Origin of the sequence: Vibrio harveyi NBRC 15634 = ATCC 14126 = KCTC 12724 (assembly GCF_001591145.1) — a bacterium.
Taxonomy (GTDB): Bacteria; Pseudomonadota; Gammaproteobacteria; order Enterobacterales; family Vibrionaceae; genus Vibrio; species Vibrio harveyi.
Genome location: NZ_BCUF01000031.1, coordinates 1 through 57,671, shown reverse-complemented (window position 1 = coordinate 57,671; position 57,671 = coordinate 1). Strand labels below are relative to the sequence as shown.

Sequence of the window (57,671 nt, the reverse complement as noted above, 5' to 3'; positions counted from 1 at the left end):
GGATCATCAACACTCACGAGAAGAAAGCGCAGCTTGATCTTTACAACGAAGTCGCGACTGAACATGGCTACGATGTGACTAAGATTGACCACTGTTTGTCTTACATCACCTCCGTCGATCATGACTCAAATAGAGCCAAAGATATTTGCCGCAACTTCTTGGGCCATTGGTACGACTCATACGTGAATGCCACCAAGATTTTTGACGACTCTGACCAAACAAAAGGTTACGACTTCAATAAAGGTCAATGGCGTGATTTTGTGTTGAAAGGCCACAAAGACACCAATCGCCGAATTGATTACAGCTACGAAATCAACCCAGTAGGGACGCCTGAAGAGTGTATCGCGATTATCCAGCAAGATATCGATGCGACGGGTATTGACAATATTTGTTGTGGTTTTGAAGCAAACGGTTCTGAAGAAGAAATTATCGCATCTATGAAGCTATTCCAGTCTGATGTGATGCCATATCTCAAAGAAAAACAGTAATTAATATTTTCTAAAAGGAAAGAGACATGAAATTTGGATTATTCTTCCTCAATTTTATGAATTCAAAGCGTTCTTCTGATCAAGTCATCGAAGAAATGTTAGATACCGCACATTACGTAGATCAGTTGAAGTTTGACACGTTGGCTGTTTACGAAAACCATTTCTCGAACAATGGTGTGGTTGGTGCCCCACTAACAGTGGCTGGTTTTTTACTTGGTATGACAAAGAACGCCAAAGTGGCTTCGTTGAATCACGTTATTACCACGCATCATCCAGTACGTGTGGCGGAAGAAGCGTGTCTACTTGACCAAATGAGTGAAGGCCGTTTTGCCTTTGGCTTTAGTGATTGTGAAAAGAGTGCAGATATGCGCTTCTTTAATCGACCAACGGATTCTCAGTTTCAGTTGTTCAGTGAGTGTCACAAGATCATCAATGATGCATTCACTACTGGGTACTGCCATCCAAACAATGATTTTTATAGTTTTCCTAAAATCTCCGTTAACCCACACGCGTTCACTGAAGGCGGTCCTGCGCAATTTGTGAATGCGACGAGCAAAGAAGTGGTTGAATGGGCGGCTAAGTTAGGGCTTCCACTCGTGTTTAGATGGGACGACTCAAACGCTCAAAGAAAAGAATACGCCGGTTTGTACCACGAAGTTGCTCAGGCACATGGTGTCGATGTTAGTCAGGTTCGACACAAGCTGACGCTGCTGGTCAACCAAAATGTAGATGGTGAAGCAGCAAGGGCAGAAGCTCGCGTGTATTTGGAAGAGTTTGTCCGTGAATCTTACTCAAATACCGACTTTGAGCAAAAAATGGGAGAGCTGTTGTCAGAAAATGCCATCGGTACTTATGAAGAAAGTACTCAGGCAGCGCGAGTTGCGATTGAGTGTTGTGGTGCTGCGGACCTATTGATGTCTTTTGAGTCGATGGAAGATAAAGCGCAGCAAAGAGCGGTTATCGATGTGGTAAACGCCAACATCGTCAAATACCACTCGTAACGTTTAACTGATGCTGAAGGGGCAGCGATGCCCCTTATATCACCATTCTTTTCGCGCGATAGCGCTAACTAATAGAGGCATTTATATGGACGTACTTTCAGCGGTTAAGCAGGAAAATATCGCAGCGAGCACAGAAATCGATGACTTGATTTTCATGGGAACTCCTCAGCAATGGTCATTGCAGGAACAAAAACAGCTGACATCTCGCCTTGTTAAAGGGGCATATCAATACCATTACCACAATAATGATGATTATCGTCAGTTCTGCGAGAGGCTGGGAGTCGGAGAGGTGGTGGAAGATCTCAACGATATCCCCGTTTTCCCTACTTCTATTTTTAAGTTGAAGACCCTACTAACACTTGACGATGACGAGGTCGAGAATCGCTTTACTAGCAGTGGCACTAGTGGCATCAAAAGTATTGTTGCACGAGATAGACTCAGTATTGAGCGGCTTCTTGGCTCAGTAAATTTCGGTATGAATTACGTTGGTGATTGGTTTGACCATCAGATGGAGTTGGTGAACTTAGGCCCAGATCGCTTTAATGCCAACAATATTTGGTTCAAATACGTCATGAGCTTAGTCGAGCTCCTTTATCCGACCGCATTTACTGTCACTGAGGATGAGATCGACTTTGAGGCGACGCTAGCTAATATGAATCGTATTAAGCAGTCTGGTAAAACCATTTGTCTTATCGGCCCTCCTTATTTTATCTATCTACTGTGCTGTTTCATGCGCGAGCAAGGTCAAACTTTCAATGGTGGTCGCGATCTTTACATCATCACTGGCGGCGGCTGGAAAAAACATCAGGATCAATCGCTCGATAGAGACGAGTTCAACCAACTTTTGTGTGAGACTTTTACCTTAGAAAGCCCAGAGCAGATTCGAGACACATTTAATCAAGTTGAACTGAACACCTGCTTTTTTGAAGATACAGAACACAAAAAGCGTGTACCGCCTTGGGTCTTTGCAAGAGCTCTGGATCCTAAAACATTAAAGCCGCTTCCTCATGGCCAGCCAGGACTGATGAGCTATATGGATGCCTCGGCGGTTAGCTATCCATGTTTTCTAGTGACGGATGACATCGGCATTGTGCGAGAAGAAGAAGGCGATCGTCCAGGAACCACTGTTGAGATCGTTAGAAGAGTTAAGACGCGAGGTATGAAGGGGTGTGCTCTCAGTATGTCTCAAGCGTTTACTGCTAAGAGTGAAGGGGGCAACTGAGATGTTATGTTCGATAGAAAAAATTGAGCCGTTAACAAGCTTCATATTCCGAGTGTTGCTCAAGCCGAGTCAGCCTTTTGAGTTTAGGGCAGGGCAGTACATTAACGTTAGCTTAAGCTTTGGCAGCTTACCGTTTTCTATAGCCTCATGTCCCTCAAATTGTGCGTTTTTAGAACTCCATATTGGTGGCTCAGATATCAGCAAGAAAAATACGCTTGTGATGGAAGAACTCACCAATTCGTGGGTCTGCGGTAACATGGTTGAAGTAAGTGAGGCGCGAGGCGAGGCTTGGCTGCGTGATGAGAGTGTCAAACCCTTGTTATTGGTCGCAGGCGGGACCGGAATGTCGTACACCCTTAGTATTTTGAAAAATAGCTTGGAGCAAGGGTTTACCCAGCCGATTTACGTCTATTGGGGTGCCAAGGATATGGATAACCTGTATGTGCATGACGAACTGGTGGATATTGCGCTTGAAAACAAAAATATCAGTTACGTGCCAGTCACTGAAATATCAACCTGTCCGCAATACGCTAAGCAAGGAAAGGTGTTGGAGTGTGTGATGAGTGATTTCCGTAACTTAGCTGAGTTCGATATCTACTTGTGCGGTCCTTGCAAAATGGTTGAAGTCGCTCGTGATTGGTTCTGTGACAAAAGAGGAGCAGAACCAGAGCAACTTTACGCGGATGCGTTCGCTTATTTGTAATCAGAATTGGGGAGAAGAAACTATGAGCTCAACGTCACTACTAGATGAGTTTGGCACTCCAGTACAAAGGGTAGAAAGAGCGATTGAGGCTCTGAAAAATGGCCTTGGTGTTCTATTAATGGATGATGAGGATCGCGAGAATGAGGGCGACCTTATCTTCTCTGCACAGCATCTTACTGAAGCACAAATGGCGCTCATGATCCGCGAAGGCAGCGGTATCGTGTGTTTGTGCTTAACGGAGGAACGCGCCAATTGGTTAGATCTTCCTCCGATGGTGAAAGATAATTGCAGTAAAAACCAGACCGCTTTTACGGTTTCGATTGAAGCGAAAGAAGGAGTGACCACGGGGGTCTCTGCGAAAGATCGCGTTACAACGGTCAAAACGGCCACTTATTTTGATGCTCAACCAGAAGATTTAGCAAGACCAGGCCATGTTTTTCCGCTGGTTGCGAAAACAAATGGCGTGTTGGCCCGTCGAGGTCATACCGAAGGTACGATCGATTTGATGTATCTAGCAAACTTAGTCCCATCAGGGATCCTTTGCGAACTGACTAACCCTGATGGAACCATGGCGAAACTGCCAGAGACCATTGAGTTTGCAAGGCGCCATGGAATGCCAGTACTCACTATTGAAGATATCGTCGATTATCGAACGGGTATCGACCTGAGAAATGAATATAAGAGTGGCTTAGTGCGTGAAGTGAGTTGGTCTTAGTATTTAAAGTTCCTTTGTTCAGTCGCCTAGCTGACTTTCCGCCCTTATCGGGCGGTTTTTTGTTCTGTAGAAGTCAAAAATAAACCCGCAAAAGCGGGCTTATTTAAACAAGGTGGGTTAGTTGCAAACCGGGCAGCTTGGCATTTTCATTAGGTTCATTTCTCGCCAAGACATGCTGAGTGCATCAAGGATTAAAATCTTCCCTTTTTTGGGTTGACCGTAATTCGCAATGACTTTAATTGTTTCCATCGCTTGAACGGCGCCAACAATACCCACAACAGGCGCCATGACTCCGGCTTCGACACAACTTAACGCACCGCTGCCGAAGAGGGCGCTTAAGCACTGGTAACATGGTTGAGTAGGATCATCGTAAGTGAATACGCTTACTTGCCCTTCCATGCGAATAGCTGCACCCGAAACCAATGGTGTTTTTGTTTCAAAACACAAGCGGTTGAGTTGGTTGCGTGTATCTACGTTATCTGATGCATCTACAACGATAGTGTGTTGTTCGATGAGTTCTTTGAGCTCAGTATCATCAAGGCGTTTTGCAATGGTGTCCACGGCAATATGTGGGTTTAGCTCCCTTAGTGCCTCAGCCGCTGACTCGACCTTCTTACGACCAATATCTGCATCGTGGTGCAGCACTTGACGCTGTAGGTTAGATAGCTCAACGATATCATCATCAATCAATGTGATTTTACCTACACCGGCAGTCGCTAAGTATTGGCTTGAGGCGCAGCCTAAACCGCCAGCACCAAGCATCAATACCGATGCTTGCTTAAGTGCTTCTTGCCCATCAAAGTCAAATTGACGAAGAATGATTTGGCGGTTGTAACGCAACATTTCCTGATCAGAAAGAATATCCACAACGACTTCCTAGTAAAGGGTTGAGTTGAATAGTTGAATCTGAACCGTTTCGCCTACTTCGACGCGGCCGCGTTCACGCTCCAATACAACAAAACAGTTCGCTAGGCTCATTGATCGGAATGCACCAGAGCTTTGGTTACCTGTTGTTTCAACCACAAACTTGCCATCTTCTAAGGTATAGATGCCACGTTGGTAATCGGTACGCCCCGGTGCTTTCTTAAATGCTGTTTTGGTTGTCGCTGGAATAGACTCCGGAGCCTTCCACTCTGTATGTCCTGCGAGTTTTGCCAACATCGGTTGAACAAGCACGTACATGGTTAGCACCGCAGAAACAGGGTTGCCCGGCAGACCACAGAACCAAGCAGTACTTAGCTTACCAAAGGCGAAAGGCTTACCTGGCTTGATTGCCAGTTTCCAGAAACCGATCTCACCAAGTTCTTCAAGAATGTCTTTTGTGTAATCCGCTTCGCCAACGCTGACGCCACCAGAGGTAACAACGACATCAGCCAACGTTTGTGCTTTTTCAAAGGTCGCTTTGAGTGTTTCTGGGCAGTCGGGGATGATGCCTAAATCGACGGCTTCACAACCAAAGTTTTCAATCAACGGTTTGATCCCGTAACGGTTGCTGTCGTAGATTTGACCTTCTTCTAGCGATTCACCCAGTGGTTTTAGCTCATCACCAGTAGAGAAAAACGCCACTTTTGGTTTACGAACGACGGTCACATGGCTGACGCCAAGAGACGCAATCATTGGAATATCACGCGGCGTTAAACGAGCACCTTGCGCAAGTACAATGTCGCCTTGCTTGATGTCGTCACCTGTTGGGCGGATGTTGTTTTGTGGCTTCACGTCCGTTTGGTTGAACTGAACACCTGCATCCGTTACTTCGGTGTTCTCTTGCATGATAACGGCGTCACAACCCTCAGGGATTTTTGCGCCAGTCATAATGCGAACACAGGTACCTTGAGGCCATTCACCTTCAAAAGGTTGCCCTGCGAATGATTTGCCCGCCAAAGGCAGTACCGAAGACGACTCAAGATCTTGAATGCGAATTGCGTAACCGTCCATTGCTGAGTTATCGAATGGTGGCACATGGATAGGAGACAAGATGTCTTCTGCCAGTACAAAGCCAAGAGCATCAGCAAGTGGAAGAGAAAGAGTGGTTTGGATAGGTTTGATTCGCGATAGCATTTTATCCATCGCTTCTTCAATTGGCATCAAGCCAGGTGCGTCGCAGCAGCCCATTGAGAAAATCCTGTGTTCTTTTGTTTTGTGGCAACTTTACCATAAAAAGGGGACCGAGTAAGAATGTCCACCTATAAAATATGGGTGTAATTATTCAAAAATCCGAGTATCCTTGTCAGCCATCCGAAAGGGGTAAAAAACCTGCGGAGCTCAAGAAAATCAGCTCAGTACCTTCATTTGATGTGACTTGGTGGAAAGACACGAACTGAGCAACTCAAAGCGAAAAGTATGAATGCAATTTTGGTTGGATTTGTACAATCGGCTGAAGTAACAAAAGAGGAAGTGGAATGTCAGGTCTTAGCGAGTCAGCGAAGTTAGTAAAAGAAGCGCTAGAGCAACGTGGTTTGGAAACGCCAATGCGCCCAAACAATGTAAGCCGTGAAGAGAAGAAAGAGAAGATCGAACACCACATGCGTGAGATCTTAAGTTTGCTTCAACTTGACCTTACTGACGATAGTCTAGAGGAAACGCCGCATCGTATCGCTAAGATGTACGTGGACGAAATCTTCTCCGGTCTAGATTACGCCAATTTCCCGAAAATCACTGTGATTGAAAACAAGATGAATGTAAGTGAGATGGTTCGCGTGAAAGACATCACAGTGACCAGTACTTGTGAACACCACCTTGTTACGATCGATGGCAAAGCTGCCGTTGCTTACATCCCACGTGGCAAAATCATTGGTCTGTCTAAGATCAACCGTATTGTCCGCTTCTTTGCACAGCGCCCTCAAGTTCAAGAGCGTATGACACAGCAAATTCTTGTAGCACTTCAAACGTTGCTAGGTTCAGATGATGTGGCGGTGACTATTGATGCAACGCACTACTGCGTGAAATCTCGTGGTGTTATGGATGCAACCAGCGAAACAACGACGACAGCATTGGGTGGTATTTTCAAAAGCAACCCAGCGACACGTGCCGAGTTTTTCCACGGTTTACGCTAAGTAATCAAGCAAGTTTCTAAGAGGATGGTAAATGCCATCCTTTTTTGTATCTATCTGAAAGTCATAGATAAGATGGATTTGAGACGACAAAAATCATTTATCGAACTTCGTGTTGACAGTTATTTGAGTTGCCTTTAATATCCGCGCCCAGCAAACGGTTGCGAGGGTTTTCTCTCTTATTTGATTTGCTTATCTGATTCTTCAAGTTCAGCTGATCTCGGTCAGTTGTCTTTCTTTTTTCTAATAATAGAAAGGCAACAATATTGAGACTTGGCATGACCACACAAACTACCGTTCACTCTTCTATTCCGACTTCTGCACAAGCCTCGGAAAATAGCTGGCAAAAGAAAGCTATTCTTAGTGTCGCGTTCTTAATGGCGACTACTTCTGTTGGTCCTGGCTTTTTAACTCAGACAGCAGTCTTCACCAATATCTACAAAATTGACATGGCGTTTCCAGTCTTTGCATCCATGTTCATTACTTTCGGTATCGTGATGAACTTATGGCGCATTGTGGGTGTATCTGGCATGCGTATTCAAGACATTGCCAATAAAGTAGCTCCGGGCATGGGCTACGTGGTGGGTATTCTCCTTGCTCTTGGTGCGGTAGCGTTCAACTTTGGCAACGTGAGTGGAGCTGCACTTGGCATCAATGTGCTAACAGGGGTTGATACTACCTGGGGGGCTTTGTTTACCGGGGTTGTGGGATGCCTGCTGTTTGTGGTGCACAATGCATCTAAACGTATGGATCAGATGGCGCGCTATCTTGGTCTGTTTATGATCATTCTGATTGCTTACGTTGCAATGACCAGTTTGCCACCAATGGGTGAAACCATGAGCGCAGCGGTGATGCCGACAGATATTGGTAGCTTACTGCTCCCAACACTGACCATTGTGGGTGGTGCCGTCGGTGGTTACTATACGGGCGCACAACGCTTGGTTGATATCGGCTTACAAGGAAAAGACAAGGTTCCGGCGATTAAAACCGCGGCTTGGGCGGGCATTTCTATTGCAGTGGTGATTCGTATTCTGCTGTTCTTAGCCGTATTTGGTGTGATTGCGACAGGCGCAACGTTGGATTCTGCAAACCCGGCTGCTGATGCCTTCCGTCAAGGTGCTGGCGAAGTGGGTTACTTCATTTTTGGCTTGGTATTATTTGTCGCGTCGATTACCTCGGTTGTGGGGAACTCGTACATGGCCATCTCCCTGATCAAAACTCTATTCCCAATCGTGGCTCGTAACGAGAAAGTGTGGTGCGTTGGCTTTATCATTATCACATCACTTGGCACAGTGACCATGAACATGCCGATTCTACTTCTTATGCTTGCAGGTTTGGTTAACAGCATTATTTTGCCAATTGTACTAGGCATGATGTTGGTAGCGACACGCAGAAAAGATATTGTGGGTGACTACAAGCATCCGGTCTATTTAACCTTTACGGGAATTGCGATTGTGGTGGTAATGGCGGCATCAAGCATGACCAACATCAGCAATTTTGTGTCGAAGTTCATCGGGTAACGTTGCTCGTTGAAGACAAAAGAAAACGGCCTCACAATGAGGCCGTTTTTTATGTTTGTTTCGATGGTGTCCTAACAAGCTCTGGCCAGTACATTTTGACATAACCAGCAGACACCCAAACCACGAGCACGGTTGCGATGCTTAGTTCTAGAAATCCAAAATCGTGTAACCAATGCCAATGCGGGTGAGATTCCGCGAAGAATGTGGTGAGACGATGCATTGCAATCGCACTGATCACGGAAGGAAAGGTGACCGCTGCGATAGATGGTTGAAACTTCAAACGCATCAAACGGAAATAACACAGATAAATTAACAAGGTCATCGTAATGGCGATGCCTGCCAGTGCGCCCGTCAGGATCGGATCTGGTTGCGCAAAGTTGACTAGGTACGCAGCCAGAGAAAGATTCACAGGCGCAGCCATGATCGCGAGTGTTGGTCGTGCTCGACGCGGCAGAGAGCCAAAGAATACCAAGCGATACAACACCAAAGGCAACATGAAGAAGTAAATGCCGATACACATCATCGCCAAAGTTTCAGAAAACACGTTGTGTCCAAACTGAGAGCCAGCAAGAGAAGAGCTGATCAAGCCCACAGGATAAAGAAACCAGCTTGGCACTATGTTCGACATCTTGAAGTTCATGATTTGAAAACCAAAGAACAGCACCATCATCGTGAAATGCAGTAACACCGCCATAAACCACAGCGGGTAGGCAATGATTGGCGTTACCACGGCAAGATAGTCACACAGCATGAGTAACGCCATGCTCATTGGCGCCATTAAACTACCGCTCAGTGGGTGCTTGATGTCCGCCATAAACAGTCGAGGGCTGGTGGCGTATTTAAGTAGAACCGGGGTAAGAAGAAGAGCTCCGAGTGCAGCAAGAAATGGTCTTATTGGTTCTCCAATCTGTGGAATGTACAAAGCCCAAGCTTGTCCAAGCCCTATCATGCCTAGTGCTAACGCCGCTTGTGACGGCGGAACACTATAAAACTGCACAAGTCTTTTCCAGTTCAAAACGGCTCCAGAAATGGGTTAATTGCTCTAATTTAAGGCGCAAATACTAACAAGTTTAACGTCTTCTTACCTTTCATTATGATAGGTAAATTCCAGAGAATGGGAATTTTGTGAGTTTGGTAGGAGATTTATGTAGAGACTTGCAAAAAAGTAGAATTACTGGCTCCAAAAGAATCTTAATGGTGAAAGATAATTTGGAGCCGGTACACCCAAGTACCTTGGGTATATTAGGTTAAGCTTGGTTTTCAGGCAGATCTTGTTGACGTAGCTTGTCATTCTTAAGCGTACGATGTAACAACTGGCTGTAAATTGGTTGTCCACCAAGTAATTGCGCCACTATTACTGCGCCTAAGCTGGTAATAATAAGTGGTAGGATCAGGTAGTAGTTATTGGTCATCTCGATAACCAGTAAGATACCTGTGATTGGCGCACGTACTGTTGCGGCAAATAGAGCCCCCATGCCTGCAATTGCGAAGACACCTGGTTCGATAGTCAATGAAGGTAACAGCATGTCTGCACTTGCTCCAAATGCATAGCCAAACAATGTGCCCAAAGCCAGCATTGGAGCGAAGATACCACCAGGTGCACCAGAACCAAAACAAAGTAGGGTAGTGATCACACGACCAACGAACAGCATAACTAAAATAGAAATTGAGTAGTTGCCGTTGGTAATGTCTGGAATCAAGCCAATACCGCCGCCGGTTAGCTGAGGAACATAAAGCAGTAGCAAGCCAAACACACCGCCCAAAATAGTACCTGTGATCAAGTAACGTTTACGGTCGTTTTTATGTAGGGCAACAAAGCTGTCTTGCGCGATGGTGATTAGCTTATTGAAAATCACACCAAATACGCCAAACAAAGAACCGAGTAGCAAGAACAACCATAATGATTGTAATTCCGGTGATTGGTATTGCGGCATGGTGATTACCGCTTCTTGACCGTTAATCGCGCGAAACACAATGTTTGCCATGATCGCCGAAATGATCACTGCTCGAATAGAAATTAAAGAGTAGCGAAATTGAGGACGCATTTCCTCAACAACAAACATGATGCCTGCTAACGGTGCATTAAACGCCGCGGCTAAACCACCGGCTGCACCGGATGCTAATAGAGAGTGGCGAGTATCATCGTCTTTAATACGAAATATATCGGTAACCATGCGACCAACCGCGCCACCCATTTGTACAGTTGGACCTTCACGACCTAAAACCATACCTGAGCCAAGTGCGCCCATACCGCCAAAGAACTTCACCGGGATGACACGCCACCAACGTACCGGGCGAATATTGTCCATTGCACCTTCTATCTCAGGAATGCCGGAGCCAGAGGCTTCTGGTGCGAAACGGTGCACAAGGTAGTAACCGATGAATGCTAATGCACCACTGATTAAGATTGCGGCCAGCCACAAAGGCAGCACGCTACCGATTTCGCTTTTTAACCACTCAGTACGGGTTTCAGAAACAAAGTGAACAGCAATCTCAAAGTAAGTGCCGACAAGACCTGCTAGCGTACCAACGATGGCCGCCATAAAGAGGACGGAAAATGAAGTTGGCGTTGACCCTCGAGAGACAAACTGGTTAATCGCATCTTTAGGTACGTGCGCTAACACAGATTTCACAATTCTCTCGCGTTTGGTCATTAACAGATTCTCCTGACTACAGATTGGAAGGGACGGAAGAAATTATACGCTCAGGAGAGTCTAGACCTAATCAATAAAGATGCAATTTAGCTTTCCACTATTGAGCGGTTCAAGTGTCGATTGTCTAAATATTGATAAACTTTGTGCTATTGATCCCATATATGGCACTATTTTTTTATCGGTAAAACTTGTTTTCTGAGCAAAATGAACCATGCTTTAAGTGTAAAGCAACATGACTGCTTCAGAAGGAGGGATGTGAGGTTTTACACACAATTTGGATGGATTCAAACCCTACAGAAATTCCTCGTTATTTGTTCGGGATGCATCAATAGACTTCCCGATTCGCATACTCACGATTGAGTCACGAGGCAGAGGCGCACGCATAGGTGCGCCTTTTTAATGCCTATTATCTTCCCCGTTACTTATTTTAAATAACCGTATGAAGTGTTGATAATTCCATTTTGGTATGGCATTCTGTTTTCTCGTAATGGTTCTCGGCGTGATGGATTACGCGGTTTAGGCTTTATACAAAGATTGATGCGGGCTAGAAGGTCCGCTTTTTTGTGTCTGAAATTCGAGCTGAGTACTTGCTTATCTTAGGTATAGGGGCAAAGATAGCGTTTTCGATAACATCAAATTTAATCGTCAAGTAATACCATGTCGCGCTTTTCTCTTTGTTTGCTCATCTTCTCAGGGTTATTTTCTCAAACTACATCGGCTCAAGATCTATGGTGGCAGGCGATATTATCGAGTGCTCCTGTTGAACAAATTCAACAAGCGATAACGACAGGTGGAGCTTGGTATCGATGTGAGACACAAGATAGTACCGAAGCGTTTTGTTTGGATGATTTTCACTACTACCATCAGCATCTCTACGGAGAGTCAACAATAGAAGATCGTGAGGTCTATTTGTCTTTTCTTACCGAGTACCAACCCCAGAGTTTGAGCGAACTGATTTTAAATTTGAGGAAAGATGGGCTGGTGATGCAGAAGGTGGAGATTGATGGGCAACAATATGATATTTCTGAAGCGATGAGGCACGCCACGCCTGAAGAGGTAGATAAAGAGCTGATTGTCTTTATTAATCGCTATCCACAGCAAGCGCCACGTAGTATTGACTGGGTGTTAGCACAAGAGTTTGGCACGCCAACGCCAAGATTAAACGTCATGTTAAACAGCGATGGCGAGATGATTGAACTAAAGGTGATCCGTTTCTAAAGTGTTATGCTTTAGACGTCTGAAGCCTCAGTTTTGTTTTCGTGATGGAGAGCCAAAAATGTCGCCATCGCAGATTCATCCAAAAATCCATCCGACTTTTTATGCGCGCGTAGATACTGATAACCCGCAACCAATTTGCGGTGCTGCGCTTCTTCTTCCCCAGAAATTACACCATTCATGACATGTTGATAGGCGAGTTTGTAAGCCTCCATATCCACTACTTCGGCTTGGCGATATAAGTAACCACAACCCGTCGCTAGCCATTCTAGTGAGCAGTTTGCTCGCATCGCTATTTGGTTCGCTTTGGTTAAACTTGGCTCACTTCCTTTGAGATATTTCCTGATCAAAGCTTCAGATACATCGACGCGTCGAGCGAAGCCGCTGACGCTTTCTTCGCCTATAAGGGTGGCGAGTCGTTGGGCAAAAGACATATTTCGTACTCCAGTTCGAATTGCGAAAGTTTACCCGTTGAGCGAACGGTAAAACAAGACTAGGATGAAAGCAGATTAAGAAAAGGAGAGAAACCCATGGTTGCAAAAGTAGTGACTGCACCAAACGGTCCAGAGTTTTCTGAGCTGGTTCAAGGATATTGGCGTGCAGTAGATTGGGGCATGACAGCGCAAGAACGTTTGTCATTCCTAAAGCAACATATTGAGTTAGGTATTACGACTGTCGACCATGCTGACATCTACGGTAACTACGAATGTGAAGCGCTGTTTGGTGAAGCATTGGCGTTGGATAAAAGTGTTCGTGAGCAAATCCAGATCGTGACCAAATGCGACATTAACTTGTGTGGTGATAAAACACCTGAGCGTAAGATCAATCATTATGATACTAGTGCGGCGCATATCTACCAATCCGTCAACAACTCACTTGAGCGTTTAAATGTTGATGAGATTGACGTGCTCTTGATTCATCGTCCTGACGTTTTGATGGATGCAGATGAAGTGGCAGAAGCGTTTTCGGAGCTTCATAAAGTCGGTAAGGTGAAGCACTTTGGTGTTTCTAACTTCACACCTCGTCAATTTGAACTTTTGCAATCGCGCTTAAGCAAGCCACTTGTGACTAACCAAGTGGAAATCAACCCCCTTAACTTTGAAGTTGCACACGATGGTACGTTAGACCAGATGCAAACTTTACGAGTGCGCCCGATGGCATGGTCATGTCTAGGTGGTGGTTCAATCTTTACGGGTGATACAGAGCAAGCGGTTCGTGTTCGCAACGAGTTAGAAATGATTCGTGAAGAAGTCGGTGCGAACAGTATTGATGAAGTGATTTACGCTTGGGTTCGTCGTTTACCATCGAAGCCAATGCCTATTATTGGTTCGGGTAAGATTGAGCGAGTTCACTCAGCGGTTAATGCACTGAATATTGAATTGACGCGTGAGCAGTGGTACCGAGTTTGGGTCGCTTCAAAAGGTCACGGTGTGCCATAGAAAGACCGAAAAGTTTTATCTTCTTAGGCACTCTTGATATCCAAGTAACCACGCATTTCGAGGTTATAGGATATATTGGGTGCCTTTTTGCCTTCTAGATTATCTTTTTCATTCTAATTGCTAAGAGCAACCCTTTGCGTATCAGGCTTTGTCGAAGTTTTAATCACACTTGCGCAACATCACTAAATGTATAGGGAATTGCGTTTTTTATTGGTTCACTGGTTCACTCATCTATTCATATTGCGTATGCTAGTCCGGTAAACAAGAAATAATAAAAACTCCTCGTTAGTTTTCTCGTACTTTGTGCTGCGACAATCTGTTAGACTCCTGCGCAGATTGTTGAATATATAAAGGTGGTAGAATGTCTTTTCCTGTACTCATCTGTGATGACTCTGCGTTAGCACGCAAACAGATGGCAAGATCACTGCCGGCAACATTAAATGCAGACGTGACATTTGCCATTCATGGTAAAAACGCGCTAGAAGAACTAGCGCAGAAAGAATTTAAACTGATGTTTCTTGATTTGACCATGCCAGAGATGGATGGTTTTGAAACATTGGAAAACATGAAACGCTTAGGCATTCAAACCCCAGTTGTGGTCGTGTCTGGTGATATTCAACCCAAAGCAAAAGAGCGTGTATTTGCACTCGGTGCGAAAGCGTTTATTCAAAAGCCAATTGGTAAAGACGAGCTTAAAGCGACGTTAAAAGAGCTGATTGAGCCTAATGATCGTCCACAGGTCATCACTCCTACAACGATTGAGCTGCCTATTCTGCGTCGTCGTGATATTTACATGGAAGTGGCTAACGTGTCGATTGGTCGAGCGGCAGATGCCTTGGCGCGTCACTTTGATGTTTTTGTTCAGCTTCCACTTCCAAACGTAAATATCTTCGAAGTCAGTGAGCTTCATATGGCATTGAGAGATTTAGCATCTCATGACAACGTCTCAGGTGTTTGTCAGGGGTTTTGTGGAGAAGGCATTGCGGGCGAAGCACTGGTTATCCTAAGTGACTCAAGTGTCTCTGACTTGAAAAAGCTAATGAAGGTGCCAGCAGATAGCGAAGAGTTAGAAGAGCTCGAACTGCTGATGGATATCTCTAATATCTTGGTAGGCGCATTCTTGAATGGTTTAGGTGAGCAATCTGAGGTGCGATTCTTCCAGAGTTCTCCTGTATTGCTCGGGCAGCACATCTCTATCGATTCAATTATTGAATCAACCACGGGGGCATTTAGTCGAACCATGACATTTGAAGTGAGCTACAACATTGAAGGTACATCAATTCGTTGTGATCTTCTGTTTATGTTCGTTGACGAGTCGCTGCCTTTGCTAGACAACAAATTGTCATACCTAATGGAGGACTTCTAATGCTGAATCTACCTGCAGAATTTGAACAATTCCATTGGATGGTCGACATGGTTCAGAATGTCGACATGGGTTTGGTTGTGATCGATAAAGATTACAACGTACAAGTATGGAATGGGTTTATGACCCATCACAGTGGCTTGCAATCTCACGAGGCAATTGGTCGCTCCATTTTTGATATTTTCCCAGAGATCCCACAAGAGTGGTTCAAGCTAAAAACCAAGCCGGTTTATGATTTGGGCTGCCGAAGTTTTATTACTTGGCGTCAGCGTCCGTATTTGTTCCGCTGCCGTAACGTGCGTCCTGTGACACAACAAGCAGAGTTTATGTACCAGAACGTAACGCTGAACCCAATGCGTACACCTACAGGAAAAATCAATTCCTTGTTCTTGTCTATTCAAGATGCGACGGCTGAAGCGTTGATGTCTCAGCAACACAACTAAAGGTTGATTAAATAACGATATTAAAAGCCGAGGTTCGCCTCGGCTTTTTTGTATACTTAAATCGTGTCTTCAAATGCGCAGAATAATCATATGGACTTTAATCTCGCTCTCAAGCTCTACACCGCTGAACAAGTCAGAAATGGAGAAGTAATGGCAGCTCAATTGGCGGGGGTATCAATGTATAGCCTTATGCAACGCGCTGGAATGGCTGTGTATGAGCGTTTTCTTCATCTTTATCCCAGAGCACGAAATGTGTTGGTGGTGTGCGGTAAAGGCAATAATGGTGGTGATGGTTATGTGTTTGCCACTCTAGCAAAGCAGGCACAGCTGAATGTACGCGTGTTTCAGTTGGGTGACCCTTTAACCTTGAAAGGTGATGCTCTGAGAGCGTTCGAAGATTGGCAAGCTAGCGATGGAGAGAACAGTGCTTGGGATGATTGGCATAGTGCATTGTTAGAAGCTGATGTGATTATCGATGGCATGTTAGGGACAGGGTTAATGGGAGAAGTCAGAGCCGACTCTCGTCGCTATATAGAGCAAATCAATCAAGTCCATTGTCCTGTAATCGCTATTGATGTGCCATCGGGTCTAAGTGCTGATACTGGCGCCGTTTTGGGAGAGGCTATTCGTGCAGACCATACCGTGACATTTATTGGTGTAAAGCAAGGTTTGTGCACGGGGCAAGCAAGAGATTACGTTGGAGACCTGCATTTTTCCGGCTTAGGTGTGAACGTCGAGTTCGAGTCGATTGAAGAAGAAAGCGCGTTAGGTATTGATCATCAGATTATCGGTAGACTGCTACCGGAAAGGAAAGCCACTGCTCATAAAGGCGATAACGGGAAACTCCTCTGTGTAGGAGGTAATCAAGGTATGGCAGGCGCGATTCGATTGTGTGCTTCTGCCGCAGCGAGAACAGGGGCGGGTTTAACCGCAGCGATTACCTATCCAAGCTCGCTACTACCGTTACAAGTGGGAGCTCCAGAAATAATGAGTCGAGGCATTACACTTGATGAGCTCAAAGACACCGATAACGAGCTGGTTAAGCGTAGTCGTTGGGCTGATGTTCTCGTCTTTGGTCCTGGTTTTGGGCAAGATGAATGGGCACATCAGGCATATCAATTCTTATCTCAGAAAAACAAACTCAAAGTGGTGGACGCTGATGGACTAAACATCCTTGCTATGCTCAATCAGAGAAATGATGTCGTGTTTTTACGAGACGAGCAACGCGTTATGACACCGCACCCCGGAGAAGCTGCACGCTTGCTCCATGTTTCAACAAAAGAGGTAGAGCAGGACCGTTTTGCAGCGGCGAGGCAGCTTCATGAACGCTACGGTGGAGTTGTTGTACTCAAAGGCGCGGGCACTCTTATCTATGACGGTGTCAGAATGTATGTTTGTCTCGCGGGTAACCCTGGGATGGCGAGTGGGGGAATGGGAGACGTCTTGTCTGGTGTGATTGCTGCGCTACTTGCAAAAGGACTTCCTATTGCTGTGGCGGCTCGTTTAGGAGTGATACTTCATAGTCATGCAGCCGATATTAATGTCCAGCAAAGTGGTGAAGTTGGCTTGTTGGCGAGTGACGTTATCGAATCTCTTCGATGTGCCATCAACACACCAAAGAACTGAACAGAGCTTTTTTAGCTCATTCGCTTTCAAGAAGAGGCAAAAAAGTGATGTTGGGCATGAAAAATTTGAAGAAATATTTTTTGAAGAATCGCACTAACTGGGTTCGTTTGACGTTATTTTGAGCGTTTATGAGAAGTTAAACAGTAACCTACGATGAAAATGACGCAAAGGTTTGCGCAAAGGATAAAATAATCGAGCGTTTTAACTGTTTGATATTGTTAATTAAGTTGCGATTTTGGGAAGAGGGGAGGTGTTTTTGATATGCGATTTCCAAGATGGTATCACAAAAAAAAATCAAATATCAGACTTGTAGGAAATAAATCACAGCCTATAATGCTGAAAACCGGAGCGTCTGCCAACGCTCCGGTTTTTTTGTGTCCGAAGAACAGTGAACTCGTCTGCCAACGATTTCACTACGCACTCTGAGATGACACATATACTTATGAATCAAGGAATTACACAATGCGTATCGAACAAGAACTTAAGTTAGGTTTTAAAGATGTACTGTTTCGCCCGAAACGTTCTACCCTTAAGAGCCGTTCTCAAGTAAATTTAACCCGCGATTTTACATTCAAGCATAGTGGTCGTCAATGGTCTGGCGTACCAGTAATTGCGGCTAACATGGATTCGGTTGGTAGCTTTGCAATGGCTAAAGCGCTAGCAGAGCATGGTGTAATGACCGCTGTTCACAAACACTACACAGTTGAAGACTGGGCAGAGTTTGCGAAAACAGCAGACAAAACAACGCTAAACAACGTGATGGTGTCAACGGGCACGTCTGATGCAGACTTCCAAAAAACTAAAGACATCATGGCGATTTCTGATGAGTTCATCTTCATCTGTATCGACATCGCGAACGGCTACTCAGAGCATTTGGTGGAGTACGTACAACGTGTTCGTGCTGAATTCCCAGACAAGGTTATCTCTGCTGGTAACGTCGTAACTGGTGACATGTGTGAAGAGTTGATTCTTGCTGGTGCAGACATCGTGAAAGTAGGTATCGGTCCTGGTTCTGTATGTACAACTCGCGTCAAAACCGGTGTTGGTTACCCACAACTTTCTGCAATCATCGAATGTGGCGACGCAGCTCACGGTCTTGGCGGTATGATCATCGGTGATGGTGGCTGTTCATGTGCGGGTGATGTAGCGAAAGCATTCGGTGGCGGTGCTGATTTCGTCATGCTAGGTGGTATGCTTGCTGGTCACGAAGAGTCAGGCGGCGAAGTCATCGAGAAAGACGGCGAGAAGTTCATGAAGTTCTACGGTATGTCTTCTAAAAGCGCGATGGACAAGCACTCTGGAGGTGTTGCTGGCTACCGTGCAGCTGAAGGTAAAACCGTATTATTGCCATACCGTGGCAGTGTTCACGGCACTATCCAAGACATCCTTGGCGGTGTTCGCTCAACATGTACTTATGTAGGTGCAGCAAAGCTTAAAGAGCTAACCAAGCGAACTACGTTCATCCGCGTGCAAGAGCAAGAAAACAACGTATTCGGTAAAGAGTAAGTCGACTGAATATCGGAAATTGTTGAAACATCCATAAATTGATATTTACAGCCATATATTGATTTTTGGTACAGTCATAATTTGATATAGCCTCTTCATAGTCTAGGCTTGTGTAAGTTTACGACAAAATCGTGAAGAGGCAATATTATGTCTGCTCTACCTTCCCCTTCTATAGCCGCCCTGCTTGAACTTGAAACTGCGTTAACCATAGACTGATTAAGAATGGCGAGTATTGGACGTATCATTCCACAATGCCAATGCAGCCGACTAATATAAAATGCCCACAACGTGAGTCTCCGGTTTAAGAAGTTGTCTTTTGAAAGACTAGCTAGTATTTGAAAATAAAGAGCCGCTTTCCAGCGGCTCTTTTTTGTCTGAAATTTAGCAAGTGGCGATAGAGACGATAGATTAATGCTCTAAATACGGTTATTGGGAATCGCTTCAGACAGATAATCAGGTACGAAGTCTACATAGCGTATCGTTATGCTCATATCTGTGAGGCTTAGAATGTCCCTTTTCATTAGATATAAGTATTTGTTGTATCAATAAAGGCATTTAAATCTATAAATGCTGATGCATATCACCCAAAGAGAAAAATGGAAATGTCATAATAAAGGGAAATGACTATATAAAATAACAACATAGCCTAACTCTTATGTTGAATACCATTTCGACCACGAGGGCAATTGTGCTTATAAACATGTCTCGCTTTTCAGAATAACAAAAAAGGAATTTATTGTGACAACGACAGTATGTACAACAACGATGAACAGAAAAGACAAACTACAAACGCTAATGGCTCAGATGAGTGATGGATTATTAGAAAGGGAGCATCAAGTTCGACTAATGATGCTAGCCGCACTTTCCGGTGAGCATGTCTTACTCGTTGGGCCTCCAGGAACGGCTAAAAGTGAATTGGCAAAGCGACTGAAAAGTGTCTTTGTTGAGGCTAATTACTTTGAACGATTAGTGACACGTTTTTCTGTTCCAGAAGAGCTGTTTGGGCCGCTTTCGATCAAAGCGTTGGAAGAGGATCGTTATAACCGGCTTACTAGTGGGTACCTGCCTGAAGCATCTGTGGCGTTTATCGATGAAATCTTTAAAGCAAACAGTGCAATCTTAAACAGTCTTCTAACTTTGCTGAACGAACGCCAGTTTGATAACGGCAATCGAAGAGTCAATGTTCCTTTAATCTCTGTTGTAGCAGCAAGTAACGAGTTACCGGAAGGCGAAGAGCTCAGCGCTTTATACGATAGATTCATTCTGCGTTCTTATGTGTCGCCTGTGTCTACGGAGTCGTTTGACGCATTACTTTGTGGGGCATTAGAGGGGTTCGACCCAGAACTCAATGTACGTTTGAAGGTAGAAGATCTAAATGAGGTACAGCGCCTAGCTGAGAAAGTTGAGTTGACTTTAGCAACGATAGAAGCGTGTAAAGAGTTTCGTAATTACTTAGCGTCACAAGAGATTTACGTATCTGATCGACGTTGGCGAAAATTGGTGAAGCTGATGAAAGTGTCAGCTTTCACATCTGGCCTTAACGAAACAAGTATTTACGATACTTGGATTCTTCCTCATTGTTTATGGGAGCAGCCAGAGCAATTTGAGGGCCTTCAAGATCTTTACAAGCGCTTGGTGACAGTCGATGGAAAAACTCCACCATCACGCCTATTACAAGTTTTGAGTGTATGGGAAAGTAGGTTAACAGAAGAAAGCAGCCCGCATAAAAAAGATACTCAAGGAAAACTACTCTATATCGATTGTGATGGTAATGAAACGACTAAAAAGTCTAGTGAACGTCAAGCGAAGGATAAAAATGGTAGATTGCTCTTTAAAGACGCTTACGATGGAACTAAAACTACGAGCCACAATTACAATCGCAATCCCCCTTGGATGGAAAAAGTGGAGAACGATCCATTGATTGGTAGTGTGCGTTTTTCCAAGGCTCATATCGAGAGCCGAGTATTAAGCGTTCAAGAAATAGCAAGTAACATCGATCAATACATTGGTACCGTGAAGCAAGAATTACAGACAGTTGAACAATACTTTAATAACCACCTTTGGTTAGATTGTAACTTGTTACCCGGAATTGTCGACTCACTTAATGAGTCACTCAAACAGGCAGAAAAACTGTTAAATAGAGCTAATAAACTAGTAGATGGATTTAGTCGTTTGCCGTTGGAGGAAGACCCGCGTATTGAGATTGCAGCGTTAGTTTCTTCTGATAGTCCGTTGGGAGGAGAGTTGTGTGATTAAAGTACCGTATCAGATTCGCTCTCCCTTATTGAACTTGGATAGCCAATTAACATGCCTAGATAATGTGCCGGAGAAGTTTCTTCCGGCAGTTATTTCAAGTGCTAATGGTGAGTTAGTAGCGCGGTGCGAGTCCTTAGTGAATTCCAGAAATGAACTTCTACAAGGAGAAAGTCCAGCAAGTCTATTTCCCTTAACACCACAGCCACTTACCAATGTGATTTGCAAAGAGATAGAAGAGTCTGGATTAAGCCAATATTGCGCACAGAATGAAGAGGTCACTGATGCCTTGCTATCTGACATTCTCACGGCAATAGACCAGCTTCAATCTAAGGCATCGCCTATGATAAGTGACTTGATTAAGCAGCTAGAAGATGAAGCGTTAAATCAAATCAAGCAAGCTTTAGAGAAGAGAAAGAACAAGCGCAAACAAACTAAACCTATTTCTCTCACTAATGCGCAGCAAACAAGAATTGCCGAAACAGCCTCGGAGGAGATCTGGCAGCAACTGCTCTCTGAACGGGATGTTGATGGCATCTTGCCTGTTATATGGCAAGAGAGGGTAACGGTATGGGCTCAATTAGAAGAGGTATTTACTGAACTTGGGTTGATTACTGGTTTAGGCTTTGACTTATCAAAAGGCATTTTTCAAAGCCATGGTTGGCTAGATATTGTTCGGTTAAACAAGCTTGTTAAAAAGCTTCCCAAGTTACAAAGCTTGATTCGAGACTTAGGGCGTGAAGATCAAGCTGAAGGGGCTGTACTTGAAGAAATCGTCATCAAAATGAGTGTCGCGACTAGACATGAGAAGTATGTAGCAACACCTCTTGTTCCAATGGAGACTAAAGGCATTACTCGGTCAGATTCGATCTCTAGAATGTTACCCCAAGAAGCGTCACTGTTAACCAATCATGTGCTTAAAAAACTGTGGCATGCTAAGCGAGCCGAGCATTCTTTACTTTCTTACTCAGTGGAAGGGACCGAGGTGCTGGAAACAGTAGAGCAACTAGATCAAGAATCCGTTAGTGAAAAGCAGGGCAATAAAAGCAATAAGAACCGAGGTCCGATGGTGATTTGTTTGGATACTTCAGGCTCAATGAAGGGATTACCAGAAAACATTGCCAAAGCGACTGTTTTGGAATGCTTGAAAGCGGCCTACAAAGATCAACGGCGTTGCTACGTTTATCTCTTTGGAAGTAAGAAGGAGGTTAGTGAGCTTGATTTGACGTTAGATGCTTCGGGGTTTAATGACCTACTTAACTTCCTCACGATGTCTTTTGGAGGTGGTACAGATGCTGAAGGGCCACTCAACAAAGCGCTGGAAAAGTGTGATTCAGAAGAGTGGTATAAAGCAGATGTCTTGCTAGTGAGTGATGGCGAATTTCCAGTATCTTCAGGTCTGAGTAGGAAAATTAGCAACCGAAGAGAGAAGCAGGGACTGCAAGTCCATGGTATTCAAATCGGGAACTCTCGCTACACATCGATGAGTAAAATTTGTGACCCGATACATTACTTTTCAGAGTGGGTTGATTTAAAGCGCTAACCGTTCATTGGTGGTGCCAATCTGCTTTCAGCGCGATCAGTAGCCAAAAGTGACTAGCTTATTGAAGTAACTCAACTTTATTAAACCTAGTTGTCATTGATTTAGTCCTAAATATGGTAAATTCCACTTTATGCATATAGTCATGATAACTAGGACAAAGGATGTCAGAAGCGAAAGCCAACTTTGAGTACGCGATCTCAGACGCAGAGCAATTATTAGAGTGCTACGATCAGTTAAATGGATGTAGCTCCAACTCCCAACCTCCAGAGGTACTTAAGAGGGCTACTCTAATAATGACCCTTACTGCTTGGGAAACCTATGTAGAAGATATAGCTAAAGAGCTTGTTGATGCGAAGTATGGTGTCGTTAAGGGGTCCCAACTTGGGCGAATAGTAGAAAATCGGCTCGAAGAGCACCTTAAGTACTTTAACAGTCCGGGCTCTAGAAAAACGAAAGCATTATTTGAAGAATTTTTCGGTATTGATGTTACTGAAGCTTGGGTTTGGAACAATTTTCAAACAGCTGATGAAGCTAGAGCACAACTCAACAAATGGTTAAAAAAACGAGGAGAGGCAGTTCACCGCGCTCAAACTGATATAACTGAAGCTCACATCGTTAAGCGTGAAGAACTGAACAAGTGTATCCGATTCTTTAGAGAGTTGGTGAACGTGACTGATGCAAGGTTATCGGAACTGTAATGATTAGATCTTTTCTAATCTTAAGGTGGTTCTTTTGATGAGTCTTACTAGCTAGCTGGAAGTAACTTTCTTACTGTTGTAGTTTCGCTGAAATACTCGTTTCACAAAAATATCAATTTATGGTTGTTTTACGCGATATGAAGATATGGTTGTTTTTATTTAAGTGTATGATTTTAAATGATTCATTATTTTCATTTAATGGTTGTTTCAACAGAAATTTCTAATAGTTAAGAGCCGCTAGCTAATAGCGGCTCTTTTTTTGCGTAAATTGTGTTGTTAAACAAAGAAGTAACAGAACTGGTGGTTTGAAGATCATGCTGTCCAAGTTGATGTTGATAAAGAGACTAGAGAAGAGCATAACGACACGTTTTCGGGGGGAAGTGGTCAAAGTTGGTAACCTCACGAGATTGGTCCGACTAACGTGCATACTAGTTTTCATTATATGGGGGAGGTGAGCGCTAGGTGCATGGCAATGGAGATTCTAGTCCATGTATTTAGCAGTGAAACTTGGATTCACTCGAAATGTTCGAAGGGCATTCCAACTAAACAGGATTTCTAGGTTAACCTACTTCGGGTAAAAATCGAGTTAAAGAGCAGCGCATATTTCAAGATGCATTGGAAGCTAAGAATGAAATTTGGAAAAGATGATGACGGTTTATAGGATTACAGATAATTTAAATGATTTTCAGACGATATGTACGACTCCCGATGAAATCGCTATCCAGTTAGGTGATTTCGACTACTTTGTGAGGATCTTATCGCAGGCTACTGAAAATCAGTCTCTGAAAGATATCTGGAAGCCAGTAGAGCTAGAGTTTGAGGATGTTTTTGCCAACAATTCTGTGTTGCCTGATATTAGCTTATGGTTGCGAACATATCTTGTTTTATCCCCCAAAGCATTTGGAATTTTACATAGTTACCTATCCAAAAGCGGAGAGTTTTTACCCACTTACTACCAAGGCGAACAATGGCATTTATATACGTCGATGACATTTGGACAAGAAGACAGACAAAAGTGTGTCGAAAAGATCTCTTATGGAAGCATTGAAGGGTTAGATACTCTTGTTTTTATTGATGATGATGTCAAAGACAAAGCCGTATTTAAGTCGAGATTGGAAGGTGTGGCAAATTTATACTGTACCGATCATCTCAAGTCTTTATGCGAACAAAACCAGCTCGATGGCATCGTATTCTCTTCCGAGTTAACTGACTATTTTAATTGAGTTCTTTTCATCAAAATTTGGTTAGTGGTGAAACTTATAGTTTGCTCGCTGTTGCACCTCGACGCATTTATTGACTTCATTAAGATGAGGGGTGAGGGCGGCGGTTAGCACCTAACCAAACTTTCTCGCCATGCTTTAAGTTATCTCTCTAACTTATCAAGTCACACCTTACTTAGGGTCTTATGGTGACTACTTCTGTATATATCCTTATATTGTTGTTGAATAGCAACAGTGATTTGATTTAATTGCTATATATCAACACCAGTGCTTTTTCATAACATACCTCTGTTGCAACGGGGAACGTTGTAAACCTCAGAAATCAATGGAGTAAGATATGAAAACTACAAAGTTAATTGCCCTTTCATTAGTTGCTAGTGCTGTTTTAGGTACAACATCTGTAGCAGCAGAAACCTTCTTAGGGGCTGACTATCATGATGGTAAGAATAAAGTTGCTTTCCTTAGCGAAAATGTTCGTATTGCTGGCAATGTGTTTCTACCGCCAAATTATGATAAGAGCAAAAACTATCCAGCATTAGTGGTCATTACGCCAGCTAGCGGTGTGAAAGAGCAAACGGCAGGTATTTATGCCGAAAAAATGGCAAAGAAAGGTTACATTACCTTAGCTTTTGACCATCGTACTTATGGTGAAAGTGGCGGCTATCCACGTGGTATGGAAAATGCGCCAATGAAAGTTGAAGATATCAAAAATGCCATTACATTTTTGAGTCATTTCCCAGGTGTTGACTCTCAGCGTATCGGTGAACTGGGGATCTGTTCAGGTGCTGGTTACAGCTTGCAAGTTGCGATGCAGGATACCCGCTTAGATTCAGTCGCGACAGTTAGCGGTTTTGTTGACTTTACTGACTACGGCATGGGTGGTGCAACACAATATATGGACCAACTTACCGGTGATCCTGTTGAACAATATCGCCAACAAATTCAAATGGCTAGTGATGCGCGCCAGAAGTATTACGAAACCGGCGAGGTTGTGCTTGTTGATGGAATCCCATCGGCAGAAAAAGCCAAATCGATGAATGAGTTTTGGGTGCGTGCTGCAGATTACTATCGTAACCCTGCACGTGGCGGTGGTGCGGAAAACTACTCACCTATGCGCGCTGCAATGTCACTAGATACGCGCTATGCCTATAATCCATCAGAAAATATGGCATTACTGGGAGATACACCTTTTTTAGCCATTGTTGGTACAGAGGCGCTATCAGCATACTTCAGCGAAGTTGCAGTAAAACGTGGCAAAGATGCTGGTATTGACGCTGAATTGTTTAAGATTGAAGGTGCGCAACATTTCGACTTATATGATCAAACCAAGTATGTTGATCAAGCTGTCATTAAGCTTGATAAGTTCTTCTCGACAACGTTACTATAACTTACTTGATGCTTTTATAGAGGTGAGTGGACATCATGTTTGTAGATGATCATCAACGAATAAGAGAAGACAGTCTTTAGTAAAAATTAACTCTTTGTTTTTAAGAGATTAAAAAGATTAAGAGCCGCGATGAGCGGCTCTTTTTTATCCTGTTTTTAGAACAGCAGTTTGTACAATACGGTCGCTTTTACTACTGCGCTAAGTCAGCAATAAAAGTCTGTTTTTTGCTTACGCAAGTCTGCAGTTCACCTTTGATCCATTGATTAAACAAACCAAAGTCAGAATGCACCGGCCAGAAAAGGGAAGCGACAACTCTCTTGCCAAAAAAGTCGGGGTGGTCGGTAATGATCTTTAGCTTATTCTCTTTCATGTTCTTCTCAATAAGAAATTCTGGCAAAAATGCCATGCCTCTTTGAGCTTTGCATAAATCGAGAATCGTGCCTAAATCGTCCAATCTCCACAAGTTATATGAGGCAATGTTCGATAAGTTGAGCAACTCTTCGCATCCATCCATAAGAAGAACACGCTGAGAAGGGTTACTGGTCACTGAGGCTAAATCTTCATGTGCAACCCACCAACAGTTAACGTGAAACAATTCGTCAATGTTAAAGTCGTTGTTTGTTTTGTGGTATGGGTTCCCCAAGGCAAGATCTATTTTTCCCTCGTTGATGTAATTTCCCAAAATAAAGCTTGGCTTGGTGACTACTACCAAATCGACATTTGGAAAGGCTTCCGAGAAATCCAACAGTGTTTTTTTTACATCTTTATTGAATACCAATGGATCGATCCCGACACGGTAAACAATTTGTTCTGAAATATTCATTTGTATCGCTGTTGTAATCAATTCTCGGTACCTTGATACAACGGGTGCGGATAAATGAAATAGACGCTTCCCTTTCTCAGTCAACCAGACTTTTGAATTTTGCCTATTAAATAAATTGAAGCCTAAGTCTGACTCAAGATTCTGAACAGCAGTGCTAACAGTAGATTGGGATTTTCCAAGCTTACGAGCAGCGGAGCTAAATGAACCTTCCTCAACTACAGCTACGAACGAAACAATATTTTCGAATTGTAGTTTCATGATTCGACCAACCTTTTAAAAGCAAGCAAATTATAGGTTTTTGATTTGTAATTTGTATATTTGCAACACAATAGCGTGATGAAACTCGTATTTCAACTCGTTTTATAAAGCAAAATTAATTATTGGTGCTAAATTCAACGTAAGTATATTCCTACATTGCATAAACAATCATCACATTTATCTATCTTTTTGATAAAAATAATTTTTGAAAATAATAAAGTAATGACTCTATTGATGATCTATGTCTCACCGTGTGAATTAATTACCTTATAGCGAGTATTGTAAAGAATACTCGATATATGTCTGTAAGCTATTGTAATTTAAGTGCTTGTTGGTTCTTTGTGATTTTTTCAGCATAACTTGATGTACCGGTCTTTGCCAAATCTATCGATTCTATCGATAGGGGCTATTTTTCCATACCTTTTGGTATTCAATAGAATGGCAAAGCTTTTGTAAATCAACTTCATAGGAACTAAACATGATTACTAAACTGTACGTAAAAACAAGCCTGTTTTTGTCACAATTTAAAAACGACGAGCGCGGTGTAACTGCAATCGAATACGGTCTAATTGCTGTTGCAATGGCGGTATTGGTTACAACTGCAGTTGGTGATGGTGGCTTCATCGACAAACTAGAAAAAGCATTTACTCAGGTCGGTACTGCTATCGATACTGCGAGCAAATAAGCCAAGTAATTACCTTACTGGTTTATGTAGATAATATCGCTAGATATTTGTGCCAGACCTCTGTTTCTCATTGGTCTGGCTCAGTTAATTTAGAATATCTAATAAATGTTATTTGAAGCTAATCTCGATAAATTCAGGCAAGAGTCTTAATTTTGAGTCATGAATTGTATTTATTAGTATTGGCAATCGCGTGTTTGTATGTATCTATTACCGATTTTCTTCATCGTAAAATACAAAATAACGCTTTGCTTTTACTCCTCTTGTTGCAGAGTTTTCTTTCACCATTAGATCTTCAGATTACAACCTTTTTGCTGGTGCTAGGGATAGGGTTAATACTCTATGCTCTGATTTGGATTGGAGCTGGTGATATTAAATATGCCGCAGTGTTGTCACTGACAATCCCTCTCAATGACTTACCATGGGCCTATATTATGACGGCGTTTGCTGGTGGTTTTTTAGCGATTATTTATTTAGTTACTAGAAAATTAATAAGCAACACGTCGAGTAGCCAAGAAGGCCTTCCGTATGGGATAGCAATTAGTGTTGGATTTTATTTAATAATTTTAACTCAAAATACGCCACATATTTAAACCTCCAAGAATGGGCACATTATGAGATCTCGACTGGTTTTACTTGTTGCTATTGTTGCCTTGATCGTAGGCGCGCTTGGCGTTGTCGACTTGTTCAAGAGTCAACCTCAACCCGAAGCTGTCGCTGAAGTGGTCGATAACAAAGATGAACAGCATGTTGCTGTATGGATGACCACCGAAGCTTATGAAAAAGGACATGCGATTAGTGCACAAGGAGTTATCAAACAACAGCTCCCACTTAGTGAAGCACTAACGCTTGGCGTCAGAGAAGACGCACAAATCAGTTTTTCACCATCCGTTTTATTAAACCGAAGCCTAAATCCAGGCGATGTTGTGTTACCAGAGTACCAAGTTTCTCCCGGTCAACCAGGGTATATCGATCTACTGGTAACGGAAGGCATGACCTTGTATCCACTGAAAGTGAGTGATCAGAACTTAATCAAAGATTACATTCGTCCTGGCTCATATATCGACATTCTTACCGTGAGCTCTCCAAACGCTAATCTTGCTGAAAATATGGATAAGCCGAAGCGCTTTCGAGGTGTAAAAGCGTCCATGTTCTTAAAACATGTCAAAGTACTCAATATTGGTGATGGCGAGGGTGAAAACAGCAACATTACCGCTCGAACACCAAACAAAGAAGACGGTATGACGACGGTGGTTATCGAAGTGAAGCCAGATGAGTTGGCAAAACTAGCGTTGGCTCAACGAACTATGCATATCGAAATTTATCGAAGCCAAACCTATACGCAGCCGGAATACGCGGAAGTACGCAATGTTATCGACAATTATACCGGAATCGAAGAGTTACGCGGTAACGTTAATGATCCTAGAGAGGCTTTGTAATGATGATACACCATCGAATTAAGCAAGTACTGTGCGTTTCCTTTACCTCTCTTTTGATTGGCTTGCTTTCTATAACAAACACTTTTGCTGCTGACCGATCTATCACACTTAATGACGGTCAGCACATTCAATTAAAGATGCCGATTGGAAAGGTGTTTATCAGTAACCCTGATATCGCCGACTACAAAATCATTAATGACAATACGCTAGTGGTTTTTGCCAATGGCATTGGTCAGTCTCGCTTGATTGTCTATGGAACAGACGATGATGTGTTGCTTTCTGACCGCATCATCGTTGATTTGGATCTAAGCGAGGTTAGACGTCAACTCAAGTTCCATTTTCCTGATGCCAAAGTCAAGGTTCAATCGGTGGGCGAGCAAGTCGCAGTGAGTGGTGTTGTTGATTCTGAAGAAACTCGTGATGACATTTATCGCATGGTGGCAACCTTACTCGGACGAGAAAAAACCGAGAAGTGGGAGAAAGTCGAAAAGCTGGAGTTCAAATCTGACTATTCAGATTATGAAGAGCCAGAGAGCATGGTTTTCGCTCGCAATATGACTTGGAAAGGAATCATTGAACGCATTAAGGTTGCAACGACACAACAGGTAAACGTCAAAATCTCAGTCGCTCAAGTTAATGAATCTTTTAGTAAAACAGTTGGGGTCGATTGGAGTTCTATTGGTTCTAAAGCGGGTGAGTTCGTATTTGACCAATTTGATGCGGCAAACCTAAGTACCTTGATCACTGCATTGGGTGACGATCAGGTTGCAGAAGTCTTGGCGGAGCCAAACCTGACGGTACTTTCCGGTGAATCGGCGAGCTTCCTTGTCGGTGGCGAAGTGCCCGTTATTGTGTCGAACAACAACAACGTGAATATTTCGTTTAAAGAGTTTGGTATTAAGCTCGACCTTACAGCGAAAGTACTTAGTCAAGACAAAATCCGAATGCAGCTAGCGCCAGAAGTGAGCGAAGTAGAAAGCTACGTCGAAGCTGCAGGCATTAAAGTGCCACAGTTGTCGTCACGACGTGCAATGACAACCGTTGAACTGGCAGACGGAGACAGCTTCATCCTTGGCGGGTTAATGAGCAGTGCTGATTTAGAGAAAATGCAAAAGATTCCTTTCATTGGAGACATTCCTGTACTTGGTGCTGCATTTCGTAAAGCAACGACAGAAAGAAAGCGAACTGAGTTGATCATCGTGGCAACAGTAAACCTCGTGGAACCAATCAAACCGAAAGATATTCAGCTGCCACACATCAAGAAAACCTCAACGTTAGCGCGTTGGTTGAATATTGATTCTGACGGTAATTCTAACACGTCATCGGATGCGACGATTCGTCTGCTATCTGAAGGAGGGTTTATTCAATGAAGAAGCTAATACTTATTGCTTTATTGACATTGTCACTCTTTGGTTGCGCAACAGAGCGATATTTTGGCGGAAATGGCGCTGAAGCCGTGGTGTATAAAGAGCATCATAGCTTTGAGTTTGCAGTAAAGAATCGTGCAGAAACAGAAAAGCAGATTAAGCAACTGATTCAAAAAATCGAATCGATGGATAAAGAAGCCACTTACGTGATCGATTACAAATCCGCGCGCAGTAAAACGATGCTAAAGAAGACATTTGAGCAGTATCCGTCACACATTATTGCCCCGCAAAGAGTGGAATATCGTTATACGCCAGCTTTACCAAGTGATCTGAATATCCAAGTGACGTTAACGCGTTTGCAAACCCAGCAATGCTCGCCTGCACAGATTCAAGTTCAGTTAGGTGAACCAGACTGTTTTGTTGAATCGATGCGTCTTAAACAAGTGTCCTACAAGTCTAGATTGGTAGGAGAATAATAATGTTTGATTTAACTAAAGCGTTAACAACGAAAGCAAAACCGGCACAGTCTTCTACGACAGGTGTTGCTGGATGTACGTTGTTTTATCAATCACAAGAGTGTTTAAACCTTGTTCAGGAAGTGTTTCGATTCGAAGGTTGGAATGACCCAGAATGTGTAAGAGCTAACGCAGGCTTAACCAAGCTGACGGAACAACATAGCAGTCATATTGTTATCCTTGAACTGAACGAATCGAACAACGTCGTTGAAGATGCTAAGTCTTTCGCTAGCAAACTACCAACACACAAAGGTGTCGTGGTCATTGGTAAAGAAGATGCAATTTCGACGCTTCGTTCCCTCAAAGACATGGGCTTTTACTACGTCTTTTGGCCGGTGAACAAACAAGAGTTTGCAGACTTCTTAAACCATGTTAGTAAGAACTTGAAGACGTTCTCTGGTGTTAGCCAGAAGCGTAAGGCGAAGCGTGTAGCAGTGGTGGGTTCAAAAGGTGGTGTTGGTGCATCATTCATTACTACTGAATTGAGTTCGTTACTATCCACTCAAGGTTCCGATACCATTTTGGTTGATCACCAATACGCAGATACCAACATCGATGTTTTATTGGGACTGAAAGATTTTAAACCGCGCGGTATCGATGAGTTTACTGCTCCCTTGCATGAAATGGATGAAGAGGGAGCACTTAGCTACCTGTTTAACGCACGAAAAAATCTGCGTCTGTTGGCTATCGATGGCGACATGAGTCAAAGCGATATTCTCAACTATAACCAGACGCTCTGTGATCTTTTAGCTCGAAACACGAACTTCATTATTGAAGACTTCTCGGGCGGTGTGGACTTCAAAGTTGAACCTCAACTCTTGGTAGAAAACTTTGATGTGGTAGTGCTGGTTTTGGATGCGTCGGTTTCTTCCGTAAGAAGTGCTAAACGACTGTTTGAGAAAATTTCCAATTTACAGCTCACATTATCGTCCCGAACTCGTGTGATTACGTTGGTGAATTATCACCGTCCGGAAAACGCGTATGTATTACAACGTCCTGACCTTACCAAATACTTAGGTGCGGATGTTGACCTCGAAGTGGGGTACTGCAAGTCGTTGTCGCACATCATTATTGATGGCAAACGAGGTCATAAGCACGATCGTCATATTAACCGTTCTATGGAACTACTGGTCAAGCTGATTAATGGTCAACCTGTTGATCAAAAAGGCATGGGATCTTGGTTGAAGAGGGTGCGTGCTAAATGAGTTCGAATAAAGACTTATACCTCGCGTTTCGCGGGCAAATATTTGAAGCACTAGATGCTGAAGCGGTTCAGAAAATGAGCCGCCGAGACTTAGAGGCTCAAATCCAAGCCGCAGTTGATCTTCTTGCAAACAGCTACCAACGTCCGATCACTTCGATGATGAAGTCAGGCTTGGTGAAAAGCTTAATTGATGAACTGTTTGGCTTAGGTCCATTGCAGCCTTTGGTTGAAGATCAGTCTATCTCTGACATCATGGTAAATGGACCTAACAACATCTTTTTTGAAAGACACGGTAAAGTCCAAAAGTCAGAGGTGTCTTTTGTCAACGAAGAGCAGTTGTTAGCAATTGCTAAACGCATTGCTTCGCGTGTTGGACGACGTGTTGATGAACTGTCTCCAACGGTTGATGCCAGACTTGAAGATGGCAGCCGTGTGAATATCGTTATCCCACCCATTGCGTTGGATGGGACCTCGATTTCAATACGTAAATTCAGAGAGCAGAACATCGGCTTTGAAGATTTGATTGGTTTTGGTTCTATGTCTCCTGACATGGCGAGAGTGCTGATGATTGCGTCTCGTTGTCGAATGAATGTGCTGATTTCTGGCGGTACGGGCTCAGGTAAGACGACGCTGCTTAACGCATTGTCTCAATACATCGCTGAAGATGAGCGTATTGTCACCATAGAGGATGCGGCGGAATTACGCTTGCAACAACCTAACTTGGTTCGATTGGAAACGCGAACTTCGAGCGTTGAGCAGACTGGGGCAGTGACGCAGCGTGATTTGGTGATTAACGCACTTCGTATGCGTCCAGACCGAATCATTCTTGGTGAGTGTCGTGGCTCTGAAGCGTTTGAAATGTTGCAGGCCATGAACACGGGACACGATGGTTCTATGTCTACACTGCACGCCAACACACCGAGAGATGCGATTGCGCGTGTGGAATCGATGGTCATGATGGCGAACTTAAACCAGCCGCTTGATGCGATTCGAAGAACCATCGTCAGCGCTGTGCAAATGATTGTCCAAGTCAACCGACTGCGCGATGGGTCTCGTAAGATCACCAGTATCTCTGAAATCGTCGGTTTGGAAGGCGATAGTGTGGTGATGGAAGAGATCTACCGTTTCCGTTATGACGATGCACATTTTGGAGAAACCGTTAAAGGTGACTTCGTAACCAGCGGCATCATGCAACGATCTGAGCTTGTAAAGAAAGCCCAATTCTTCGGGCTGTATGACGAGCTGATGGCATCGTTTAAGGGGATATAACATGCTTTGGCTCTCACTTATCCTCTTTGCGTTCGTACTGCTTTTGGTCAGAGACTCAAAGGTCAAAAAGGTCGATCAGTTTTTCAACATCGAAGAAGCTGAAGCGGAAAACTTCAATGCTATCAACGTAAAATCACTGGTACGAAAACAAAGTTGGCAAAAGTTCAAAGAGTCTATTTCTCCAACACTAAAAGTACTTGGACCACGTTCATCGCTGTATATCGCTTTGTATATCACGGCGAGTCTCATCGCCTCTTGGTACGTCGTGGTTAAGCTGTTGTTGATGACGAACACCGGGTTGATCGTAGGCTTGTCTTTGGTGTTTACCATCATGGGTTACCGCTACCTAGTGACAAGAAGGCGACGTGATTTTGAAAACACTTTCCCTGATGCGCTAAACATTCTGATGAGTGCGGTAACCGCGGGTGACAGCTTAATGCAAGCCATCAGTTATGTTGGCGAGGTGATGGATAACTCGATTGGGCGCGAGTTTAAACTGATGGGGGACCGACTTAAGTTGGGTGAGTCTCCGGAAGTGGTACTTCAACGTTCGTGTAAAAACTACCCTTACCCAGAGTTTCTGTTTTTCACTGTAACCCTTAGAGCAAATATTGCGCGAGGCGGTCAGCTGAAAGGCGTACTAGCAAGACTTATTCGAGTTTTGGTGGACGCAAGAACCCTAGAGAAAAAGAAGATGGCCATGACGTCTGAAGCGCGAATTTCTGCCAAGATTGTTGCGGCAATTCCGTTGATTTTCATGATCATTCTTAACTATGTAAACCCTGACAACGTCAATTTCGTCTTGTATGACCCTTCTGGTCGTATCGTGTTGTTTTATGTACTTGGCAGTGAGTTATTTGGCTTGTTCATTGTTTGGTTGTTAGTCAGAGGAGTACGCGCATGATGCTATTGATTGCCCTTATTGTACTGTTTGTTTCGTTGCTTTTCTTGATTTTCGATTCGCTTCGTACAGAACAACGACGCAAAAAAGTCGCCCTTTATATTGGTGGTGATGCTGTACGTGCGCCTTCCCGTGTTAACCGCTTTTTTGTTCGTTTCGGTAAAGAGCATCGACATGAGCTGGAACAAAAACTCATCGAGGCCGGCTATTACAACACAGAGTGGGCGAAGTTCTACTTCCCTGCCAAATTAGCGGTGCTCGTGGTTGTTACAGGATTGGTGTTGTTGTCGGATATGACAGCAAATAATCAGCTAATCATCATTATTTTTACGCTTATTGCTGTGATTGTCTTGCCGGATACTTTGCTTCAAATGCGACGCAAAATGTTGATCTTTAAGACATCATCTCAGTTACCGTACTTGCTGGACATGATGTCAGTTTGCGTGCAAACCGGTATGACGATTGAGGCGGCATTGGTTTATCTGGGCAAAGAGTTGGCTGAGTTTGACTCTGACCTTTGTTATCAAATTAAACGCACCTCAGATTCGGCAAAAATCCACGGGCTAGAAAAAGCGCTAAATGACCTCAGTGATCGTATTCCAACACCGCCAATACGAAGCTTCGTGCTGACTATCATTCAAAACTTGCAATACGGTACATCAGTGGCTCAGGTGTTGAGCGATCTCGCTGAAGACATGCGAAAAGTGCAAATCCTGACCGTTGAGGAAAAGGTAGGCAAACTCTCCGCTAAGATGAGTGTCCCGCTGATCCTCTTCATCATGTTCCCGATCGTTATTCTGATTCTCGCACCGGGAATCATGCAAATGACATTAAATATTTAGGAGAGTAACCAGTGATTGGAAAACGCATTTCTCTCGTTTTGTTAGCGGTGGGCGTGTTGGCAGGTTGTCAATCGACACCTTCGCAACAGAGTCAGCTACAAGATGACGTCGCGAGCATGGAAAAAGTGAAAAACTACGATGGCTTAATCTCTTACTACAAATCTCAGTTAGAGCAGGGTTCGCAAGATCCTGAAGTGAAAGAAAAGCTGGCATGGGCGTATTTCCATAAAGGGGATATCGAGTCGGCAAACTTTTATGTTCAGCATTTGCAAAAAGAGGGGATAGAGAGCCCTGACTTGTACCAGTTAGAAGGGCAAGTGTTTGATGCAAAAAATGACACTGATAGCGCGGTAGAGGCGTATTTATCTTCCATTAAAACGGGTAATGAATCAGGACAAATCCATGTATTACTGGGTGTGTCGTACGCCAAGTTAGGTAAATACGAAGATGCTTACCAAGAGCTGAACAATGCACGTTTGCGTGGTTATGATGATGTCGCGATCAAGAACAACATCGCGATGATTCATATGGCAAATGGTGAATACGAGCAAGCCATCGAAACACTGATGCCAGTACTAAAAGATAACCCGGAAAATAAAGTAGTGAAGGCGAACCTAGCGATTGCCCTTATGAAAGCGCAGCAGATGGATGCAGCGAAGAAACTACTCAAAGGTGATTTTTCGGATCAAGAGCTCCACAGTATCGCCGTCGAATTAACTCAATATAGGAGTTAATGATGAAATTGCTTTCTAAACAAAAAGGGGTAACGGCGATCGAGTTCGTAATGGGCGCGCTCGTTTTGTTCTTTGCCACTTTTGCCATCTTTGAGTCGAGTTACCAAATCTATGTTGTGAACATGACGGAATATTCTCTTCGAGAAACTATACGAAACACCAAGATTTACGAGGGCAAAGGCATAAATCAGCAGTACGAGGACAAGTTTAAATCTCTGATCGAAGCTGATGGTAACTTGTGGCATTTCTTAATCGATAGCTCGCGATTTTCTATCAAAGGTCGTTACTACAAAACCTATGATGACTTCATTGCGAATAGAGGATATTCGGATGAGGGCTTGAACTTCAACTACAACTTAGCGGAGATAACGGTCACTTATCGTTACTCTCCGATCATAAAACTTGCCGGTGCAGCAGATCGAGATATCTCAAGCACAATGGTACTGAACTTAGAGCATGAGGGGTGGAAAGATGACGCTCCGTAAACAAGGTGTATGTTCTCCAAAACGCCAAAAAGGCTCATTTATGGTTGAGCTTGTGTTCATTCTTACTGCGTTATGGGGTGTTTACCTTTTTGCCGCGGATTTGAGCTATCAGTTGCTTTTGCGAGCCAAGCTTGATCGTTCTAGCTTTGCGTTGGTGAACGTAATCAAAGAGCGTTCGCGTTACTTTGAGGGCGACGTGTTAGGTGGAAAAAATCTAGCGGTAACCAATGCCGATTTAGAAGACTTATCCAAAGTCGCGAGTCGAATGCTCGGCACGCCCCCAAACGATGTGGCTATCAAAATCGAGTCATTGACCAATAAAGTGAATGTGGCGGTATTTACCAGCAGTAAATACAACAGACTAAATTGCAAAACGGATTCAATACTCGCACACGCAGATTTGGCTCCGGTGGAAAAGGGCGTGGTGTATCCATTGTACCGCGTCAGCCTTTGTGAGGAGCAAAGCTCTTGGTTCAAACCGTTCTTTAATGGCGGTACCGGCACAACCGTGAAAGTTGGCTCTTCTTCAATAATGCCAGGGAGATAGTGAAATGAGAATGCAGCAATATCAGCATCGAAGTCTCCAACAACAAAAGGGCGTCGCTGCTGTATGGATGGGCTTGTTGCTCGTGCCGATTATGGGCGTCACTTTTTGGGCTGTTGAGGGCACCCGTTATGTGCAGGAGTCGAGCCGATTAAGGGATTCTGCGGAAGCTGCGGCAATGGCCGTAACGATTGAAGACCAACCGGGTGCAGCCCGTGCGCTGGCAACGAAGTATGTCGAAAACTATGTGAGAGACATCAAGTCAACCAACCTTTCTGCTCAACGTTTTTATCAAGCGGAAGACAAGGATACTGGTGCTCTTGAGTATATCCAATACACAGTGAACGCCAGAACAACGCATGACTCTTGGTTTGCAAGCAGCTTTATCCCATCGTTTGATAAGCAGCAGGAATTAGCTGGACGATCGCTGGCAAGAAAGTACCCTGCTTATCTTGGGGATAACAACATTGATATCGTTTTCGTCTCGGACTTTTCTGGCTCGATGAATGATAAGTGGGGCTCAAGTCGGAGCAAAAAAATTGACGATTTGAAAACCGCGATCGATCAGATATCAAACAAGATTCTTTGTAAAAAAATCCGTCAAGACTTCGTCGACGGAGAGTGGAAAGACGTTTGTGATGAGCCTGGAGAAGACACCACCGGGGACAAACTGCTTAACCGAGTTGGTTTTGTGCCGTTTAACGTTCGCACCAGAGAAATTGTGGCAGGCAATAGAGCCAATGCGACAAGCCAACTAAGTTACAAGAACGGGTACAAGGCTTATTTGTCACCTTATAGTTACAACGATATCGATTGGGACTACTGGCGCACGTATTCGGCAAGCGAAGTGTACAATTGTGCTTATCGGCAGTCGTACTGCCAAAGTCCTCGGTCAGAGAATCAGAATTATGCCAAACGTATTCGTGATGTTCTCGAAGCAGATCGCTACGCCGTAGCTGATGTCTACAACTATGTTGATTTACCGACTTCGGTATCGACCATGTTTACTGATAAATCAGGATTAAAGCCTAATTTCTATGGTGTGAGCGGCACCCGACTGTTTAATGCTCATGGTTCTTCAAATTCATCGCAGTTTTATAACATTCAATTATCGAACAAACTTTCAGATTTGGACTCGATTAAGTCGATGTGGGCAGACGGTGGTACCGCAGCGTTTCAAGGCATATTAAGAGGGTCTCAGGTTCTTCATGATGGAGACCCAAACAGTACCGATGAAGAAGAGCAGCAAGCTTACAACAAGAAAATCAAGATGTTGCTGATTTTGAGTGACGGGCAGGAAAGCCCTAACAACGGCATTCTGAAGGGGCTAGTAGACAACGGTATGTGTGACAAAGCCAGAGCAGAGATTCCGGGCTTATACATCGGTGTTATTGGTATCGATTTCCGTGCATCTCAACAAAGTGGTTTTCAAGACTGTGTTGTTAATCCAAGTGAAGACATCATTGATGTATCTAACTTAGATGAATTGATTGAAAAGATAGAAGAACTCATCCGCAAAGGCTCAAAAACAAGCGGAATAACTAAGTTGTACTAGAGGAAAATATGAAAAAGTTAGTCATTGGTGCATTCGCTATCTCGACGTTGCCGTTTAGCCTGATAGTTAAGGCAGAAGAGGGGATTAGCGTTTATTGCGACAATACCTTCAGCGAGTACCAACATAGTATCAAAGTGGATGACGTTGTCGGAATTGCTCAACATCGACAGGGCTTTTTGCAAATAGAGCAGAAGTCTAACAATGGTGAGCTCAAACAAGCATTGGCAGGTAAATCAAAGTTAGGGTTGGATCAAACAGGCTGTACGACATGGATTAGCAATCAAAATAACAATCATCAAGGTGATGGCTTGGTTGCGCGTCTGCATTTTGGTTTTGATAAATCCAACTTAACACCAATGGGCAGCAAAGCTCTGAATCAACTCGCAGGTTCGCTTAAAAATAGCGATAGTGCTATTGCGGTAGATGGTCATACCGACAGCAAGGGCTCTGAAGGCTATAACCAATCGTTAGGCTTGCAACGTGCGTTGACAACGTCTAACGGTTTGATTGCGCAAGGCGTGGATAAAAGCCGTATTGTCGTTCGTTCATTTGGTGAAACTCAGCCGATTGCGTCGAATTCAACCGCTGAGGGGCGAGCACAAAACAGACGCTCAGAAATATGGGCTTCTAAGAATGATCAGGCAAAACCAGATCAAATAAAACCAGACGAAGTAAAGCCAACGGAATAGGTTTTAATCGTATAGCGTTCACCTTGCCTAAAACGCAAGGTGAAGCATTAACAACAATGGTGTCGTGGTGGGTCAATTTGGAGTGGCAGTGGGTAAATCTAAAACAATAATAGCCATTATGGTGGGGGTAGCGTGGAGTGGTATGACCGCTGCCTCAGAGCTCATTAACTTTAACGAGCAAGATACATTAAACAGCATTAATACTGCTTACGACCAGCAGTACAGTGCGCTGAGAATTGATGAAAACATCTCGCACTACAATAAATTGAATGCTGAAATAGAGTCCACCAAGATCAAATTGGCGACCAATGTCGAGATGATCAAATCTGACTCTAATCGCTTGAAAGACAAGTTGGTTGATGGTGTATATGACGAATCCTTAATTCTGACTTTGCGCAATATGTCTGCCAAAGTGAATTCAATGAAAAAGGAAATTGAAACCGCAGGGAAGTTGTTGGTCGAAACTAAGCAGCAATTGTCACAAGACCAACAAGAGGCAAGTCAAATTGAGCGGGTGAAGAATGACGCACTCCTTGCTCTGTACGAAAAGATAAAAGCGCGTCATTTGAATGAATCAAAACGTGTGATAAACGATACTTATTCTGGTCAATTGCAGTGTAACGTTGCGGAAAGTTTATCAACGTGCGTAAACCGAAATCTCCCTTCTATCAAGAACGCTTTTGTATTAAGCAAAGGTGGTTTATCTCGAATCAAACTCACGAACTTTAAAGTCGTGGATGCAAACCAAAAATTAAACGGCGACCTTTCTTTCACTGCGGACGCAAGCTACAAGCACAATTACAGTGCGAATACAGAGGTTGAACTGAGACAAGCACTTGATCTTGATAACGTGCGCTTTGTGTTCCGTTCAAACTCACCACAAACGGTTTTCTACATTAATGACCAGGAAGTTGGCTCTGGCGAGCGAGTTGATGTAACGGGCAACTATGTGGGTATTTATAGTGTGCGAGCCGTGAACAATCATAAAACCCAGTCGCTTAAGCTAAATCTTAAAAATGGTGGCGACTACTTCTTCCCGTTTGCGAGCAAAGCCAGTGCTCCGAAGGCGGTTCCTACACGTTTAGCGGTAGAAGACAAGACTGATGCGAACAGTGAAAAGGCTCAACCTAAAGATACAGTAAGATTCTCTGAGAGTTTGTTACCACCTAAAGTCGTCGCTGAGCTGGAGTCTGCAGAAGAGCCCGATCTTCAGCGTTACACCAATAAGGTACTGTACAAAGATGAAGCCTTTACTTATCTATTGCCAAGATTCAGAGGTAACAAAAAGTCTCATGACATCTTCTTAAGTCAGGCTGACGCACAGAAATATTGTGAGCGTCTATCGTCTCGTTTGCCAAACAAAGCCGCTTATGAATACTTGCGCCTCTACACCTATCTATCTCCGGGAGATTACTGGACGAAAGATGGCAAAGTGTATTCATCGGAGAAGCATGAAGAATTGGATCAAGCATTTGATACAAATAAGTTCATTTGTATGGTGAACATGAACTAAGACATCGTTCCCCCTTTAAATCTTATTAGTAAACAAGCACATTTAAGAGCCGCATTTCGCGGCTCTTTTTGTTCCTATTACTGGAAACTTCCTGAATTCGACTGACGCAACAACGTTGGGCGTTATCGACTTTCTCTGTATTGCAGTGAAATTTTGTTACTGATGATCCTGTCTTTAACCATAGCCTCTAGTTATTTCTGTTCATCAATATGGATCGAAAAATCATCTCGTAGAGGCCTTGAATGACGAGTGAATAGCAATGGGACAGAGAATATGAGTGAAGTGGCAACGTTAGAAGCTTGGCTGTATCAAGGCAATGTGCCTCTGTCGATGCTATTTCTCGGAGTCGTATTGTTGTCATACTTACTTGAAGATTTGGCTATCGTTACTGCCGCTACTTTAGCGGTAGAGCAAGTGATGCCAACACCTCTTGCGTTATTGGCGATTTTTACAGGTATCGCCACAGGAGACATAGGACTTTATTGGCTGGGGAAATTGGCACAAAAGGTACGTTTTTTCCGCTATCGCTTGCTTCGATATCAACGTGCTAGGCGCGTGCGACGCACACTTCATCGTAAAGCTTTCATTACGTTATTCATCGTTCGGTTTATTCCCGGATTAAGAACCGTAGGATTTACGCTTAGCGGATTTTTGGATGTGCCCAAAATGAAGTTTCTCATCGCCGTGTTAAGCGCGACGAGTTTATGGACTGCGTTGATTTTTGGCTCTTTCTTCCAACTAGGCAGCATGCAATGGCTTCAACAACATCAAATAAACAGTTTGTTGATTCCGATTGGATTGGTCGTGATGTTGCTGCTCAACAAACTGATTTCAAAAACATTGTTAAGGAACACATATGGTGCAACTCGCCCACGTTGAAATGATCCCAAACGGAATGGTTAATGCCGGTATGCCCATTCTTCAAGAACCAAAGCGAGTAGTCTCTCCGTTTGAGTTTTTACCAGCTTGGTTTTTTTATACACCCGTGGTGATTCAAAGCGCGGTCCTCAGCGCTATCCACCGAGATTGGGCATTACCTTTGATCGCAAACCCTTCAATCAAGTTAAGCGGTATGGTGGGGGAGTCCAAGCATGACATTTTCGCTTCTTCGGGAGACAAAACTAAGCAGTGGATATTGCCTTTTATCACATTAACTAAGACGCATGAACAGCTTGAAACTGTTTTAGAAGACGCAACACAGCAGTTAAAACGATCGAGTTTAGAGTATCCATTGGTGGCGAAACCTGATCTTGGTTGCCGTGGTGCTGGCGTGAAGTTATTGCGTTCAGATGAACAGCTAAGAAGCTACATTAAAACGTTTCCCGTTGATGGACGTTTCCTGTTACAGAAGAAATCAGAGTACAGCGCTGAAGCTGGGGTATTTTACGTCAGGCAGCCAGGCGAAACCCGAGGGAAAATCATCTCACTGACATTAAAATATTCCCCTCGAGTGATTGGTGATGGGCAGTCTACGCTTAAGCAGCTTATCGAGAAGTGTCCAAGGGCCGGTAAGTTACAGCACCTTTATTTACCAAGGCACAGTGAGAAATTAGAAGTGATCGTCGCGAAAGGTGAAGAATTTCAACTAGCCTTTGCAGGAAGCCATTCACGTGGTGCCATTTTTCGCGATGGTAACCGATTCATTACGCAAGAGCTGGAAAAGAAGCTCGATCAAGTGCTAGGGGATTTTAATGGGTTCCATTACGGGCGATTGGATATCAAGTTTAAAGATATTCACGCTCTAATGAATGGTGAACATTTTGATATCTTAGAGATTAATGGTGCGAGCAGTGAAGCGGCACATATCTGGGATAGCGATACACCACTAACTCATATCTTCGCCACATTGCTAAAGCAGTACCGATTACTTTATCAAATCGGATCAAAGCAGAAGCTGCGAGGGCATCAAACGCCGACACTGGGTGCTCTCATTCAAGCATGGCGAGAAGAGAAAGTCCTGACGCAGCTGTACCCGATGACAGACTAAAAGCATTGATCTATACCCAAGTATCTTGAGGTTATTTGGGTATGGATACTCCAACAACGGGTGATGAATGGGGACATCTGTTGTTCAACTTCACGCCATAAAACAGTTATTCAGTACTTTTCTTATTTAATTTTCAATTCTTTGTAATTTTTATCTCATTTGCCCTGTCTTTTTATTAGCACCAAATAAATCACACAGTGAATATGCTTTCTTAGTGAGGGCAATACCTCGATAGAACGTATTTCCGAATAAGGAATTTAATGATGAGAAAATTATTCGCATTACTGATGGTATTAATCAGCTTCTCTTCTTTTGCGGAAGATGAAATTTATACCGGATTTTTTAGTAATAAGGCATTAAGCGGTTATGACACGGTCTCCTATTTTACAGAAGGTCAGCCTGTGAAAGGAAACAGTAACTGGAAAACTGAATACAAAGGGGCAGACTGGTATTTTTCTTCTCAAGATAATTTAAATAAATTTATAGAAAATCCAGAAGCTTATGCGCCACAGTATGGTGGCTATTGTGCATGGGCGGTATCCGCTAAAAATGATTTTGCCCCTGCGGATCCTAAACAATGGGCAATTGTTGATGGCAAGCTGTATCTAAATTACAACGCAGAAGTGAAGCAGTGGTGGGATGATGACCGCGCAGGACATATTGCTGCAGCCGATAAAAACTGGCCAACATTGATTCAGCAGTAATAAGACTCAGAAATAATAAGGTTCATCTCATGACATTTATTCCAAAGAAACATATACCTTCGATTTTCATTGCTTTCGTTTTTATTCAATCATTATTTTTTAAGTTTACTGGTTCATATGAAACCGATCATATTTTTGGCACGTTAGGAGAATGGTCAGGGATTCATTGGTTTGGTGTTTATGGCGGGTATTTAATTGGGACTGCTGAGTTAATTGCAGCCATTTTACTGTTTACTCGTTTCCATGGTGTTGGTTCAACAATGGCCGTTGGGATTATGACAGGAGCCATTTTATTCCACTTGTTTACGCCGCTAGGTGTTGTCATGCCTGAATTTAGCGCTACGGGCGAAGTGATAGGTAATGATGGTGGGTTGCTATTTGGTATGGCTTGCCTTGTTTGGCTATCCGCTATTTTCTTAACCATTCGCGATATTAGAGCTCAGGGCTCTTTTACAAACACCTTGCTAATGAAAGGAGCCTAATATGGTTGAAAGTCCTTTCCGGTTATCAAGAAAAACGCCATTTGGAATAGGTGAGTCTGTTGTCGAGTGGGCTACTGGGCTTTCCAAGTTAGATTCCTTGTACAAGCAAGAACCGTTACCTGAAGATAGTCATTCATTTATGCATGAAGCGCTTGCTCGAATTGGTACTCAATATCGAGTTCAACATGGCAGCTTAGAGAATATTCCCAGTGACGGCTCGGTTTTGGTTGTTGCTAACCATCCGTTTGGTGGAATTGAAGGGATCATTTTAGCTTCCTTGATTTCCCAAGTGCGCAAGGATGTCAAAGTGCTTGCTAACGAACTGTTAAAGCGAATTCCTGAGCTGGATGAATTGTTTATTGGTGTTAATGTGTTTGGTGGTGAAAAGGCAAAGCAAACCAATCGACGAGCAATTAAAGCGGCGAACCAACATCTCAAAGAAGGTGGGGTGTTGATTATCTTCCCTGCTGGAGAAGTCTCTTCTTGGCAAGCCAGTGAAAATAAAATCACTGATAAAACATGGAGTCACTCAGTAGCAAAATTTGTTAAGCATGCTCAAGCGACGACTGTGCCTTTGTTTATAAGTGGTATGAACAGCAAATTATTTTATCAAGCAGGGAGAATTCATCCGCTTCTTAGAACGGCACTGCTGGGACGAGAACTTCTCAATAAGTCGGGTGAGATCATTTCTGTTTCAATCGGCAATCCAATCCCTTATCGCGAGATACAAGGGTTTGAAAATGATGAAGATATTACCCAGTACTTCCGTTTGAACACCTATTTAATGGGAAGTATGGACAGTCGCAAGGAGCTCACTCAACAAACTCTTCATGCAGAACCAATAATTGCGCCTATTCTTACAGAGACTTTAGAAAATGAACTTCTGGATCTGTCTGAGTTTAAATTATTAGAGCAGGCTGATTTTGAAGTGTACTGTGCGCCTACACCAAAAATGCCGCAAATGATGCGTGAGATTGGGCGCGTACGAGAAGAAAGCTTTAGAGATGTTGGAGAAGGCAGCGGCTTGAGCTGTGATGTCGACCTCTTTGATCCCAACTACCATCAGCTCTTTGTTTGGCATAAAACCAACCGAGAACTTGTGGGTGCTTATCGTTTAGGTCTGGTTGATGAGCTGATTGAACAAGGCGGAATTCATGCCCTCTATTCAACCAGTTTGTTCAAATATGATGAGGCGTTTATCAAAACTCTAGGTTGCTCGATTGAGCTGGGGCGCTCGGTGGTTGCGAAGCAATACCAACGCAACATGCACTCATTGCTCTTATTGTGGAAGGGCATTGCCTCTTTTGTTCAGCGCAACCCAAAGTACACCCATCTCTTTGGTCCCGTAAGCATCAGCAACGATTATAGCCCAGTGGCAAGGCAGCTCATCGCCTCCGTTATGTCGGTTCATTATTACGATAATGACAAAGCCAAATTGGTTTCGCCAACAACGCCTTTAGAGAGAAACGATCAAGAATTTTGGCGACCGGATATGTTGAGCTCACTCTCTCAGTTGCCTTTGTTATCCAAAGTGCTCAGCCGTCTTGAACGTGGTATGGGAATTCCGGTGCTTCTCAAACAGTACCTGAGCATGAATGGCAAGTTAGTCTGCTTTAATGTCGACCCAGCGTTTAACTATACGCTAGATGGTTTGATTGTCGTGGATCTGACTTCGGTGCCGGAGAAAAAGCTTGGTAAATACATGGGTTACGACAATGCCGTGAAGTATCAGTTAGCCCATAAGAAAACGGATTTAAGTGAATAGCTATCTATAGGAGTAAGAAATACGATGCCTTTTATCAAATTAGTCAATTATCGTGATGAGCTGACAGCTCAACTCGAAAATATCGCCCATCAGTTTCAACTGCATTCCTTATTGATTATGGAATCTAAGCCGGATCAAATGGTGGTGTTTGCGGCGAATGAGCAACCTATTTACCACGTTGGTGATGCTGGTCCTAAAAGTAATCAACAAGGCTGTCATGAGCTGTACTGCGAACGCGTCGTTGATACTGCACAGCCGTTGCTGGTGGCGGATGCAAGTATGGATGAAGAGTGGAAGGGCAATGAAGACTTAGTGAAATTTGGTCTCGGTGTGTATTACGGTGTGCCAATCACCTTTAAAGGTGAAGTTATTGGGACGGTGTGCGCACTGAATAATGAGCCTTTCGATTTCGCGAAAGGTACGCCTAGTGCGATTGATCAAATCCATCAACTTCAACTCAACGTAGAGCAGCATCTCCAAGCCACTCACTGATTACTGTGAACTAAAGAAACTCTGACAATTCTTGGTCAGAGTTTCTTTGTTTTGTTGAAGGAAGATCACTGGCAAAAAGTAATACTATAAATTTTCAAACATAATTAGAATAAAAGATACAATCTATTCTAGGTAAGGTTTACAGATATCAGGAATTGTAGATTTACTTAGTGCATAAAGAAACTTACCGCTGTTGGTCCCAACCTCTCTTTTGTCAACCAAAGGAGAAGATGTTGACCATATAAGACCTTTACCATTACCGTAAACAACGGCATCTCCGGACTGCAGCGCGCTTTCTCCTGTTAGTATAGAAACACTTACATGATGCATCTTTTGATTTACTCGGTCATAAAAATACGCTTGATAACCATTTCCTCCAATTAAATTGTATTCACTATTCTTAGATGTAAATGCGATGCTTTCTCCATCCCTTGATATGGTTGGGTTTCGTATGTCATATAGTATTTTATTGTCGGGTCCTGCAATGTAATTAAATTTCTTAGTATCAATGCTATAAGTAACTAAATATCCAAAGTTAGAAGAGCTAGTTTCACTCATAGGTTTTTTGGCTATATAGATTAAGAATTTACCATCTGGGCTAATTGAAGAGTAAAGAGAGTTATGAATATAATCGGTGTTTGATTGACTTGATATTACTTTTGCGTGTTTACTTGTGACTCTATCGTATAAATATATAGCAGTTTCACTTTCAGAACCACTATAGAAGTTGTTATTATCCATCTGTTGAGGTGATACATAGGTCAGATAACGTCCATCGTTAGAAATAAACCTATTTGGAGAAAGAAATAATTTACTTAGCTTTCCATCCAAGCCGATATTAATCACTTTCGACTGTTCATTTTCAATGTCGGTGAAACCTATCACCTCTTCAGTATTGCTTCCCCACTTATTATTTGTTGAACACATGTAAGAATAGTAGGCGTACTTTTCATTAATTGGGTAAATGTTAAAGTAACTAGGGCTGTTGATACAATCACTGTTTACTTCATCTGAGTATCTAGCTGTAAGAAGTTTATCTTCTAAACGATCCCAAACGACGCCTTTATATGTTCGATAACTTTCTTGGTAACTAAAGCCAATATATCTACCATTGGGAGATATAGTTGGATTTCCTATAACAGTATTTTTAGGTAACTCAGATGGAACTCCCAATCGTGTTGTCTCATTGGTTTCCGTGTTTTTTATGAAATAACCACCTTCAGTAGAATCTCCTGATAGAGGGATCTTGGGCAAGTTATTGTGGAATAGAACGTATTTACCACTCTCAGTTACTGACATTCCGGTAGGTCTAGCAAAATAAGCACCATGACCAGCAGGGAGCATTTGAGAATCCGAGTTTATAATGTAAGGGCTATACTCATTGGCAATTAATGAACTGAAACTCGTTGATTCGAAGTCTGCAGAGTATGAACTAAGCGATAGAGCTGATAGCAATAAACAAGATAAGGAGCGCATTTTTAGGCCTTAGTTTTATAGGGTAAAGATATTAGGCGACGGGCAGTGTGCTTCTATTAAGTATTTGATTTATAAAATGCGAATGTTGATACGTTGTTCACAAAAACATTTTTATATTTAGAAGCTAAGGCTTTAGCTTGCTTTTCGAACGACGTTGTTTAGGTGGGATGTGTAATCTCGTTTAAATTCTTTTCTACTCTTCTACATATATTTAAAAGTATACTTGTCGTGAAATGGCAATTCTATTTCTCAACCGCTCGATATGATGCACCTGTATTGAGACAACTGACTCGGAGATAGAAACCATGAGTATCGTAATTAAAAATGCAAACGTGTTTAACGGTGTGGATGAGCAACTTCTGAAGAACGTGGACCTTCTGATTGAAAACAACTTAATCACACAAATCGGGAAAGTGGATGACTCGAATGCTGAGCAAATCATCGATGCAGAAGGCAAAACGGTGATGCCAGGCTTGATTGATGCGCACGTACACATCACGCTTTCAGCAGGCTTTAATGAGCTAGATGGTATGACGAGAGAAGAGATTGCGATTCGTTCTGCGAGAATTTCTGAAGAGATGTTGATGCGTGGCTTTACGACCATTCGTGATGTTGCTGGCAACACACTGGGCTTGAAAAACAGCATCGATAAAGGTTACGCCAAAGGTCCTCGAATTTTGCCTTGTATGGCGGCGATTTCGCAAACTTGTGGTCACTCAGACTACCGCCAAAACCAAGCGCAAGAACGTCTAGCGAGCGGTCATGAAGACTCGCCACTGATGAAGACGGGCGCGTTTAAAGTCGCGGATGGTCGTGCTGAAGTATTAAAAGCTGTTCGTGAGCAACTGTTCATGGGTGCTTCCCAAATCAAGGTGATGGCAGGTGGTGGTGCATCCTCTACCTTCGACCCGCTGGATACGTTGCAATACACGTTAGATGAAATGAAAGCAGCGGTGGAAGCGGCAAGCGACTATGGTACCTATGTCGCGGCTCATATTCACACAGCACCAGCGATGAAACGTGCAGCAGAAGCAGGTGTAATGTCCTTTGAGCACGCTACTATTATGGACGATGAAATCGCTCAAATTGTAAAAGAGAAAGGCATTTGGCTTGTTCCGTCATACTTCACGTCATCACTGATTGCGGAGCGTAAGATCCCGCTGCCAAACGAAGAGACTTACCGCAAGACAGAACGCGTTGGTAAGGCAATGTTTAAGTCTGCTGAGCTTATCAAGAAATACGATATTCAAAACCTAGCGTTTGGTACTGACTGTGTCGGTAAAGCAAACGTTCATGAAAGTCAGATGCAAGAGCTTGGTGCGATTGAAAAAACGTTCGACACCATCACTGCACTGCGCATGGCAACTTCAAACTGTGGCCGTTTGTTTGAATTGTCGACTTACAAACACCCTTATCAAGAAGGCAAATTAGGTCAAATTGTGGAAGGTGCGTATGCAGATTTACTTATCGTCGACGGGAATCCACTTGAGGGTGTTGATTGTGTAATGAAAGACGAAACTAAGAAAGTCATCATGAAAGATGGTGTGGTTTATAAGAACACATTATAAACAAGTTATCCTGTTTTCAAAGGCGCTCATCGAGCGCCTTTTTTGCGTCTTGGGATTAGAGTGTATGTCACTTTTCAAAAACCTTCTCGGCTAATCTATTGTTGGCTTCATCCATTTGGTTCTTACTGCCAACATCTACTCGTGTTAAACCATCGTGCCCATTTTAAACTCATCCGTATTGGCTATCGAGAGCGCCGTAATGTTCTTCTAGCATTGAATTTAGTTATGTTCTACCACGGGAGTGTCGAAGGGAGAGCACCTTAAATTAAGCGGTATAGGAGAAGACAGAGGCAGAGATTTCATCTCTTAGAGCGACATCGTTACTGGCTGGTTATTAGATGGCGTGCGTAAAGTAAAAAGATAGGGGAAAGAGACGGAGATGTCCCAAGCGTCTCAAGGTTACCTGGGTAAAGCATAAAAGGGCTGATGAAATACAAACAAGACAAACAAAAAACCGCGCCTTAAATAAGGCGCGGTTCGGACTAAAAAGGTTTTGGTGAAAGGGCTTGTAGGGCTTACTTCATCACATAACGATAGGTTTTTATTACCAACCAGCCAAAGGCTTTGCTAAAAATTTTTACGGCTTTAAAAGCAACTTTACCAATCGTTACCATCAATTCGCCAGCAACAGTAAGGCACGTGTGTAAATCAGTTTGTTTGAACTCTGCGTAAGTCATGTTGGTCTCTCATTTTTAAGTGGGGGACTCCTGTCGCTCAATGCATACCCTGTAGCGACATAGTAGGAATAAGTGAGATTAGGGACTTACCATTTGGCGCCACCTCGCACGTAAAGATAGAAAATGAGTATTGCTTGGAATGGTTATAAATAACCAAGGTGAATTTATGATGAGTGGATTACAGATACAAAAAAGCCACCACTAAACAGTGATGGCTTTGTCGGACACTTGATCGACTAATATTTTACGAACAACATTTTTCTTAAGCTGTTACAGCGAGATTTATCTAACGGGTCACCAAGGTATTCTCCATCTTCAGCGGCTTTCTTCATTACTAAGGCTCTTGCTCGGTCACCGCTGTCTAGGTCTTGATACTCTTCCAGTGTTTTCAGCTTCAACAAACGGTATTTCGATTTGTCTTTGCCAGAGGCGACGTGGTCGTAGCAATAACTCATTGCTCCTGCATTCGCACCGATCTTGCTGGCGTCTGTAATCGCGTAAGCGTTAAAGCCAATTGTGCTCGTCAATAAGATTAAAAGGGCATTGCGTGCTTTCATTTCTGTTTCCTAATTCAAATAAGTTGACGAATAAGGTAGGGAGAAATGGATAACAAAAATTGCCATTAAGCGACATTTGCGAACAATCAATCACTTTGTCTGTTTTGTCAGAGCGAGGTTAGCGATAAACCAGTGGCGCGAATTGGTAAATTTCTATTCTCCGAATTGAATAACCTCTGCTCATTGAATTATTCGGAGCATACGTCATGAATGCGAGACAATTTACTAACGACAATAAACGGAAGTTGCTGCCCATTGTTTATCTGTTGACGATAACCGGCTGGGGTATTTACACACTTACGTATGATTACAGTTGGCAGGCACTGATGCTTTTTGCCATCGGGTTATTGATGGTTATTCGTAATTATTATCTTGAGAGCGAACGAATTGATGAAAAGATTGCCAGTATTGCTGCTCACTCAGTCATTGGTGTGGTGATTCTCGATCAACATTTGCGAGTAGACTACGTCAACAAAAGTTTCTTGAGGCTGACGGGGTACACAAGTGAACAATTAAATGGTGAAAATCTAAAGCAGTTTGGCTTTCGTCCATTAAATGAAGCACTTACTAAGTTGGGCGCTAAAGCGAATTGGAAAGACGAGATCAAAGTGACCAATCGTTTTGGAGACCGCTTAACGTTAGATGTGCACATCACACATTATAAAGTGGGGGTAGGTACGCGAGATCGTTATGTCGTGAGTTTTCGAGATGTTAGTCATCGTGCTCGACTAGAGAGCAAATTAAAGAACTTAGCAGAAAAAGATCCTTTAACGGCGTGCTGGAACCGTCGTCGTTTTGACGAAGAATTAGCTCGCTACGCAAACATCGCCGGTCGATATGGGGTTTCTAATGCCACCTTAGCCATCATAGATATTGACCATTTCAAACAAATCAACGACCAGCACGGTCATGATGTGGGCGATGCCGTACTCAAAGACCTCGCTAGATTGATGAAGTCGGAGTGTCGTGAAACTGATATTGTTGCACGTGTTGGGGGAGAAGAGTTTGCCATCATTATGCCTGAGACCAATACTCGAAACGCGTTTGAAGCGATTTACCGTCTGAAAGAAATCATTCAGTCGAAAAGTGTATTGGGCATCACGGTCAGTGGTGGCATTACGGCAATCAATCGTTCGGTTGAGCAAACCTATCGTCGAGCAGACAAGGCTTTGTACCAAGCCAAAACTTTAGGACGAAATCGTGTTTGTGGCGCGAAAGGTGAACCGCTAAGCAAGCACGTTTCTGAGATGGAAGCGCTGATTGCTGCTAGTTCTCGATAGTCGACTTCCTAAAGCATACATTAGATTAAGAGCCGCACATCGCGGCTCCTTTTATTGCTGAAGCATTGTTAATTATCTAGGTTTACGAGTGGCTTGCTGATCAGTTCCACTTTTTGACCCTGTTGGATTTTAGCGACTTCGGTGAGTGCTTGTTTGACTTCATTTTGGTTTCTAAGTACTGAGTAGGTTAGATCAAAGTATTTGCTTTCACCTGCTCGTATGGTTGGAACTAAGCCTAATGGGCGTTGGTACTTCGTGTTGTAGGCGTAACTGGTTCCGGGCTCAATGCCAGTCACATAACCCTGTTTGTATGTATCGGTATTTTTCCATAGTGTCAGTACAGGCAGTTGCTCTACGTTATAACTGAGCGCCACACCTTTATCGCTTTTTTTGTTGTGAAGCACCGCTAAACTTTGTCCGGAATCGTCACCTATTGGCTTCAAGTTAAATACCATTTCATCATAGCCTTTTGTTGGTCCTTGATAGGTTTGCCAACTATCTAAGCCCGCCTTTGCGTAGTTGTTGAATGGAGAGACTTCCTTGACTGCTGCGGAAAACTTCGCCCCTTTTTCAAGAATAGGTCTACCAAAGTTAGAGTGGTAAATAATCTGGTACTCGTCATCGTAGTCAGACATGTTGGTTAACTTATCGTGTAGAGAGAATGAGTTGCTACCTGGCAGTATTGATAACTCTGTATGAGTCACCAGTTCTGCTTTTTTGAAAGTGCGTTCTGAAACGGTACCTTGCACCCTAATTCTGTGTGGGGGATTATCATCAATGATCACTTTTACTGTAGAAGCGGGTGTATTTTGGACTCGACCATGCAGGCTTAGAAGCTGACCGTTATCATCAACGCCCGGGTGACCTGTCCATTCATACCCACAACGTACAAGCATTTCATTGAACCCATCGAGCCAGCCAAGACCATTGCGACTTTCCAGCTCGATGAATGCTGGGTTAACGATCTCTTTGACAGGTGAGTCCCAGCCAAGAATTCGCTCTCCATCCATTTTGACATCAAAGATGCCCATCCCACGAGTTGGGATAAGGGTAACTTCCAAAATGCCGTTGTCTATGACGAGAACATCAACACCAAATTGTTTTCCACCGTGCAAACGTTTTTTTTCAATGCTGAAGGGCAAGTCTGGATTAAAGCCGAGGGAGCGACTAGTCATTTTCCAATCTCCAACGTCTTGATTTAAAGCAGAATTAGTTAGAACAAATTCTGCTGAAGAAACAGGTAGGGTAGTGAGTCCGAGTAGCATAGCGGTACAAGCGATGTACGAATTTTTCATCCTTTATTCCTTATTTATTTTTCAAATCTAAGTATTGCTGAATCGATTCAGCATTATTATATAAATTGCGCTATTTTTGAGCAAAGTAGGCTGATATGAGTTGTGATCAATATGCTCATTAGAGGGTTTTTTAATGATCTTTTTGATTGCTGAATCAAATTCAGCAGAAATATTGAGTGCGAAAATGAAAGTCGTTTTGCTGAAGCTCGCTCTTAGTTAACTAAATAGGGGCGTCAAACGACTCGGAGACACCTAGCTATTCCGGTTCGTTGTTTTCCTTGCTGTACTGGGCGATTTTAATTGACACGAAACGTTTACATTTTGTTGCTGTGGATTCGCTGTGGTGAAGTGGTATGCCATTCCTTGGTCAATTAATAAACTTAAAAATAAAATGTGTAGAAAATGTTTGAGCTCATTGTATTTGTCTTTGTTTGTACTTTTGATAAGAACGGGGTCTTCATGAGTCTTTGTATCTATAATTTGCGTTATAAAAATCCTAATTATTGATTTTAAAGGTTTTTATTTTTCTGTTTTTACGTATTAAATCTTCGTAAGCTCTATCTTTTCTCAAGTTTTAGTAATGATTGTAGTCGAAATGATTCGGCTGTATCTGTCATTTTTTCTAGATAATTAGTTTGAGTTCGAACTAAATTTAAGGCATTTTATATTTAACTAACCGTTCAATTAAAAATAACAAGGATGCAAAATGCCCAAGGTTGGGATGCCTGAAATCAGAAAACCGCAGCTAGTCAAAGCGACGATGTCGGTCATCGACAGAGTAGGTTTGCACGCCGCGAGTATCTCGTTGATCAGCAAAGAAGCAGGGGTATCAACAGGGATCATTAATCACTATTTCGGTGGAAAGCACGGCTTGTTAGAAGAGACCATGCGTGAAATCCTGCGCCAGCTTTCTGCCACCATCAAAGAGAACCTAAGCCAACTGCCGGCTGATGCGCATCATCAACGTATTAATGCCATCATCGACGGCAACTTTGTGGGTTTCCAAGCCGAGAACCAAGTGGCAAAAACGTGGTTGGCATTCTGGTCGTACTCCATGCATGACGCCCAGCTCAAACGTCTGCAACGAGTGAATGAACGACGCCTCCTTTCTCACCTAAAAAAAGAATTAAAAGCTTTGCTGGATAATGACCAAGCAGAGCTAGTAGCGCATGGTATTGCGTCACTGATTGATGGCATTTGGCTGCGTGGAACGCTCAACCCACAAGGCATCGATGCCGAGAAAGCACGCATCATCATCAACGACTATCTCGACAAACAACTCACGTTCTACTCAAAACAAAAATAAAGAGTCAAACCTTCAAATGGATATGAAAGCACACTACATCGATGGTGCCATGCACCTAGGATGCTCAGAAGAACACTTCACCACATACAATCCAGCCAATGGTGAACCGCTTGCAAATGTGAAGCAGGCTAACCAGCAAGATATGCAAGTGGCAATTGAATCTGCCAAGCGCGGTTTTGCGATTTGGTCTGCCATGACGGCGACAGAACGCAGTCGTATCCTGCTTAAAGCGGTGGCGCTACTCCGTGAAAGAAACGACGAGCTGGCAGCATTAGAAGTCGCGGATACGGGCAAACCAATCCAAGAAGCGAATTGCGTAGACATTGCAACGGGCGCTGATGTGATCGAATACTACGCAGGTCTTGCGCCTAGCATGCATGGCGAACAGCAATCGCTGAATGAATCGCAGTTTTTCTACACTCGCCGCGAGCCTCTGGGCATTTGTGCAGGTATTGGTGCGTGGAACTACCCAATTCAAATCGCGATGTGGAAATCTGCCCCTGCGCTTGCTGCAGGTAATGCGATGATCTTTAAGCCATCAGAAGAAACTCCGTTAACCGCACTCAAACTGGCAGAAATCTACAGCGAAGCGGGATTGCCGGATGGCGTGTTCAACGTTATTCAAGGTGATTACCGAGTAGGGCAGATGCTCACCGCACATCCGGACATCGCTAAAGTCTCTTTCACTGGCGAATCCGGTACGGGCAAAGTCGTGATGGGTGACAGTGCTGCGACGTTAAAGCAAGTCACTATGGAACTTGGCGGTAAATCTCCAATGATCATTTTTGATGATGCCAAGCTAGACGACGCGGTTTCTGCTGCAATGGTTGCAAACTTCTACACCCAAGGTGAGGTTTGTACACACGGTACTCGCGTGTTCGTTCATGAAGGTATCTATGATGAGTTTGTCGCTCAACTTAAGAAACGTACCGAACTGCTGGTGGTTGGCGATCCGCTTGATGAGCAAACCCAAATTGGCGCGCTAATTTCCAAAGAGCACGAATCAAAAGTCCTTTCCGCAATTGAACAAGCGAAAGCAAGCAAAGCAACGCTATTAACCGGCGGCTACAAAGTCACAGAAAACGGTTTGGCGAGCGGCAATTTTGTTGTGCCAACGGTTTTCACTGATTGCGAAGACGACATGCCGCACGTGCAGCAAGAGATCTTTGGTCCCGTAATGTCAGTGCTTAAGTTCAGTGATGAAGACGAAGTGATTGCTCGTGCTAACAAAACCGATTACGGACTTGCGGCTGGTGTTTTCACGCAAAACCTCTCTCGTGCGCACCGCGTCATTCACCAAATCCAAGCAGGAATCTGTTGGATTAACACCTGGGGTGACTCCCCAGCTGAAATGCCAGTTGGCGGTTACAAACTGTCTGGCATTGGACGTGAAAATGGTGTCGAGACCCTTAAGCATTACACCCAAACCAAGAGCGTGTTAGTGCATTTGGGTGATTTCGACAGCCCTTACGCCTAATCAGTCAGGAGGATTTGTAATGCAACAACACTACGATTACATCATCGTCGGTGCGGGCTCGGCAGGCTGTGTCTTGGCAGATCGCCTGAGTGAAAGCGGTCAGCACCAAGTCTTACTGCTGGAAGCGGGTGGCTCAGACAAGAGCATATTCATTCAAATGCCAACGGCGCTGTCATACCCAATGAACACTGAAAAGTACGCATGGCAGTTCGAAACGGTTGCGGAAGAGGGTTTAGACGGACGCCAACTGCATTGTCCACGCGGCAAAGTGTTAGGCGGCAGCTCTTCGATCAACGGCATGGTTTATGTTCGTGGTCATGCTTGTGACTTTGACCAATGGGAAGCAGAAGGCGCAAAAGGCTGGAACTACCAAGCTTGTCTGCCGTACTTCCGTAAAGCGGAAACGTGGACAGGCGGCGCAGACGAATACCGTGGCGACAGCGGTCCGGTAGGGACGTGCAACGGCAACGACATGAAGTTGAACCCACTTTACCAAGCGTTTATTGAAGCGGGTAAAGATGCAGGCTACCCAGAAACGCAAGACTACAACGGCTATCAGCAAGAGGGCTTCGGTCCGATGCATATGACGGTAGACAAAGGTGTGCGAGCCTCTACCTCTAACGCTTACTTAAGCCGTGCAAAAAAGCGCAGCAACCTCACCTTGATGAAAGGCGTAACGGCTCATCGCATTTTGCTTGAAGGCAAGAAAGCGGTCGGCATTGAGTTTGAACAATCTGGCAAAATCAAACAGTGTTTCGCCAACAAAGAGGTTGTGTCGAGCGCGGGTTCTATCGGCTCGGTACAACTGCTGCAACTCTCGGGTATTGGTCCTAAGACTGTGCTTGAGAAAGCGGGCATTGAAGTGAAACACGCACTAGAAGGTGTGGGTAAGAACTTGCAAGACCACCTTGAAGTGTATTTCCAGTATCACTGCAAACAGCCGATCACGCTTAACAGCAAGTTAGGTTTGATCAGCAAAGGTTTGATTGGTACGGAATGGATTCTGACGCGCAAAGGTCTGGGTGCAACCAACCACTTTGAATCGTGCGCGTTCATCCGTTCTCGTGAAGGATTGAAATCGCCAAACATTCAATATCACTTCCTACCAGCAGCAATGCGTTATGACGGGCGTGCGGCATTTGATGGTCACGGCTTCCAAGTGCATGTTGGTCCAAACAAGCCTGAGAGTCGCGGCAGTGTCGAAGTGGTTTCTGCCAACCCAAATGACAAGCCAAAAATCGAGTTCAACTACATCTCGACGGAGCAAGATAAGCAGGATTGGCGAGACTGTATTCGTCTAACGCGTGAAATCCTCAATCAACCTGCAATGGATGCATTCCGCGGTGAAGAAATTCAACCCGGTCTTAACATCACCAGCGACGAAGCGATTGATGAATGGGTGAAGCAAAATGTAGAAAGTGCTTACCACCCATCGTGTAGCTGCAAAATGGGTGCAGACGATGACCCAGTGGCAGTTCTGAATGAAGCCTGCCAAGTGCGCGGCATTGAAGGCTTGCGCGTGGTGGATTCATCCATCTTCCCAACCATTCCGAATGGCAACTTAAACGCCCCAACCATCATGGTCGCAGAGCGTGCCGCGGACATGATCTTGGGGAACGTACTCGAACAATCGAATAACACACCGGTTTGGATTGCTCCGAACTGGCAAGAGACGCAAAGAATGCGTCCGCCGAAAAGAGACTTAAGCTCAATCTCATAAAGTCAGTAGGGTCTGTTTA

At 43.6% G+C, this 57,671-nt stretch carries 54 protein-coding genes (1 of these 54 running past the window's edge); 44 read left to right on the top strand and 10 right to left on the bottom strand.

Translation table 11 applies throughout. The annotated features are described in order from the left end of the window. The 5 genes from luxA to ribB form a co-directional block, all read left to right on the top strand. A protein-coding gene (luxA, locus tag VHA02S_RS16360; RefSeq protein ID WP_010991819.1) for a luciferase subunit alpha crosses the window boundary here: on the top strand, positions 1 to 488 show its end. The gene continues 580 nt to the left of window position 1, outside the view; 488 of the gene's 1,068 nt are visible here — the last part of the coding sequence; its start codon lies beyond the left edge, outside the window; it ends in the stop codon at positions 486 to 488. Positions 489 to 514: 26 nt separating this feature from the next. After that, the gene (gene luxB / locus VHA02S_RS16355) at positions 515 to 1,489 is read left to right on the top strand and encodes a luciferase subunit beta (RefSeq protein ID WP_010991820.1); all 975 of its coding nucleotides are present in this window, start codon (positions 515 to 517) and stop codon (positions 1,487 to 1,489) included. An 85-nt stretch (positions 1,490 to 1,574) separates the two neighbouring features. Next, a complete protein-coding gene (gene luxE, locus VHA02S_RS16350; protein ID WP_038897469.1) occupies positions 1,575 to 2,711 on the top strand; it encodes a long-chain-fatty-acid--protein ligase LuxE in 1,137 nt (378 codons plus the stop codon). A gap of 1 nt (position 2,712) precedes the next feature. Next, on the top strand, positions 2,713 to 3,414 hold the full coding sequence (gene luxG, locus VHA02S_RS16345; protein WP_038897468.1) for a flavin mononucleotide reductase LuxG: 702 nt from the start codon (positions 2,713 to 2,715) through the stop codon (positions 3,412 to 3,414). A 22-nt stretch (positions 3,415 to 3,436) separates the two neighbouring features. After that, a complete protein-coding gene (gene ribB / locus VHA02S_RS16340; RefSeq protein ID WP_038897477.1) occupies positions 3,437 to 4,129 on the top strand; it encodes a 3,4-dihydroxy-2-butanone-4-phosphate synthase in 693 nt (230 codons plus the stop codon). A gap of 117 nt (positions 4,130 to 4,246) precedes the next feature. On the opposite strand, the gene moeB is transcribed toward ribB, so the two are convergent. Both moeB and moeA read right to left on the bottom strand, forming a co-directional pair. Beyond that, positions 4,247 to 4,996 carry a molybdopterin-synthase adenylyltransferase MoeB gene (gene moeB, locus VHA02S_RS16335; protein ID WP_038897467.1) on the bottom strand — a complete coding sequence of 250 codons (750 nt, stop codon included), beginning with the start codon at positions 4,994 to 4,996 and terminating at the stop codon, positions 4,247 to 4,249. Positions 4,997 to 5,005: 9 nt separating this feature from the next. After that, positions 5,006 to 6,241 carry a molybdopterin molybdotransferase MoeA gene (gene moeA, locus VHA02S_RS16330; protein ID WP_005452364.1) on the bottom strand — a complete coding sequence of 412 codons (1,236 nt, stop codon included), beginning with the start codon at positions 6,239 to 6,241 and terminating at the stop codon, positions 5,006 to 5,008. Positions 6,242 to 6,528: 287 nt separating this feature from the next. Here moeA and folE point away from each other — a divergent pair, with 287 nt between their 5' ends. Both folE and VHA02S_RS16315 read left to right on the top strand, forming a co-directional pair. After that, a complete protein-coding gene (gene folE / locus VHA02S_RS16325; RefSeq protein ID WP_038897466.1) occupies positions 6,529 to 7,182 on the top strand; it encodes a GTP cyclohydrolase I FolE in 654 nt (217 codons plus the stop codon). 275 nt (positions 7,183 to 7,457) lie between these two features. Then, positions 7,458 to 8,699, top strand: coding sequence for an NRAMP family divalent metal transporter (locus VHA02S_RS16315; protein WP_005452361.1), 1,242 nt, complete (start codon positions 7,458 to 7,460; stop codon positions 8,697 to 8,699). A gap of 49 nt (positions 8,700 to 8,748) precedes the next feature. On the opposite strand, the gene VHA02S_RS16310 is transcribed toward VHA02S_RS16315, so the two are convergent. Together VHA02S_RS16310 and clcA are read right to left on the bottom strand one after the other, a co-directional pair. Then, positions 8,749 to 9,714 carry a TDT family transporter gene (locus VHA02S_RS16310; protein WP_086028774.1) on the bottom strand — a complete coding sequence of 322 codons (966 nt, stop codon included), beginning with the start codon at positions 9,712 to 9,714 and terminating at the stop codon, positions 8,749 to 8,751. A 232-nt stretch (positions 9,715 to 9,946) separates the two neighbouring features. Beyond that, positions 9,947 to 11,353, bottom strand: a complete 1,407-nt coding sequence (clcA, locus tag VHA02S_RS16305; protein ID WP_009697296.1) for a H(+)/Cl(-) exchange transporter ClcA — start codon at positions 11,351 to 11,353, stop codon at positions 9,947 to 9,949. 657 nt (positions 11,354 to 12,010) lie between these two features. On the opposite strand from clcA, the gene VHA02S_RS16300 reads away from it, so the two are divergent. Next, positions 12,011 to 12,571 carry a hypothetical protein gene (locus tag VHA02S_RS16300; protein WP_005452356.1) on the top strand — a complete coding sequence of 187 codons (561 nt, stop codon included), beginning with the start codon at positions 12,011 to 12,013 and terminating at the stop codon, positions 12,569 to 12,571. 11 nt (positions 12,572 to 12,582) lie between these two features. Here VHA02S_RS16300 and VHA02S_RS16295 read toward each other — a convergent pair whose 3' ends face one another. Further along, the gene (locus tag VHA02S_RS16295) at positions 12,583 to 13,002 is read right to left on the bottom strand and encodes a helix-turn-helix domain-containing protein (RefSeq protein ID WP_005452354.1); all 420 of its coding nucleotides are present in this window, start codon (positions 13,000 to 13,002) and stop codon (positions 12,583 to 12,585) included. Between the two features lie 96 nt (positions 13,003 to 13,098). Here VHA02S_RS16295 and VHA02S_RS16290 point away from each other — a divergent pair, with 96 nt between their 5' ends. The 10 genes from VHA02S_RS16290 (at position 13,099) to VHA02S_RS16245 (ending at position 26,046) form a co-directional block, all read left to right on the top strand. Continuing rightward, positions 13,099 to 14,007 carry an aldo/keto reductase gene (locus tag VHA02S_RS16290; RefSeq protein ID WP_005452353.1) on the top strand — a complete coding sequence of 303 codons (909 nt, stop codon included), beginning with the start codon at positions 13,099 to 13,101 and terminating at the stop codon, positions 14,005 to 14,007. A 361-nt stretch (positions 14,008 to 14,368) separates the two neighbouring features. After that, positions 14,369 to 15,373 carry a response regulator gene (locus VHA02S_RS16285; RefSeq protein WP_009697299.1) on the top strand — a complete coding sequence of 335 codons (1,005 nt, stop codon included), beginning with the start codon at positions 14,369 to 14,371 and terminating at the stop codon, positions 15,371 to 15,373. Further along, positions 15,373 to 15,813, top strand: coding sequence for a PAS domain-containing protein (locus VHA02S_RS16280; protein ID WP_005452351.1), 441 nt, complete (start codon positions 15,373 to 15,375; stop codon positions 15,811 to 15,813). Before VHA02S_RS16285 ends, VHA02S_RS16280 begins: the two co-directional genes overlap by 1 nt. A gap of 90 nt (positions 15,814 to 15,903) precedes the next feature. After that, positions 15,904 to 17,439 (top strand): NAD(P)H-hydrate dehydratase, encoded by a 1,536-nt coding sequence (locus VHA02S_RS16275; protein WP_038897464.1) that lies wholly within the window; start codon positions 15,904 to 15,906, stop codon positions 17,437 to 17,439. Positions 17,440 to 17,901: 462 nt separating this feature from the next. Further along, the gene (locus VHA02S_RS16270; RefSeq protein WP_005452348.1) at positions 17,902 to 18,945 is read left to right on the top strand and encodes a GMP reductase; all 1,044 of its coding nucleotides are present in this window, start codon (positions 17,902 to 17,904) and stop codon (positions 18,943 to 18,945) included. Between the two features lie 738 nt (positions 18,946 to 19,683). Then, on the top strand, positions 19,684 to 21,201 hold the full coding sequence (locus VHA02S_RS16265) for an AAA family ATPase (protein WP_211260044.1): 1,518 nt from the start codon (positions 19,684 to 19,686) through the stop codon (positions 21,199 to 21,201). After that, positions 21,194 to 22,741 (top strand): VWA domain-containing protein, encoded by a 1,548-nt coding sequence (locus VHA02S_RS16260; protein ID WP_038897461.1) that lies wholly within the window; start codon positions 21,194 to 21,196, stop codon positions 22,739 to 22,741. The genes VHA02S_RS16265 and VHA02S_RS16260 overlap by 8 nt, the downstream gene beginning before the upstream one ends. Positions 22,742 to 22,902: 161 nt before the next feature. Then, positions 22,903 to 23,439 (top strand): HEPN domain-containing protein, encoded by a 537-nt coding sequence (locus VHA02S_RS16255; protein WP_038897460.1) that lies wholly within the window; start codon positions 22,903 to 22,905, stop codon positions 23,437 to 23,439. A 644-nt stretch (positions 23,440 to 24,083) separates the two neighbouring features. After that, positions 24,084 to 24,662, top strand: coding sequence for a hypothetical protein (locus tag VHA02S_RS16250; protein ID WP_306305196.1), 579 nt, complete (start codon positions 24,084 to 24,086; stop codon positions 24,660 to 24,662). A 334-nt stretch (positions 24,663 to 24,996) separates the two neighbouring features. After that, positions 24,997 to 26,046: an alpha/beta hydrolase gene (locus tag VHA02S_RS16245; RefSeq protein ID WP_005452346.1), complete on the top strand. Its 1,050-nt coding sequence runs from the start codon at positions 24,997 to 24,999 to the stop codon at positions 26,044 to 26,046. A 190-nt stretch (positions 26,047 to 26,236) separates the two neighbouring features. On the opposite strand, the gene VHA02S_RS16240 is transcribed toward VHA02S_RS16245, so the two are convergent. Next, on the bottom strand, positions 26,237 to 27,127 hold the full coding sequence (locus VHA02S_RS16240) for a LysR family transcriptional regulator (protein ID WP_005452341.1): 891 nt from the start codon (positions 27,125 to 27,127) through the stop codon (positions 26,237 to 26,239). 478 nt (positions 27,128 to 27,605) lie between these two features. On the opposite strand from VHA02S_RS16240, the gene VHA02S_RS16235 reads away from it, so the two are divergent. The 21 genes from VHA02S_RS16235 to VHA02S_RS16135 all read left to right on the top strand — a co-directional run bounded on the left by VHA02S_RS16235 (position 27,606) and on the right by VHA02S_RS16135 (position 46,296). Beyond that, positions 27,606 to 27,812 (top strand): Flp family type IVb pilin, encoded by a 207-nt coding sequence (locus tag VHA02S_RS16235; protein ID WP_009702393.1) that lies wholly within the window; start codon positions 27,606 to 27,608, stop codon positions 27,810 to 27,812. 152 nt (positions 27,813 to 27,964) lie between these two features. Further along, positions 27,965 to 28,402: an A24 family peptidase gene (locus tag VHA02S_RS16230; RefSeq protein WP_033001264.1), complete on the top strand. Its 438-nt coding sequence runs from the start codon at positions 27,965 to 27,967 to the stop codon at positions 28,400 to 28,402. Between the two features lie 21 nt (positions 28,403 to 28,423). After that, entirely contained in the window at positions 28,424 to 29,248 is an 825-nt protein-coding gene (cpaB, locus tag VHA02S_RS16225) for a Flp pilus assembly protein CpaB (RefSeq protein WP_009697301.1), read from the top strand. Continuing rightward, complete coding sequence (locus VHA02S_RS16220; protein ID WP_005452333.1) at positions 29,248 to 30,618, top strand: type II and III secretion system protein family protein; 1,371 nt, start codon at positions 29,248 to 29,250, stop codon at positions 30,616 to 30,618. Before cpaB ends, VHA02S_RS16220 begins: the two co-directional genes overlap by 1 nt. Next, positions 30,615 to 31,091 (top strand): hypothetical protein, encoded by a 477-nt coding sequence (locus VHA02S_RS16215; RefSeq protein ID WP_005452331.1) that lies wholly within the window; start codon positions 30,615 to 30,617, stop codon positions 31,089 to 31,091. Before VHA02S_RS16220 ends, VHA02S_RS16215 begins: the two co-directional genes overlap by 4 nt. 2 nt (positions 31,092 to 31,093) lie before the next feature. Further along, positions 31,094 to 32,335 carry a CpaE/TadZ family protein gene (locus tag VHA02S_RS16210; RefSeq protein WP_009697303.1) on the top strand — a complete coding sequence of 414 codons (1,242 nt, stop codon included), beginning with the start codon at positions 31,094 to 31,096 and terminating at the stop codon, positions 32,333 to 32,335. Continuing rightward, positions 32,332 to 33,603, top strand: a complete 1,272-nt coding sequence (locus VHA02S_RS16205) for a TadA family conjugal transfer-associated ATPase (RefSeq protein ID WP_005452328.1) — start codon at positions 32,332 to 32,334, stop codon at positions 33,601 to 33,603. Before VHA02S_RS16210 ends, VHA02S_RS16205 begins: the two co-directional genes overlap by 4 nt. A 1-nt stretch (position 33,604) precedes the next feature. Continuing rightward, complete coding sequence (locus tag VHA02S_RS16200; protein WP_005452326.1) at positions 33,605 to 34,507, top strand: type II secretion system F family protein; 903 nt, start codon at positions 33,605 to 33,607, stop codon at positions 34,505 to 34,507. Next, the gene (locus VHA02S_RS16195; protein WP_005452324.1) at positions 34,504 to 35,346 is read left to right on the top strand and encodes a type II secretion system F family protein; all 843 of its coding nucleotides are present in this window, start codon (positions 34,504 to 34,506) and stop codon (positions 35,344 to 35,346) included. Before VHA02S_RS16200 ends, VHA02S_RS16195 begins: the two co-directional genes overlap by 4 nt. Before the next feature lie 11 nt (positions 35,347 to 35,357). Then, positions 35,358 to 36,080, top strand: coding sequence for a tetratricopeptide repeat protein (locus VHA02S_RS16190; protein WP_038899399.1), 723 nt, complete (start codon positions 35,358 to 35,360; stop codon positions 36,078 to 36,080). A gap of 2 nt (positions 36,081 to 36,082) precedes the next feature. Beyond that, a complete protein-coding gene (locus tag VHA02S_RS16185) occupies positions 36,083 to 36,565 on the top strand; it encodes a TadE/TadG family type IV pilus assembly protein (protein ID WP_009697305.1) in 483 nt (160 codons plus the stop codon). Further along, positions 36,552 to 37,112, top strand: a complete 561-nt coding sequence (gene tadF / locus VHA02S_RS16180; protein ID WP_009700149.1) for a tight adherence pilus pseudopilin TadF — start codon at positions 36,552 to 36,554, stop codon at positions 37,110 to 37,112. Before VHA02S_RS16185 ends, tadF begins: the two co-directional genes overlap by 14 nt. 4 nt (positions 37,113 to 37,116) lie before the next feature. After that, positions 37,117 to 38,664 carry a TadE/TadG family type IV pilus assembly protein gene (locus tag VHA02S_RS16175; RefSeq protein WP_020480879.1) on the top strand — a complete coding sequence of 516 codons (1,548 nt, stop codon included), beginning with the start codon at positions 37,117 to 37,119 and terminating at the stop codon, positions 38,662 to 38,664. A gap of 8 nt (positions 38,665 to 38,672) precedes the next feature. Continuing rightward, positions 38,673 to 39,353: an OmpA family protein gene (locus VHA02S_RS16170; RefSeq protein WP_005452313.1), complete on the top strand. Its 681-nt coding sequence runs from the start codon at positions 38,673 to 38,675 to the stop codon at positions 39,351 to 39,353. Positions 39,354 to 39,471: 118 nt separating this feature from the next. Next, entirely contained in the window at positions 39,472 to 40,866 is a 1,395-nt protein-coding gene (locus tag VHA02S_RS16165) for a hypothetical protein (RefSeq protein WP_227740477.1), read from the top strand. Positions 40,867 to 41,139: 273 nt separating this feature from the next. Continuing rightward, a complete protein-coding gene (locus VHA02S_RS16160) occupies positions 41,140 to 41,745 on the top strand; it encodes a DedA family protein (RefSeq protein WP_009697125.1) in 606 nt (201 codons plus the stop codon). Next, positions 41,723 to 42,853: an ATP-grasp domain-containing protein gene (locus VHA02S_RS16155; RefSeq protein ID WP_038899397.1), complete on the top strand. Its 1,131-nt coding sequence runs from the start codon at positions 41,723 to 41,725 to the stop codon at positions 42,851 to 42,853. The genes VHA02S_RS16160 and VHA02S_RS16155 overlap by 23 nt, the downstream gene beginning before the upstream one ends. 263 nt (positions 42,854 to 43,116) lie before the next feature. Beyond that, positions 43,117 to 43,557 carry a YHS domain-containing (seleno)protein gene (locus tag VHA02S_RS16150; RefSeq protein WP_038899396.1) on the top strand — a complete coding sequence of 147 codons (441 nt, stop codon included), beginning with the start codon at positions 43,117 to 43,119 and terminating at the stop codon, positions 43,555 to 43,557. Positions 43,558 to 43,586: 29 nt separating this feature from the next. Next, entirely contained in the window at positions 43,587 to 44,039 is a 453-nt protein-coding gene (locus VHA02S_RS16145) for a hypothetical protein (RefSeq protein WP_038899395.1), read from the top strand. A 1-nt stretch (position 44,040) separates the two neighbouring features. After that, positions 44,041 to 45,804, top strand: a complete 1,764-nt coding sequence (locus VHA02S_RS16140) for a bifunctional lysophospholipid acyltransferase family protein/GNAT family N-acetyltransferase (RefSeq protein WP_038899394.1) — start codon at positions 44,041 to 44,043, stop codon at positions 45,802 to 45,804. Between the two features lie 24 nt (positions 45,805 to 45,828). Then, positions 45,829 to 46,296 (top strand): GAF domain-containing protein, encoded by a 468-nt coding sequence (locus VHA02S_RS16135; RefSeq protein ID WP_038899393.1) that lies wholly within the window; start codon positions 45,829 to 45,831, stop codon positions 46,294 to 46,296. Positions 46,297 to 46,419: 123 nt separating this feature from the next. Here VHA02S_RS16135 and VHA02S_RS16130 read toward each other — a convergent pair whose 3' ends face one another. Then, on the bottom strand, positions 46,420 to 47,640 hold the full coding sequence (locus tag VHA02S_RS16130) for a TolB-like translocation protein (RefSeq protein ID WP_038899392.1): 1,221 nt from the start codon (positions 47,638 to 47,640) through the stop codon (positions 46,420 to 46,422). A gap of 437 nt (positions 47,641 to 48,077) precedes the next feature. Here VHA02S_RS16130 and VHA02S_RS16125 point away from each other — a divergent pair, with 437 nt between their 5' ends. Further along, positions 48,078 to 49,340 carry a metal-dependent hydrolase family protein gene (locus VHA02S_RS16125; protein ID WP_005452300.1) on the top strand — a complete coding sequence of 421 codons (1,263 nt, stop codon included), beginning with the start codon at positions 48,078 to 48,080 and terminating at the stop codon, positions 49,338 to 49,340. Between the two features lie 515 nt (positions 49,341 to 49,855). On the opposite strand, the gene VHA02S_RS26195 is transcribed toward VHA02S_RS16125, so the two are convergent. Both VHA02S_RS26195 and VHA02S_RS16120 read right to left on the bottom strand, forming a co-directional pair. Beyond that, positions 49,856 to 50,017, bottom strand: coding sequence for a hypothetical protein (locus VHA02S_RS26195; RefSeq protein ID WP_167393756.1), 162 nt, complete (start codon positions 50,015 to 50,017; stop codon positions 49,856 to 49,858). 236 nt (positions 50,018 to 50,253) lie between these two features. Further along, positions 50,254 to 50,574, bottom strand: a complete 321-nt coding sequence (locus VHA02S_RS16120) for a hypothetical protein (protein ID WP_005452298.1) — start codon at positions 50,572 to 50,574, stop codon at positions 50,254 to 50,256. 206 nt (positions 50,575 to 50,780) lie between these two features. On the opposite strand from VHA02S_RS16120, the gene VHA02S_RS16115 reads away from it, so the two are divergent. Further along, entirely contained in the window at positions 50,781 to 51,854 is a 1,074-nt protein-coding gene (locus VHA02S_RS16115) for a sensor domain-containing diguanylate cyclase (protein ID WP_038899391.1), read from the top strand. Between the two features lie 68 nt (positions 51,855 to 51,922). Here VHA02S_RS16115 and VHA02S_RS16110 read toward each other — a convergent pair whose 3' ends face one another. Then, complete coding sequence (locus VHA02S_RS16110; protein WP_102949543.1) at positions 51,923 to 53,149, bottom strand: aldose 1-epimerase family protein; 1,227 nt, start codon at positions 53,147 to 53,149, stop codon at positions 51,923 to 51,925. Between the two features lie 706 nt (positions 53,150 to 53,855). Here VHA02S_RS16110 and betI point away from each other — a divergent pair. From betI to betA, 3 genes are read left to right on the top strand one after another with little or no spacing between them, the layout of a single operon-like run. Next, positions 53,856 to 54,455, top strand: coding sequence for a transcriptional regulator BetI (gene betI / locus VHA02S_RS16105; protein ID WP_017190724.1), 600 nt, complete (start codon positions 53,856 to 53,858; stop codon positions 54,453 to 54,455). Between the two features lie 16 nt (positions 54,456 to 54,471). Then, complete coding sequence (gene betB, locus VHA02S_RS16100) at positions 54,472 to 55,932, top strand: betaine-aldehyde dehydrogenase (RefSeq protein ID WP_038899390.1); 1,461 nt, start codon at positions 54,472 to 54,474, stop codon at positions 55,930 to 55,932. Positions 55,933 to 55,951: 19 nt separating this feature from the next. Beyond that, the gene (betA, locus tag VHA02S_RS16095) at positions 55,952 to 57,652 is read left to right on the top strand and encodes a choline dehydrogenase (RefSeq protein ID WP_038899389.1); all 1,701 of its coding nucleotides are present in this window, start codon (positions 55,952 to 55,954) and stop codon (positions 57,650 to 57,652) included. The last annotated feature ends 19 nt before the right edge of the window (positions 57,653 to 57,671 follow it).

What these genes read in the sequence shown, in the direction of transcription:
- luxB (WP_010991820.1), top strand. Translation starts at nt 515, where the DNA reads ATGAAATTTGGATTATTCTTCCTCAATTTTATGAATTCAAAGCGTTCT.
- luxE (WP_038897469.1), top strand. Translation starts at nt 1,575, where the DNA reads ATGGACGTACTTTCAGCGGTTAAGCAGGAAAATATCGCAGCGAGCACA.
- luxG (WP_038897468.1), top strand. Translation starts at nt 2,713, where the DNA reads ATGTTATGTTCGATAGAAAAAATTGAGCCGTTAACAAGCTTCATATTC.
- ribB (WP_038897477.1), top strand. Translation starts at nt 3,437, where the DNA reads ATGAGCTCAACGTCACTACTAGATGAGTTTGGCACTCCAGTACAAAGG.
- moeA (WP_005452364.1), bottom strand. Translation starts at nt 6,241, where the DNA reads ATGGGCTGCTGCGACGCACCTGGCTTGATGCCAATTGAAGAAGCGATG.
- folE (WP_038897466.1), top strand. Translation starts at nt 6,529, where the DNA reads ATGTCAGGTCTTAGCGAGTCAGCGAAGTTAGTAAAAGAAGCGCTAGAG.
- VHA02S_RS16315 (WP_005452361.1), top strand. Translation starts at nt 7,458, where the DNA reads ATGACCACACAAACTACCGTTCACTCTTCTATTCCGACTTCTGCACAA.
- clcA (WP_009697296.1), bottom strand. Translation starts at nt 11,353, where the DNA reads ATGACCAAACGCGAGAGAATTGTGAAATCTGTGTTAGCGCACGTACCT.
- VHA02S_RS16300 (WP_005452356.1), top strand. Translation starts at nt 12,011, where the DNA reads ATGTCGCGCTTTTCTCTTTGTTTGCTCATCTTCTCAGGGTTATTTTCT.
- VHA02S_RS16295 (WP_005452354.1), bottom strand. Translation starts at nt 13,002, where the DNA reads ATGTCTTTTGCCCAACGACTCGCCACCCTTATAGGCGAAGAAAGCGTC.
- VHA02S_RS16290 (WP_005452353.1), top strand. Translation starts at nt 13,099, where the DNA reads ATGGTTGCAAAAGTAGTGACTGCACCAAACGGTCCAGAGTTTTCTGAG.
- VHA02S_RS16285 (WP_009697299.1), top strand. Translation starts at nt 14,369, where the DNA reads ATGTCTTTTCCTGTACTCATCTGTGATGACTCTGCGTTAGCACGCAAA.
- VHA02S_RS16280 (WP_005452351.1), top strand. Translation starts at nt 15,373, where the DNA reads ATGCTGAATCTACCTGCAGAATTTGAACAATTCCATTGGATGGTCGAC.
- VHA02S_RS16275 (WP_038897464.1), top strand. Translation starts at nt 15,904, where the DNA reads ATGGACTTTAATCTCGCTCTCAAGCTCTACACCGCTGAACAAGTCAGA.
- VHA02S_RS16270 (WP_005452348.1), top strand. Translation starts at nt 17,902, where the DNA reads ATGCGTATCGAACAAGAACTTAAGTTAGGTTTTAAAGATGTACTGTTT.
- VHA02S_RS16255 (WP_038897460.1), top strand. Translation starts at nt 22,903, where the DNA reads ATGTCAGAAGCGAAAGCCAACTTTGAGTACGCGATCTCAGACGCAGAG.
- VHA02S_RS16250 (WP_306305196.1), top strand. Translation starts at nt 24,084, where the DNA reads ATGATGACGGTTTATAGGATTACAGATAATTTAAATGATTTTCAGACG.
- VHA02S_RS16245 (WP_005452346.1), top strand. Translation starts at nt 24,997, where the DNA reads ATGAAAACTACAAAGTTAATTGCCCTTTCATTAGTTGCTAGTGCTGTT.
- VHA02S_RS16240 (WP_005452341.1), bottom strand. Translation starts at nt 27,127, where the DNA reads ATGAAACTACAATTCGAAAATATTGTTTCGTTCGTAGCTGTAGTTGAG.
- VHA02S_RS16235 (WP_009702393.1), top strand. Translation starts at nt 27,606, where the DNA reads ATGATTACTAAACTGTACGTAAAAACAAGCCTGTTTTTGTCACAATTT.
- cpaB (WP_009697301.1), top strand. Translation starts at nt 28,424, where the DNA reads ATGAGATCTCGACTGGTTTTACTTGTTGCTATTGTTGCCTTGATCGTA.
- VHA02S_RS16220 (WP_005452333.1), top strand. Translation starts at nt 29,248, where the DNA reads ATGATGATACACCATCGAATTAAGCAAGTACTGTGCGTTTCCTTTACC.
- VHA02S_RS16215 (WP_005452331.1), top strand. Translation starts at nt 30,615, where the DNA reads ATGAAGAAGCTAATACTTATTGCTTTATTGACATTGTCACTCTTTGGT.
- VHA02S_RS16210 (WP_009697303.1), top strand. Translation starts at nt 31,094, where the DNA reads ATGTTTGATTTAACTAAAGCGTTAACAACGAAAGCAAAACCGGCACAG.
- VHA02S_RS16205 (WP_005452328.1), top strand. Translation starts at nt 32,332, where the DNA reads ATGAGTTCGAATAAAGACTTATACCTCGCGTTTCGCGGGCAAATATTT.
- VHA02S_RS16200 (WP_005452326.1), top strand. Translation starts at nt 33,605, where the DNA reads ATGCTTTGGCTCTCACTTATCCTCTTTGCGTTCGTACTGCTTTTGGTC.
- VHA02S_RS16195 (WP_005452324.1), top strand. Translation starts at nt 34,504, where the DNA reads ATGATGCTATTGATTGCCCTTATTGTACTGTTTGTTTCGTTGCTTTTC.
- VHA02S_RS16185 (WP_009697305.1), top strand. Translation starts at nt 36,083, where the DNA reads ATGAAATTGCTTTCTAAACAAAAAGGGGTAACGGCGATCGAGTTCGTA.
- tadF (WP_009700149.1), top strand. Translation starts at nt 36,552, where the DNA reads ATGACGCTCCGTAAACAAGGTGTATGTTCTCCAAAACGCCAAAAAGGC.
- VHA02S_RS16175 (WP_020480879.1), top strand. Translation starts at nt 37,117, where the DNA reads ATGAGAATGCAGCAATATCAGCATCGAAGTCTCCAACAACAAAAGGGC.
- VHA02S_RS16170 (WP_005452313.1), top strand. Translation starts at nt 38,673, where the DNA reads ATGAAAAAGTTAGTCATTGGTGCATTCGCTATCTCGACGTTGCCGTTT.
- VHA02S_RS16165 (WP_227740477.1), top strand. Translation starts at nt 39,472, where the DNA reads ATGGTGGGGGTAGCGTGGAGTGGTATGACCGCTGCCTCAGAGCTCATT.
- VHA02S_RS16160 (WP_009697125.1), top strand. Translation starts at nt 41,140, where the DNA reads ATGAGTGAAGTGGCAACGTTAGAAGCTTGGCTGTATCAAGGCAATGTG.
- VHA02S_RS16155 (WP_038899397.1), top strand. Translation starts at nt 41,723, where the DNA reads ATGGTGCAACTCGCCCACGTTGAAATGATCCCAAACGGAATGGTTAAT.
- VHA02S_RS16150 (WP_038899396.1), top strand. Translation starts at nt 43,117, where the DNA reads ATGAGAAAATTATTCGCATTACTGATGGTATTAATCAGCTTCTCTTCT.
- VHA02S_RS16145 (WP_038899395.1), top strand. Translation starts at nt 43,587, where the DNA reads ATGACATTTATTCCAAAGAAACATATACCTTCGATTTTCATTGCTTTC.
- VHA02S_RS16140 (WP_038899394.1), top strand. Translation starts at nt 44,041, where the DNA reads ATGGTTGAAAGTCCTTTCCGGTTATCAAGAAAAACGCCATTTGGAATA.
- VHA02S_RS16135 (WP_038899393.1), top strand. Translation starts at nt 45,829, where the DNA reads ATGCCTTTTATCAAATTAGTCAATTATCGTGATGAGCTGACAGCTCAA.
- VHA02S_RS16130 (WP_038899392.1), bottom strand. Translation starts at nt 47,640, where the DNA reads ATGCTCCCTGCTGGTCATGGTGCTTATTTTGCTAGACCTACCGGAATG.
- VHA02S_RS16125 (WP_005452300.1), top strand. Translation starts at nt 48,078, where the DNA reads ATGAGTATCGTAATTAAAAATGCAAACGTGTTTAACGGTGTGGATGAG.
- VHA02S_RS26195 (WP_167393756.1), bottom strand. Translation starts at nt 50,017, where the DNA reads ATGACTTACGCAGAGTTCAAACAAACTGATTTACACACGTGCCTTACT.
- VHA02S_RS16120 (WP_005452298.1), bottom strand. Translation starts at nt 50,574, where the DNA reads ATGAAAGCACGCAATGCCCTTTTAATCTTATTGACGAGCACAATTGGC.
- VHA02S_RS16115 (WP_038899391.1), top strand. Translation starts at nt 50,781, where the DNA reads ATGAATGCGAGACAATTTACTAACGACAATAAACGGAAGTTGCTGCCC.
- VHA02S_RS16110 (WP_102949543.1), bottom strand. Translation starts at nt 53,149, where the DNA reads ATGAAAAATTCGTACATCGCTTGTACCGCTATGCTACTCGGACTCACT.
- betI (WP_017190724.1), top strand. Translation starts at nt 53,856, where the DNA reads ATGCCCAAGGTTGGGATGCCTGAAATCAGAAAACCGCAGCTAGTCAAA.
- betB (WP_038899390.1), top strand. Translation starts at nt 54,472, where the DNA reads ATGGATATGAAAGCACACTACATCGATGGTGCCATGCACCTAGGATGC.
- betA (WP_038899389.1), top strand. Translation starts at nt 55,952, where the DNA reads ATGCAACAACACTACGATTACATCATCGTCGGTGCGGGCTCGGCAGGC.